The sequence below is a fragment of the Archangium lansingense genome, from assembly GCF_026626635.1.
In the GTDB taxonomy this organism is placed as follows: Bacteria; Myxococcota; Myxococcia; order Myxococcales; family Myxococcaceae; genus Archangium; species Archangium lansingense.
The window spans coordinates 11,314,961-11,372,631 of record NZ_JAPNKA010000001.1 but is presented as its reverse complement, the minus strand read 5'-3'; the positions used below and the strand labels follow the sequence as shown (position 1 = coordinate 11,372,631).

At 69.9% G+C, this 57,671-nt stretch carries 36 protein-coding genes (2 of these 36 running past the window's edge); 17 read left to right on the top strand and 19 right to left on the bottom strand.

Annotated elements, in window-relative coordinates; translation table 11 throughout:
* From OV287_RS45490 to ygfZ, 3 genes are all read right to left on the bottom strand, one after another.
* Nucleotides 1–10,263 carry the 5' portion of a non-ribosomal peptide synthase/polyketide synthase gene (locus OV287_RS45490; protein ID WP_267540317.1) on the bottom strand. Its footprint begins 6,759 nt before the window's first position, so 10,263 of the gene's 17,022 nt are visible here — the first part of the coding sequence; the start codon lies at nt 10,261–10,263; its stop codon lies off the left edge, out of view.
* A gap of 10 nt (nt 10,264–10,273) precedes the next feature.
* Nucleotides 10,274–15,406 carry a non-ribosomal peptide synthetase gene (locus OV287_RS45485; protein ID WP_267540316.1) on the bottom strand — a complete coding sequence of 1,711 codons (5,133 nt, stop codon included), beginning with the start codon at nt 15,404–15,406 and terminating at the stop codon, nt 10,274–10,276.
* 287 nt (nt 15,407–15,693) lie between these two features.
* Nucleotides 15,694–16,758 (bottom strand): CAF17-like 4Fe-4S cluster assembly/insertion protein YgfZ, encoded by a 1,065-nt coding sequence (gene ygfZ / locus OV287_RS45480; RefSeq protein WP_267540315.1) that lies wholly within the window; start codon nt 16,756–16,758, stop codon nt 15,694–15,696.
* Between the two features lie 38 nt (nt 16,759–16,796).
* On the opposite strand from ygfZ, the gene OV287_RS45475 reads away from it, so the two are divergent.
* The 4 genes from OV287_RS45475 (at nt 16,797) to OV287_RS45460 (ending at nt 21,340) form a co-directional block, all read left to right on the top strand.
* Nucleotides 16,797–17,123, top strand: a complete 327-nt coding sequence (locus tag OV287_RS45475) for a cupin domain-containing protein (protein WP_267540314.1) — start codon at nt 16,797–16,799, stop codon at nt 17,121–17,123.
* Nucleotides 17,120–18,463, top strand: a complete 1,344-nt coding sequence (locus tag OV287_RS45470; RefSeq protein ID WP_267540313.1) for a vitamin K epoxide reductase/DsbA family protein — start codon at nt 17,120–17,122, stop codon at nt 18,461–18,463. Before OV287_RS45475 ends, OV287_RS45470 begins: the two co-directional genes overlap by 4 nt.
* Nucleotides 18,464–18,476: 13 nt before the next feature.
* Entirely contained in the window at nt 18,477–18,854 is a 378-nt protein-coding gene (locus tag OV287_RS45465) for a translation initiation factor (protein ID WP_267540312.1), read from the top strand.
* Nucleotides 18,855–18,967: 113 nt separating this feature from the next.
* The gene (locus tag OV287_RS45460; protein ID WP_267540311.1) at nt 18,968–21,340 is read left to right on the top strand and encodes a Kelch repeat-containing protein; all 2,373 of its coding nucleotides are present in this window, start codon (nt 18,968–18,970) and stop codon (nt 21,338–21,340) included.
* Nucleotides 21,341–21,476: 136 nt separating this feature from the next.
* On the opposite strand, the gene OV287_RS45455 is transcribed toward OV287_RS45460, so the two are convergent.
* Nucleotides 21,477–22,481: an isocitrate dehydrogenase (NAD(+)) gene (locus OV287_RS45455; protein ID WP_267540310.1), complete on the bottom strand. Its 1,005-nt coding sequence runs from the start codon at nt 22,479–22,481 to the stop codon at nt 21,477–21,479.
* Nucleotides 22,482–22,546: 65 nt separating this feature from the next.
* Nucleotides 22,547–23,347: a DUF2270 domain-containing protein gene (locus OV287_RS45450; RefSeq protein WP_373371938.1), complete on the bottom strand. Its 801-nt coding sequence runs from the start codon at nt 23,345–23,347 to the stop codon at nt 22,547–22,549.
* 89 nt (nt 23,348–23,436) lie between these two features.
* Here OV287_RS45450 and OV287_RS45445 point away from each other — a divergent pair, with 89 nt between their 5' ends.
* Entirely contained in the window at nt 23,437–25,509 is a 2,073-nt protein-coding gene (locus OV287_RS45445; protein ID WP_267540308.1) for a hybrid sensor histidine kinase/response regulator, read from the top strand.
* Nucleotides 25,510–25,524: 15 nt separating this feature from the next.
* Here OV287_RS45445 and OV287_RS45440 read toward each other — a convergent pair whose 3' ends face one another.
* Entirely contained in the window at nt 25,525–26,466 is a 942-nt protein-coding gene (locus OV287_RS45440; protein ID WP_267540307.1) for a DUF5996 family protein, read from the bottom strand.
* A 249-nt stretch (nt 26,467–26,715) separates the two neighbouring features.
* On the opposite strand from OV287_RS45440, the gene OV287_RS45435 reads away from it, so the two are divergent.
* The 5 genes from OV287_RS45435 (at nt 26,716) to OV287_RS45415 (ending at nt 30,856) form a co-directional block, all read left to right on the top strand.
* Nucleotides 26,716–27,342, top strand: a complete 627-nt coding sequence (locus tag OV287_RS45435; RefSeq protein WP_267540306.1) for a TIGR02265 family protein — start codon at nt 26,716–26,718, stop codon at nt 27,340–27,342.
* 28 nt (nt 27,343–27,370) lie between these two features.
* On the top strand, nt 27,371–28,057 hold the full coding sequence (locus tag OV287_RS45430; RefSeq protein ID WP_267540305.1) for an HAD family hydrolase: 687 nt from the start codon (nt 27,371–27,373) through the stop codon (nt 28,055–28,057).
* Between the two features lie 241 nt (nt 28,058–28,298).
* On the top strand, nt 28,299–28,922 hold the full coding sequence (locus tag OV287_RS45425; protein ID WP_267540304.1) for a TIGR02265 family protein: 624 nt from the start codon (nt 28,299–28,301) through the stop codon (nt 28,920–28,922).
* Between the two features lie 28 nt (nt 28,923–28,950).
* The gene (locus OV287_RS45420) at nt 28,951–29,568 is read left to right on the top strand and encodes a TIGR02265 family protein (protein WP_267540303.1); all 618 of its coding nucleotides are present in this window, start codon (nt 28,951–28,953) and stop codon (nt 29,566–29,568) included.
* A 40-nt stretch (nt 29,569–29,608) separates the two neighbouring features.
* The gene (locus OV287_RS45415; RefSeq protein ID WP_267540302.1) at nt 29,609–30,856 is read left to right on the top strand and encodes a tetratricopeptide repeat protein; all 1,248 of its coding nucleotides are present in this window, start codon (nt 29,609–29,611) and stop codon (nt 30,854–30,856) included.
* Between the two features lie 59 nt (nt 30,857–30,915).
* Here OV287_RS45415 and OV287_RS45410 read toward each other — a convergent pair whose 3' ends face one another.
* Nucleotides 30,916–31,536 carry a DUF4230 domain-containing protein gene (locus OV287_RS45410; RefSeq protein ID WP_267540301.1) on the bottom strand — a complete coding sequence of 207 codons (621 nt, stop codon included), beginning with the start codon at nt 31,534–31,536 and terminating at the stop codon, nt 30,916–30,918.
* 41 nt (nt 31,537–31,577) lie between these two features.
* On the opposite strand from OV287_RS45410, the gene OV287_RS45405 reads away from it, so the two are divergent.
* Nucleotides 31,578–32,189: a 2OG-Fe(II) oxygenase gene (locus tag OV287_RS45405; RefSeq protein WP_267540300.1), complete on the top strand. Its 612-nt coding sequence runs from the start codon at nt 31,578–31,580 to the stop codon at nt 32,187–32,189.
* A gap of 11 nt (nt 32,190–32,200) precedes the next feature.
* On the opposite strand, the gene OV287_RS45400 is transcribed toward OV287_RS45405, so the two are convergent.
* The 7 genes from OV287_RS45400 to OV287_RS45370 form a co-directional block, all read right to left on the bottom strand.
* On the bottom strand, nt 32,201–32,911 hold the full coding sequence (locus OV287_RS45400; RefSeq protein ID WP_267540299.1) for a hypothetical protein: 711 nt from the start codon (nt 32,909–32,911) through the stop codon (nt 32,201–32,203).
* A complete protein-coding gene (locus OV287_RS45395) occupies nt 32,892–34,901 on the bottom strand; it encodes a SpoIID/LytB domain-containing protein (RefSeq protein ID WP_267540298.1) in 2,010 nt (669 codons plus the stop codon). Before OV287_RS45395 ends, OV287_RS45400 begins: the two co-directional genes overlap by 20 nt.
* A complete protein-coding gene (locus OV287_RS45390) occupies nt 34,898–35,605 on the bottom strand; it encodes a DUF2135 domain-containing protein (protein ID WP_267540297.1) in 708 nt (235 codons plus the stop codon). The genes OV287_RS45395 and OV287_RS45390 overlap by 4 nt, the downstream gene beginning before the upstream one ends.
* Entirely contained in the window at nt 35,602–40,308 is a 4,707-nt protein-coding gene (locus tag OV287_RS45385) for an alpha-2-macroglobulin family protein (protein ID WP_267540296.1), read from the bottom strand. The genes OV287_RS45390 and OV287_RS45385 overlap by 4 nt, the downstream gene beginning before the upstream one ends.
* Entirely contained in the window at nt 40,290–41,321 is a 1,032-nt protein-coding gene (locus OV287_RS45380) for a DUF1175 domain-containing protein (protein ID WP_267540295.1), read from the bottom strand. The genes OV287_RS45385 and OV287_RS45380 overlap by 19 nt, the downstream gene beginning before the upstream one ends.
* 11 nt (nt 41,322–41,332) lie before the next feature.
* Entirely contained in the window at nt 41,333–42,940 is a 1,608-nt protein-coding gene (locus OV287_RS45375) for a hypothetical protein (protein ID WP_267540294.1), read from the bottom strand.
* An 89-nt stretch (nt 42,941–43,029) separates the two neighbouring features.
* On the bottom strand, nt 43,030–43,590 hold the full coding sequence (locus tag OV287_RS45370; RefSeq protein ID WP_267540293.1) for a helix-turn-helix domain-containing protein: 561 nt from the start codon (nt 43,588–43,590) through the stop codon (nt 43,030–43,032).
* An 84-nt stretch (nt 43,591–43,674) separates the two neighbouring features.
* Here OV287_RS45370 and OV287_RS45365 point away from each other — a divergent pair, with 84 nt between their 5' ends.
* The 4 genes from OV287_RS45365 to OV287_RS45350 all read left to right on the top strand — a co-directional run bounded on the left by OV287_RS45365 (nt 43,675) and on the right by OV287_RS45350 (nt 49,396).
* Entirely contained in the window at nt 43,675–44,415 is a 741-nt protein-coding gene (locus OV287_RS45365) for an SDR family NAD(P)-dependent oxidoreductase (RefSeq protein WP_267540292.1), read from the top strand.
* Nucleotides 44,412–45,437 (top strand): S-adenosylmethionine:tRNA ribosyltransferase-isomerase, encoded by a 1,026-nt coding sequence (locus OV287_RS45360; protein ID WP_267540291.1) that lies wholly within the window; start codon nt 44,412–44,414, stop codon nt 45,435–45,437. Before OV287_RS45365 ends, OV287_RS45360 begins: the two co-directional genes overlap by 4 nt.
* Before the next feature lie 318 nt (nt 45,438–45,755).
* Nucleotides 45,756–48,059 carry a hypothetical protein gene (locus tag OV287_RS45355; protein ID WP_267540290.1) on the top strand — a complete coding sequence of 768 codons (2,304 nt, stop codon included), beginning with the start codon at nt 45,756–45,758 and terminating at the stop codon, nt 48,057–48,059.
* Nucleotides 48,056–49,396, top strand: coding sequence for a hypothetical protein (locus tag OV287_RS45350; RefSeq protein ID WP_267540289.1), 1,341 nt, complete (start codon nt 48,056–48,058; stop codon nt 49,394–49,396). The genes OV287_RS45355 and OV287_RS45350 overlap by 4 nt, the downstream gene beginning before the upstream one ends.
* A gap of 11 nt (nt 49,397–49,407) precedes the next feature.
* Here the strand turns inward: OV287_RS45350 and OV287_RS45345 are convergent, their stop codons facing one another.
* Nucleotides 49,408–50,628, bottom strand: coding sequence for a zinc-dependent alcohol dehydrogenase (locus OV287_RS45345; protein WP_267540288.1), 1,221 nt, complete (start codon nt 50,626–50,628; stop codon nt 49,408–49,410).
* A 108-nt stretch (nt 50,629–50,736) separates the two neighbouring features.
* Nucleotides 50,737–52,239: a Ppx/GppA phosphatase family protein gene (locus OV287_RS45340; RefSeq protein ID WP_267540287.1), complete on the bottom strand. Its 1,503-nt coding sequence runs from the start codon at nt 52,237–52,239 to the stop codon at nt 50,737–50,739.
* A gap of 129 nt (nt 52,240–52,368) precedes the next feature.
* Here OV287_RS45340 and ppk1 point away from each other — a divergent pair, with 129 nt between their 5' ends.
* Nucleotides 52,369–54,525, top strand: a complete 2,157-nt coding sequence (gene ppk1, locus OV287_RS45335; RefSeq protein WP_267540286.1) for a polyphosphate kinase 1 — start codon at nt 52,369–52,371, stop codon at nt 54,523–54,525.
* 67 nt (nt 54,526–54,592) lie between these two features.
* Nucleotides 54,593–55,321: an immunity 52 family protein gene (locus OV287_RS45330; protein WP_373371879.1), complete on the top strand. Its 729-nt coding sequence runs from the start codon at nt 54,593–54,595 to the stop codon at nt 55,319–55,321.
* Between the two features lie 20 nt (nt 55,322–55,341).
* Here OV287_RS45330 and OV287_RS45325 read toward each other — a convergent pair whose 3' ends face one another.
* The 3 genes in view from OV287_RS45325 to OV287_RS45320 are tightly spaced (at most 54 nt apart) and all read right to left on the bottom strand, a layout consistent with a single transcriptional unit that may run on beyond the window.
* Nucleotides 55,342–56,052, bottom strand: a complete 711-nt coding sequence (locus tag OV287_RS45325; protein ID WP_373371878.1) for a DUF2381 family protein — start codon at nt 56,050–56,052, stop codon at nt 55,342–55,344.
* Complete coding sequence (locus tag OV287_RS56620; protein WP_373371877.1) at nt 56,037–56,279, bottom strand: hypothetical protein; 243 nt, start codon at nt 56,277–56,279, stop codon at nt 56,037–56,039. The genes OV287_RS45325 and OV287_RS56620 overlap by 16 nt, the downstream gene beginning before the upstream one ends.
* Before the next feature lie 54 nt (nt 56,280–56,333).
* Nucleotides 56,334–57,671, bottom strand: the 3' portion of a protein-coding gene (locus tag OV287_RS45320; RefSeq protein WP_267540284.1) for a serine/threonine protein kinase. 840 nt of this gene lie beyond the right edge of the window; the window shows 1,338 of its 2,178 coding nt (coding positions 841–2,178); its start codon lies beyond the right edge, outside the window; its stop codon occupies nt 56,334–56,336.

The window sequence follows — 57,671 nt, the reverse complement described above, 5'->3', positions numbered from 1 at the left end:
GGAGAGGGAGTGGGAGTGGAGTTTGAGAGCCCAGGACTGGAAGGAGGTGGACTTGGGAGGAAGAGAGGGAGACTCACCGAGAGAGAGGGCGAGGCAGCAGGAGTGCAAGTCCTCCAGGAGGAAGCGCCAGGAGAAGGCGTCGACGACGAGGTGGTGGAGGGCAAGTAGGAGGCGAGGGGAGAGGCCCGGGCCGCGGTGGAAGAGGGCAGCGCGCAAGAGGCTGCCGTCCTCCAGGGACATGGAGGACTGGAGGCTGGCGCAGGCAGAGGAGATGGCCTGGGGTTGCTCGGAGAGGGGCAGGTGGGAGACGTCGACCTGGTGCAAGGTGAGGGGCGGCACTTCGGCGGGGTTGTGCTGGAGCCAGTGGCCGTCGGGGTGACGGGAGAAGCGCATGCGCAGGGCGTCGTGGTGCTCGCACAGCAGGCGCAGGGCGTGCTGCAGCACTTCGGGGGAGAGGGGCTGGCGGACCTCCAGGAGGAAGGCCTGGTTGAAGTGGTGCGGAGCGGGTAGCTCCCAGTCGAAGAACCAGCGCTGGATGGGCGTCAGCGGCACCTCTCCGGACACTCGCTGTTGCGATTGGCTCTCGCTCGACGCGAGGTGAACGACACGGGCCAACTCCTCTACCGTCTGGTGTTGGAAGAGCTGGCGGGGCGTGAGTGCGAGGCCGGACTGGTGGGCGCGCGCGATGATCTGCAAGCTGAGGATGGAGTCGCCACCCAGCGAGAAGAAGTTGTCGCGTATGCCTACACGTTTGCGTCTGAGGACGGAGGCCCAGATGGAGGCCAGCTTCTCTTCCACGGGTGTGCGGGGGGCTACGAAGCTGGCCGTGTCTCCTGTGCGCTTGTCTTCTGGAGCGGGCAGGGCTTTGCGGTCTACCTTACCGTTGGGAGAGAGGGGCAGGGACTGGAGTGCCACGAATGCGGAGGGCACCATGTGCTCGGGCAACGTGTGCTTGAGCCAGGTGCGCACAGCTTCGAGGTTCAACTCGGGGGGGGCTATACCCTCACCCCGTCCCTCTCCCAGAGGGAGAGGGGAAGTAGGCACCACGTAGGCGACGAGTTGCTTTCTTCCTGGCCCGTCCTCTCGCGCGATGACTACAGCTTCGCGGATCTCTGGGTGACGCAGCAGGGCGGCTTCTATCTCACCCGGCTCGATGCGGAAGCCACGCACCTTCACCTGCTCGTCGGTGCGGCCCAGGAACTCCAATTGGCCGTCGCCGCGCCAGCGCACCCTGTCACCAGTGCGATAGAGGCGCGCACCAAGTTGGGCACTGAAGGGGTGGGGGATGAATCGCTCGGCGGTGAGGGCAGGCCGGCCGAGGTAGCCGCGCGCCAGTCCTTCGCCACCTATGTACAACTCACCCGGTACGCCGGGAGGCACCGGCTGCATGCCCGCGTCCAGCACGTACACCTGGGTGTTGGCGATGGGGCGACCAATGGAGGGCAGTCCTGCTTCTGCTCCTTCCTCTGCGACGGGAGCGCAGGTGGCCACCACGGTGGACTCGGTGGGGCCGTAGTGGTTGACCAACTGGAAGCGAGTGCCGGGGCGTGGCCGCTGGCGCAGCCTGTCTCCTCCCGTCAGCAGCACCTGGAGCGGTAGGGCAGGGAGAGCTTCTTGCGTCAGCACGGCCTCGGCCAAGGGCGTAGGCAGGAAGCAGTGGGTGATGGACTCGGACGTCAGCCAATGCAACAGCAGCGGGGGACTGGCGCGCACCTCGTCGCTGGGAATGTGGAGGCTGGCACCACTGGCCAGGGTAGGCCACAGCTCCCATACGGAGGCGTCGAAGGCGGTGCCCGCCACCTGGGTGAGACGGTGTTGAGGAGTGAGGGCGTAGTGGCGCAGGTGCCAGGAAACGAGGTTGGCCAGGCTGGAGTGAGTCACCTGGACGCCCTTGGGCTGACCAGTGGAGCCCGAGGTGTAGACGACGTAGGCCAGGTGCTGAGGGGACACGCCTGGGTCAGGCGCGGTGGAGGGACGGGACTCCAGCAGGGCCGCATCCGTGTCCAGGCGCACCAGGAGGGCCTCCGCGGAGGGCAGGGAGTCAGCGACGGCGCGAGTGGTGACAATCACGGAGGCGCCGCTGTCGTGCAGCAGGAAGGAGAGGCGTTGGGAGGGGTAGGCCGGGTCGAGTGCCACGTAGGCACCCCCGGCCTTGAGGATGGCGAGCGCGCCCACCACCCAGCGGCACGAGCGCTCCACGCACAGGCCCACGCGCACCTCGGGCCCGACGCCCAGGGAGCGAAGATGGTGAGCGAGTTGGTTGGCGCGTGAGTCCAAATGGCGCCAGGAGAGCGATTCCTGAGCATCGGTCACGGCCAGTGCGTCCGGAGTGCGCCGTGCCCACTCCTCCACCTGCTGGTGCACGCACGAGTACGCTGAGAAGTCCGCTCTGGTGTCATTCCACTCCACCAGCAGTCGCCTCCGCTCCTCCTCTGTCATCAGTGGCAGCTCGGTGATGCGCTGGCCGGGGTCCGCGAGGGCCGTCTCCAGCAGCCGCTCGAAGCGCTCGGTGAGCCGCGTCACCGTGGCTGGTTCGAACAGGTCCAGGCTGTATTCCCACACGCCCACCCACCCGTCCTCCGTCTCGCGCATCGACAGCATCAGGTCGAGCTTCGTCGTCCCCGTCTCCACGTCCCGGAGGCTCGCCGTCACTCCCGGCAGCTCCAGCGCCGGGCGCGAGGCGTTCTGCAGTACGAACATCGTCTGCACCAGAGGCATACGCCCCAGGTCGCGCTCGGGCTGGAGCGCCTCGACGAGCTGCTCGAAGGGCAGCTCCTGATGGGCATACGCGCCCAGGCACATGTCTCGCACCCGGGCCAGCAACTCGCGGAAGGATGGCGCTCCGGACAGATCCGTGCGCAGCACCAGCGTGTTGATGAAGAAGCCGATAAGCCCCTCCACCTCCCGCTGCGAACGGCCCGCCACCGGCGTGCCCACGAGTACGTCCTCCTGCCCACTGTGCCGCATCAGCAGCACCTGGAAGGCCGCCAGCAGCGGCATGAAGGGCGTGACCCCCTCGCTTCGCACCAGAGCGTCGAGGCGCTCGGACAGCGTGCGCGGATACCGGACGCGGAGCCGCCCGCCGCGGTGGCTCCAGACCTCCGGGCGAGGATGGTCTACTGGCAGCTCCAGCACCGGCAGGGGTCCGGTCAGACGCTCCCGCCACCAGGTGAGCTGCTCCTCTCGCACCTCGTCTCGCAGCCACGCCCGCTGCCATACCGCGTAGTCCGCGTACTGCACGGGGAGCGGTGGCAGCACTGCTGGGGCCCCGGCCTGGAGCGCGGCGTAGTGCGCGGCCAGCTCACGCTGGAGCACGTCCTGGGACCACCCGTCGCACACGATGTGGTGCAGCGTCAGCAGCAGGGCGTGCACCTCGGGCTCGAGCTTCAGCAGGGTGGCCCGCACCAGTGGTCCACGGTGCAGGTCGAACGGGCGCACCGCTTCTTCCCGAGCGTGCCGCTCGGCTTCGGCCTCGCGCTCCTCGGGTGGCAGGTGGGCGAGGTCCTTCACCGGCAGAGGCAGTTCCAGCTCTGGTGCGATGACCTGGATGGGCTGCCCGTCCACCTGCGCGAAGGTTGTCCGCAGCGACTCGTGCCGGCGGACCACTTCCTGGAAGGCCGCGCGGAACAGCTCCACATCCAGTCGACCCCCCAGCCGCACCACCAGGGGCACGTGGTACGAGGCTCCTCCCGGTGCGAGCTGCTCCAGGAAGTAGAGCCGTTGCTGGGCGAAGGACAGGGGCAGCAGGCCCTCGCGAGGCACGGGCACCAGTGTGGGCCGTCGGGTTTCTGGCTCCGCTTCCCGGCGCGCGGACTCGATGCTCTGGGCCAGTGCGGCCACCGTTGGCTCCTCGAACAGGCGCTGGAGCGGCACCTCGACATCAAAGGCCTCGCGCAGTTGTGAGACGAGCCGCGTGGCCAGCAGCGAGTGTCCGCCCAGCTCGAAGAAGGAGGTCTCCACTCCCACCAACTCCACGCCGAGCAACTCGGACCAGATCGCCGCTACCTGGCGCTCTACCTCGGTGCGCGGGGCCGTGAAGTCGTCCGCTTCGCCGCTCGCTGTCAGGGGCGAGGGCAGGGCCTTGCGGTCCACCTTGCCGTTGGGCGTGAGCGGCAGGGACTCCAGTGTTACGAAGGCCGAGGGCACCATGTGCTCGGGCAGCGTCTGCTTGAGCCAGGTGCGCACGGCTTCGAGATTCAACCTGGGGGGCGAGATACCCTCACCCCGTCCCTCTCCCGGGGGGAGAGGGGAAGTAGTAGCGAGAGGGGAAGTGGGCACCACGTAGGCGACGAGCCGCTTTGTCCCTGGTCCGTCTTCTCGCGCGACGACGACGGCCTCGCGGACGTCCGGGTGGCGCAGCAGCGCTGCCGCTATCTCGCCCGGCTCGATGCGGAAGCCTCGGATCTTCACCTGCTCGTCGGCTCGGCCCAGGAACTCCAGCTGGCCGTCCCTCCGCCAGCGGACCAGGTCTCCCGTGCGGTAGAGCCGTGCCCCGGGATCGGTGCTGAAGGGGTGCGGAATGAAGCGCTCGGCGGTGAGCGCGGGCTGGCCGAGGTAGCCGCGCGCCAGTCCCTCCCCGCCTATGTAAAGCTCGCCCACCGCACCCGATGGCACCGGGTGAAGCTGCCCGTCCAGCACGTACACCCGTGTGTTGGCGATGGGTCGGCCGATGGCGGGCAACCCCGCTTCCGTGTCTTCGGGGGGCACCGTCGCGCACGTGGTCACCACGGTGGACTCGGTAGGCCCGTACTGGTTGAGCAGTCGGAATCCCGCCCCAGGTCGGGGCCGCTGGTGCAGCCGGTCTCCTCCCAACGCCAGGGCCCGCAGGGACAGCTCTCTCGGCCACGTCTCCGCCAGCACCGCTTCGGCCAGCGGGGTGGGCATGATGGTCAGCGTCACCCCTCGCGAGGCCATCCATTCCGTCAGGTTCGCGGGCCGGGTGCGCGTCTCCTCATCCGGAAGGTGGAGGCTCGCCCCCGCGGCGAGCGTGGGCCACAGTTCCAGCATCGACGCATCGAAGGATGTCCCCATGACGTGGGGGATCCGGTCTCCTGGCTCCATCGCGAGCTCTCGGACGAACCAGGTCACCAGGTTCATCAGGCTGCCGTGCGCCACCTCCACGCCCTTGGGCCGCCCCGTCGAGCCCGACGTGTAGATGACATAGGCCAGGTGCTCCGGCGACGGTCCGTGCTCCAGCGGTGTGGTGGGCAGGGACTCGAGATATGCGGCCTCCGCGTCCAGCAGCACGAGCTGCTCGGAGCCCGAGGGCAGGGTGTCCGCGACGGCTTCGGTGGTGACGGCCACCGGGACGCGGCTGTCGCGCAGCATGAACGCAAGCCGCTCCACTGGGTAGCTCGCATCCAGCGGCACATAGGCACCGCCGGCCTTGAGGATGCCGAGCGCTCCCACCAACCAGAGACACGAGCGCTCCATGCACAGGCCCACGCGCACCTCTGGCCCCACGCCCAGGGCCCTCAGGTGATGCGCGAGCTGGTTGGCTCGCTGTTCCAGCTCTCCGTACGTGAGGGCGCCGTGCACGTCGGCCACCGCCAGCGCGTCCGGAGCCCGCGCCGCCCGCGCCTCGAAGAGTGCTGGGAGGGTGGAGTCTCGGGGGAAGCTCGCCTGCGTGTCGTTCCACTCCACCAGCAGCCGGTGTCTCTCCTCGGGGGACAGCATTGGCAGGGTGGTGATGCGCTCGTCCGGAGCCGCGGCGATGGCCTCCAGCAGCCGCACGTAGTGCCCCGCGAGTTGCGCCACGGTCTCCCGGTCGAACACCTCGGTGCCATAGCCGAACGACGCCACCCAGCCCGTCCTGCCTTCGGCCACGGTGAGCCCCAGGTCGAACTTCGCCCGCCCCGGGTCTCCGTCCTCCACGCTCGCCGACAGGCCCGGCAGCTCCAGCACCGGCACCGGCACATCCTGGACGGAGAACATCACCTGGAACAGTGGCGAACGTCCTTGCTCACGCTCGGGCTGGAGCGCCTCGACGAGCTGCTCGAAGGGCAGCTCCTGGTGGGCATACGCGCCCAGGCAGACATCACGCACCCGGGCCAGGAGTGTGCGGAACGAGGGGTCTCCGGACAGGTCGGTGCGCAGCACCAGCGTGTTGACGAAGAAGCCGATGAGCCCTTCCACCTCCCGCCGCGAGCGTCCGGAGATGGGGGCTCCCACCGCTACGTCTGTCCTGCCCGTGTAGCGCGCGAGCAGCACCTGGAAGGCGGACAGCAGCAGCATGAAGCGCGTGACACCCTCGCGGCGGCAGAGCGTCGTGAGGCTCTCCATCAGAGGCGGTGGCAGGTGCACCTGGAACCTGGCGCCCTGGCGCGTGCGCACGGCCGGCGCAGGACGGTCCTGGGGGAAGTCCAGGTCCTCCAGTCCCGCGAGGCGGCGCCGCCACCAGGAGAGCTGGGGCTCCAGCGTCCCGGCCTCCGTCCACCGCTGGTGCCACGCGGCGAAGTCGGCGTACTGCACCGGGAGCGGCTCGAGCGCGGGTGGCTTCCCCGAGACCCCTGCTCCGTACAATGCGCCCAGCTCGCGTACCAGGACGCCGATGGACCAGCCGTCGAAAACGATGTGGTGCGCCGTCAGCAGCAGGGTGTGCGTGTCCGGCCCGAGCCGCAACAGCATGGCTCGCAGCAACGGCCCCCGGCCCAGGTCGAACGGGCGCGCCGCCTCCTGAGAGGCCTGTCTGGCGGCCTCGGCCTCCCGTTCTTCCAGCGGCAGCGCGGCGAGGTCCACCACGGGCATGGTGAGGGAGGGCTCGGGCGCGATGACTTGCACGGGCTGGCCCTGGAGCTCGGTGAAGGTTGTCCGCAGGGCTTCGTGCCGGGTGACGAGCGCCCTCAGGGCCTGTTTGAGCACGCCCGCGTCCAAGTGGCCCTTCCACCGCAGCACCAGCGGGACGTTGTAGTGCGCGCCCCCGGGCTCTAGCTGCTCCTGGAACCACACCCGCTGCTGGGCGGGGGAGAGCACCAGGGGGCCCTCTCGTGACACCCGCTCCAGAGGAAGGGCGGCGGGACCCTGTCCCTCTCGGTGCTGCGCCTCGAGGGTGGTGGAGAGCCGCGCCACCGTGGGAGATTCGAAGACGGCGCTCACGGGCAGCTCCACGCCGAAGGCCGCGCGAATCCACGAGACCAGCCGCGTGGCCACCAGCGAGTGCCCTCCAAGCGCGAAGAAGTCGTCCTCTACGCCCACGTGCTCCACGCCCAGCAGCGTGGCCCACATGTTGGCGAGCAACTCCTCGGTGGCGGTGCGGGGGGCGGTGCCCTTCGCGCCCTTCGGGTTGGCCGGTTCAGGGGCGGGTAGGGCCTTGCGGTCCACCTTGCCGTTGGCCGTGAGGGGCAGCGCCTCCAGGGCGACGAACGCGGAAGGCACCATGTACTCGGGTAGCTTCTGGTTCAGCCAGGTGCGTACGGCTTCGAGGTTCAACCCGAGGCGGTCGATACCCTCACCCCGTCCCTCTCCCGGGGGGAGAGGGGAAATATTGGTAGTGTTGGGCACGACATAGGCAACGAGCCTCTTTCCTCCTGGCCCGTCCTCTCGTGCCATCACCACGGCCTCGCGCACCGAGGGATGCTGGCGCAGCGTTGCTTCCACTTCGCCCGGCTCGATTCGGAAGCCTCGGAGCTTTACCTGCCCGTCCAGCCGGCCCAGGAACTCCAACACTCCGTCCGGGCGCCAGCGCACCCGGTCTCCCGTGCGGTACAGCCGCGCGCCGGGCTCGCCGCCGAATGGATCCGGCACGAAGCGCTCCGCCGTCAGCTCCGGCCTTCTCACGTACCCGAGCGCCAGTCCGTCTCCGCCTGTGTACAGCTCTCCTGGCACCCCGGCCGGGACGGGCCTCATCCTCGCGTCCAGCACGTACACCCTCGTGTTGGTGATTGGCCGGCCGATGGGTACCGCGCTGATTCCCGCGTCTCCAGGCGCCTTCATCACGTGGCAGCAAGTGAACGTCGTGTTCTCCGTGGGCCCGTATCCGTTCACGATTACGCCCCCGCGCTCCAGCCGCGCTCGCACCGCTCCCACGGGCAGCACGTCGCCACCCGCGAGGAGTTGGCGCACGCCATCCAGTGCTTCCGGATGGTGCGCCACCATCTGCTCGAAGAGGCCTGCCGTCAGCCAGAGCGTCGTCACGCCCTCGCGGCGCAGTACTTCGCCCAACTCCTCCAGCGACGGCGCATGCGGAGGGAACACCACCAGCCGGGCCCCGTGCAGCAGGCTGCCCCACAGTTCGAGCGTGGACGCGTCGAATGCGAGCGGCGCGAGCTGCAGGAAGATCTCATCCGGGCCGAAGCGTGCGTAGCCCGTCTCCATCACCAGCCGCACTACCGCACGGTGTGGCACGCACACGCCCTTGGGCCGGCCTGTCGAGCCCGAGGTGAACATGACATAGGCCGGCTCGCCCGCGGCCACGGTGCAGGGCGGCGCCTCTTCGTGCTCCGAGGCCGCGAGCGCCGCGTCGAGCCGCACCACCTTCACTCCGGGGACCTCTGGCATGCGCGGGAGCACGTCCGGTTGCGCCAGCAGCACTGGCACCGCCGTGTCTTTCAGTAGGAAGGCCAGCCGCTCGGGCGGGGACGCGGGCTCCAGCGGTACGTACGCGCCTCCGGCCTTGAGGATGCCCAGCACGCTCACCACCAGTTCCAGCGAGCGCTCCACGCACAGCCCCACGGGCGTCCCCGTGTTCACACCGAGTGCCCGCAGGTGGTGCGCGAGTGCATTCGCCCTCCGGTCAAGCTCCCGGTAGGTGAGTCGCGTGCCCTCGAAGCTCACTGCCACCGCGTCCGGCGTGCGCGCCGCCTGGGCGGCGAAGAGTGCGTGCACTGTGGCATTCCTGGGGAAATCGGTGCGCGTGGTGTTCCACTCCACCAGCAGCCGGTGCTGTTCCTCCTCGCGCATCAGTGGCAGTTCGGAGAGCCGTGTCTCCGGTGCCGAGGCGATGCCCCGCAGCAGTACCTCCAGGCGCCCGGCCATTCCGCCGGCCGTCTCCGGAGTGAAGAGGTCCGTGCTGTACTCCAGCTCGCCGAGCAGCCCCTCTGGGCCCGCGGTCAGGTGCAGGCCCAGGTCGAACTTCGACAGCCGCCGCTCCACCTCCTGCCGCGACGCCTTCAGGCCGGACAGGGCCAGTCCCGGTGCCGGAGTGGCCTGGAAGGTGAACATCGTTTGCAGCGTCTCCCCCAGCTTGTCGAAGGGCACCTCCTCGCGTGCGTATGCGTCCAGGCACGTCGAGCGCACCCTCGCCAGCAGCTCGCGGAAGGGCGGGTCCCCTGACAGGTCCGAGCGCAGCACCAGTGTATTGATGAAGGCGCCGATGAGCCCCTCCACCTCGGGTCGCGTTCGTCCCGCAGCGGGAGTACCCACCCGCACGTCTTCCTGCCCCGAGTGCCGCAGCAGCAACACCTGGAAGGCGGCCAGCAGCAGCATGAAGGAGGTGACGCCCTCGCGGCGGGCCAGCGACTCCAGCGCTCCGGCGACGTCCGCGGGCACTCGCACTGGCTGGTGGCCTCCCCGCATCGTCCGTACCGGCGGGCGCGGGTGGTCCGCGGGCAGCTCCAGCCCGTCCCAGGGCCCAGCCAGTTTCTGTTTCCAGGCGGCGAGCAGGGGCTCCAGGGCCTCGGCAGTCAGCCGTTGCCGCTGCCAGCGCGCGAAGTCCGCGTATTGGATTGGCAGGGGCGGGAGTGCCGGAGCGGCTCCAGAGACGAAGGCCCCGTACAGCGCGCCCAGCTCGCGCACCAGCACCCCCAGCGAGTGCTCGTCGCAGGCGATGTGGTGCAGCGACAGCAACAGGACGTGGGCCTCCGGCTCCAGTCGCAGCAGCGTGGCCCTCAGCGGCGGGCCGTGCTCCAGGTCGAAGGGCCCCTCCGCCTCCTCCAACGCCAGGTTCAGCACCCGCGCCTCGCGCTCCGGCTCGGAGAGGCCGCTCAGGTCCACCACGGGCCAGGTGCCCTCTCGCGCCGGGACGATGACCTGCACCGGTTGGCCGCCCACCTCCGCGAAGGAGGTCCTCAGTACCTCGTGGCGCTCCACCAGCGCATTCAGGCTCCGCTGCAGCGCAGTCACCTCTAGCGCGCCGTACAGGCGCCAGGCACGGAAGAGGTTGTAGGCGAAGCCGCCGGGCGCCAGCCGATCCACCAGCCAGAGCTGTTGCTGCGCGAAGGACACCGGGCCCAGCTTCGTGCCGGCTCCTCGCTCCTGCATCAGCCGCGCGAGGGCCTCGCGCCGATCGGTCTGGGAGAGCACCGCGGTCCTGGGAGTCTGGCTCATGTCGTGTTCCTCAGAGATCTTCGATGCCGAGCAGGACGTTCACTTCGTCGTCCGAGAGCTGCGCTGGATCCACGGGCAGCTCGGTGCGGCGGATGGACTCGGTGTCCGGGGGCCTCGCACGGGCGGCGGCGAGCGCCTCGGCCAGCTGCGCCACTGTCGGCTGGTCGAAGACGTGCCGGACGGACAGCGCTACCTGCTGCTCCGCACGCAGCCGTGAGACGAGCCGCGCCGCCAGCAGCGAGTGCCCGCCTAGGGAGAAAAAGTCGTCGTGCACGCCCACTCGCTCCAGGCCGAGCAGTTCGGCCCAGCGGTCCGCGAGCCATGTCTCGTCCGGGGTGCGCGGTGCCTCGTACGTCCGCGCGGAGCCGAGCGCTTCACGTCCAGGGGCGGGCAGGGCTCGCCGGTCTACTTTGCCGTTGGGCGTGAGGGGCAGGGCCTCCAGGGGGACGAAGGCGGAGGGCACCATGTACTCGGGCAGCGTCTGCTTGAGCCAGGTGCGCAGGGCCTCGGGGTTCAAGCCGAGCAGCTCTATACCCTCACCCCGTCCCTCTCCCAGAGGGAGAGGGGAATTAGGAGGAGTGGGGGGAGTGGGCACCACGTAGGCCACGAGGCGCCGGTCTCCTGGGGTGTCTTCGCGTACCACCGCCACCGTTTCGCGCACCGATGGGTGTCGGCGCAGTGCTTCCTCCACCTCTCCCAGCTCGATGCGGTGCCCGCGCAGCTTCACCTGCTGATCCGTGCGGCCCTCGTACGCGAGCGTCCCGTTCGAGTGCCAGCGCACCCGGTCTCCCGTGCGGTACAGCCGCGCGCCCGGATCTCCGCTGAAGGCATCCGGTACGAAGCGCTCCGCCGTCAGCTCCGGCCGGCCCAGGTAGCCCCGCGCCACGCCCTCTCCACCGATATAGAGCTCTCCGGGAACTCCGGTCGGCACCGGCTGCATCCGCGCGTCCAGCACGTACACCCGCGTGCCCCCGATGGGCCGACCGATGGACACGGGCCCGTCCTCCTTCGACGTCACCGCGTGCACGGTGGACCAGACGGTTGTCTCCGTGGGGCCGTATAGGTTCCACACCTCGCCACAGCGCTCCAGCAGCCTCGCTGCCAGCTCGCGGGGTAGTGCTTCACCACCGCTCAGCGCCTTCAGCCGCCGCCCCTTCCAGCCGGACTCCTCCAGCAGTCGCCACGTGGAAGGTGTCGCCTGGAGCACCGTGGCGCCGCTCGCTTCCAGCAGGGCCCCGAGCCGCGCCCCGTCCGTGGCCTCCTCGCGCCCGGCCACCACCACGCGCGCTCCCACTGAGAGTGGCAGCAGTAGTTCCAGCACGGCGATGTCGAAGGACAGCGTAGTGACGGCTACCAGCACGTCTTCCGACGACAGTCCCGGTTGCTCTTTCATCGCCGCGAGGAATCGGGCCCCGGTCCGGTGAGGCACCATCACGCCCTTGGGCCTTCCCGTGGAGCCGGAGGTATAGAGGATGTACGCCGCCGACTCCGGCTGCACCGCCTGGTGCAGGGGTGCTTCGTCCTCGAGGGCCAGCGCGGGGCCGTCCGAGTCCAGGCACACCGTGCACATTCCGTCCGAAGCAAGCCTCGGTAGCAGCGCCGCCTGCGTTACCAGCACCGGCATCCCAGTGTCGCGCCGCATGAACTCCAGCCGCTCCTCGGGGAAGCCAGGGTCCAGCGGTACGTAGGCGCCACCGGCTTCGAGGATGCCCAGCAGCCCCACCACCATCTCCACCGAGCGCTCCACGCACAGCCCCACCGCCACCTCGGGCCCCACCCCCAATCGCTTCAGGTGGCGCGCGAGCTGTCCGGCCCGCTGCTCCAACTCGCCGTACGTCAGCGTCCGGCCGCCACACTCCACCGCCACCGCGCGGGGCATGCGCCGGGCCTGGGCCTGAAAGGCCGAATGCAGGCCCATGTCGCTGGGTAGCGGCTCCGGCCGGGAGCCGTTCCAGGCGACCAGCACCCGGTGGCGTTCCTCTTCGGACAGCAGCGGCAGCTCGGACAGGCGTGTGAGCGGCGCGGCGGCCACCGCCTCCAGTAGCCGGTGGTAACACGCGGCCAACCTTGCCACCGTCTCATGGTCGAACAGGTCCGCGCTGTACTCCCAGCGGATGGAGACGGGGCCGTCTTCTGGTGCTCCCGTGCCCGCGCGTTGCTCGCCCTCGGGGATGACGATGATGTTCAGGTCGCACTTCGACGAGCCATTGCCGATGGGCACCGTCGAGCCCCGCAGGCCTCCGAAGTCCAGCTCCGGCACCGGCGAGTCATGGAAGCTGAACATCACTTGGAAGAGAGGGGAGGGGCCGCCGTCGCGCTCGGGCCGCAGCTCGCGTACCAGCGACATCAGCGGCACGTCCGCATGTGCGTGCGCCTCCAGGTCCACCGTCCGCACTCGCCGCAGCAGCTCCGTGAAGGTGGGGTCTCCCCCCGCGTCCGTGCGCAGCAGCACCGTGTTCACCATCATGCCGATCAGCGGCTCCACCTCCGGAGCGCGTCGGTTGGCTACCGTGGTGGCGATGCACACGTCCTCCAGCCCGGTGTAGCGGTGCAGCAGCGCGACGAATGCGGCCCGCAGGGCCATGAAGAAGGTGACGCCCTGCTCGCGGCCCAGCGTCTTGAGCGCTCGGCGCAGGGGCTCGGGCAGCTCCGTGCGCAGCTCTCCGCCCTGGTGGCTCGGAGTGCGCGGACGCGGCCGATCCGCAGGCAGCTCCACCGGCGGAGGCAGGGGCTCCAGCTTCTGCCGCCAGTACGCCAGTTGCTGCTCCAGCACTGGGCCTCGCAGCCAACTGCGCTGCCACGCCGCGAAGTCCGCGAACTGGAAGGCCAGCTCGGGCAGCGGTGAGGCGCGTCCCTCCAAGAACGCGGGGTAGAGGGCCTTCAGCTCGCGCAGGAAGACGGCGGCGGACCATCCGTCGTGGACGAAGTGGTGCTCCACATGCACCAGCACGTGCTCCTCTGTTCCCAGCCGGAGCAGCGTCCAGCGCACCAGGGGCAGCCGCGTGAAGTCGAACGGGCGTCGCACCTCTTCCGCGAGGCGACGCTTCGCTGCGCCTTCCACATCCGCCTCGCCACGCAGATCCATCACTGGCACGTGCACGTCCCAGGGCGGGTGTACCTCCTGCACCGGATGCCCATCCCGAGTGGGGAAGGTGGTGCGCAGGCTCTCATGTCGGCGGATGATCTCCGCCAGCGCTCGCTCCAGCGCCGGCACGTCCAGCGCGCCCCGGAGCCGCAGCACCATCTGCGCGTTGTAGGCCAGGTTGCCTGGGGACAGCTCGTGCACGAACCACACCTGCTCCTGCTGGAAGGACAGCGGCGCTGTGCCATCGCGTGGGACGCGGACCAGGGGCGGCAGCGCGGGAGCAGAGGGGGCCTGCCCCTCGCGTTCATCGATGAGGCTGGCCAGTCGCCCGACGGTGGGGTGTTCGAAGAGGGCGGCGAGGGGCAGCTCCACGCCCTCGGTCTCACGCAGCCGGGCGAGGAGTTGGCCCGCCAGCAGGGAGTGTCCTCCGAGCAGGAAGAAGTCCTCGTGAAGGCCTACACGCTCGCGGTGGAACAGCTCGGCCCACAGTTGTACGAGCCGGGCTTCCCGCGGGGTGCGAGGCGGTGTGGCGTCCTCGGGACCGGTAGAGGGCGTCAGCTCGGGCAGGGCCTGTGCATCCAGCTTGCCGTGCGGAGTGAGTGGCAGCGCGGCGAGCACCCCATAGGCCGAGGGCAGCATCGGCTCCGGCAGTTGCTCGCGCAGGAAGGTGCGCAACGTCTCGGGAGACGGGGCGATGTCACCCGCGGGGACCACGTACGCGACGAGCCGCGTGTCTCCGGAGGCCTCCGTTCGAAGAACCACCGCCGCCTGCCGGACGCTCGGATGGCGCGCCAGGGCGGCCTCCACCTCTCCCAACTCGATGCGCACGCCCCGCACCTTCACTTGCGAGTCGATGCGCCCCAGGAACTCCAGCCGTCCATCCGGCAGCGCCCGCACCTTGTCTCCGGTGCGGTACATCCGTGCGCCGAGCTCACCGATGAACGGGTCCGGCACGAAGCGCTCCGCCGTCAGCCCGGGCTGTCCCAGATAGCCACGCGCCACTCCGATGCCCCCCACATACAGCTCGCCCGGTGCTCCAGAGGGGACCCGCTCCAGCCGTTCGTCGAGCACGTGGACTCCGACTCCCGGCAGTGGCCGACCGATGGAGGGCCGCTCCACGTCCACGGCGTCTTCTACCGTCGCGCAGATGGTGGCCTCGGTAGGCCCATAGGCATTGAGCAACCGGCGGCCCGGCTTCCACCGCCGCGCCAGCTCCGGCGGGAGTGCCTCGCCAACGGAGATGAGCGTCTTCAGCGCGGGCAGCCCCTGGGGCTCCAGTTGTGCCAGCACCGAGGGCACCAGCGTCACGGTGGTGATGGCCTGCTCTCGCAGCAGGGCGTGCAGCCGAGGCCCGGGCAGCATTGCCTCCCGCGGTGCCAGGCACAGTCCTGCGCCCGCGGCCAGCGTGGACAGCACCTCGCACACGGAAGCGTCGAAGCCTGCCGAGGCGAACTGCAGCACGCGCTGGCCCGGTACCACTCCATGCGCCTCGATGACGCCGCGCAGCACGTGGACCAGCCCGCGGTGCGCGAGCTGCACGCCCTTGGGCCGGCCCGTCGAGCCCGAGGTGAAGATGACGTACGCCAGGTGCTCCGGGGTGACCTGCACCGCGGGGGCCTCGGAGGGCCTGCGCGCGAGCTCGCTTGCGGCGGCATCCAGGCACACCGTGGGGGCTTCTACCGCTGGCAGCCGCCCCCGATGTGCTGTGTGCGTGACCACCACGTGCGGTCTCGCATCCTCCAGCACCCGAGCCAGCCGCGCTCGAGGGTAGGCCAGCTCCAACGGCACGTAGGTGCCACCAGCCTTCAGGATGCCCAACAGCCCCACCACCCACTCCGGCGTCCGCTCCAGCGCGAGCGCCACCCGCGCCTCCGGCTCCACTCCCAGCGCCACCAGGTGGTGGGCCAGCCGGTTCGCCCGCTGGTCCAGTTCACGGTACGTCAGCGACTCGGCGTCGTACGTCACCGCTACGGCGTCGGGTGCACGCGCCATCTGGGTCTCGAACAGGGAGTGCGCGCACACCGCCTCCCCGGTACCTGTCTCTGCCCGGGCGCTCATGGAGACACCCGCGCGAGTGCGACGGGCTGGAGACAAGGCACACGAGTGCCGCGAGCGGGCGGTCGAGCGAGGGGGGATGGGCGCATGGGGGGAGCGCAGGATAGCAAGCTCCCTGACAGCGATGAGCAGCCGGCCAGGTCACTCCCGGATCAGGCTGCTCGACCGCTGGGGTCCAACCCAAGTGTTTCAGATACCCTCACCCCGTCCCTCTCCCGGAGGGCGAGGGGAAATGGGCGCGGAGGGGAAATGCGCTCGGTCGGGGAGATGGGCTCGGCGGAGAGGTTGGCTCAGGTGAAGGGTAGGGCCGCCACGGTGGCCTCGGCCGGGCCCTCACCCAATGCCAGCACCGTGCCCGGCTCCAGGTGGTCCCGGTGCACGTACCCCAGCGCCACCGTCTGCCCCTTGAGCGGCGAGCGCACCACGCTCGTCACCCAGCCCACCTTCTTGCCGTCTTTCTTCAGCTCGGTCCCCGGCGCTGCCTCGGTGGTCCCCAGCAGCAGGCCCGACAGCTTCCGGTTCATGTGCCCCCGGAAGGTCGCTCGCGCGATGACCTCCTGCCCGATGTAGCAGCCCTTGTTGTACGAGATGGCGTTCGTGAGGTTCGCCTCCAGGGGGATGGTGGTGTCCACCATGTCCTGGCCGTAGCGCGGCACCCCCGCCTCTACCCGCAGCGCCTCCTGCGCCCGCCAGCCCAGCGGCTTCAGCTCGAACGCCCCACCCGCTCCCACCAGTGCCTTCCACACCGCTTCCAGCCCGCCCCGCGGCACCAGCAGGTCCACCCCTGGCCCCTGTCCGGGACGTCCCACCGTCAGCACCTCCTGGCCCGCCAGCTGCACGGTCCGGGTGGTGTCCGGCGGCAGGGCGGCAAAGGGGCCACCTGTCACGGCGCCCAGCAGGTCGGCCGTCCGGGGTCCCATCAGCCGCAGTATCCCCAGCTCGCCCGTGGCCTCATGCAGCTCGGCGTCCTCGGAGATGAGGAACTTCCCCAGGAATTCCAGCACCTTGGCGCCCAGCCCGGGCTCCAGGTCCAGCAGCAGCTCGCTCTCGCGTCGAATGATGCGAGCGTCAGCCACCATGGAGCCCTTCACGGTGATCATCGCCGCGTAGGTGGCCGCCCCGGCCTCCAGCCCCTTCACTTCCTGGGTCACCATGCCGTGCAGGAAGCTGGCGCGGTCCTCGCCGGTTATCCGCAGCGCTTCCCGATAGGTGGCATCATGGAGGGCCACCGCTTGCCGGGCTGCCCGGTACTCCGCCTCCACATCCCCATAGTCGGCCACGACCTCCCGGCCGTTGACTCCTAGGAAGTGGGCTCCTGCCTGCTCGTGAAGAAAATGCAGAGACAGCGGTTCCATGACCGTCGCTATATAGAGGCGCGGGAGTGAATGCCACGATGGATGTGAAACACCTGTCGGACTTCCTGGGCTTCTCGGCCGAGAAGCTCCAGAAGCACAACCTCTTCAAATCCGAGCGCTTCTTCCTGGACGTGTACTGTCTGACGCCCGGCCAGAGCCAGAAGCCCCACCGGCACGCCACCTCGGACAAGGTGTACCTCGTCCTGGAAGGGCGGTGCCGTTTCCGTATCGGCGCGGACGAGGCCTCCCATGGCCCCGGTGCCGCCCTTTTCGCCCCTGCGGGTGTCGACCACGGCGTCACCAATGACGGCCCCGACAACGCCCGCCTCCTCGTCCTGATGACCCCCCCTCCGGAGCACGCATGAGCAAGAAGGCCAATCCGCCCCCTCCCGTCCCCGTCCGTGGTGCCACGGCGCTGCTCGGCCTGGGCCTCGCCGAGGCCGCGCTCTCCATCTACCAGTGGAAGGAGCTCCTCACCCTGCGCAGCGGTGGTACCACCAGCTGCGGCCTCTCTGAGAAGGTCAACTGCGAGACGGTGTGGAACTCCGCCTTCTCCAGCGGCGTGCATGAGCGGCTGGGCATGCCCGTGGCCGCGCTCGGCCTGGTGTGGGGCATCGTCGCCGTGGCGCTCTCGGCGCTCTACCTGGTGTGGCGCAAGAACGGGCACACCGTGCGTCCCGCCGCCAACGGCCTGCGTCTGACGGCCGCGGCCGGTGTGGCGGCCAGCCTCGTCTTCGGCCTCGCGAGCGCGAGCGCCGGGGCGCTGTGTCCCACGTGTCTGGCCACCTACGCCCTCACGCTCAGCTTCGCTGGCGTGGCCGTGTGGGGCCTGCCCGCTCCCGTGTTGCCGCAGACGGGCGAGTGGGGCCGCGCGCTCAAGTGGACGGGGGGTTTCGCCGTCGCCGCCTACGTCGCGCTGCTGATGCCCGGCTCGCAGACGCCCAAGGCCACCGCCGCCGTGGAGAAGGTCGCCACCATGCGCGCCACCGCCGCTCCCGGCTCGCTGGAGGAGTACCTCCTCGGCCTGCCCCAGCCGGAGCAGCAGGCCATCTCCAACGCGCTCGCCCGCTACCGCATGGACTCGCCGCTGCCGGCCCTGTCGGCCACGCGCCGCCGCTACGGCCCCGAGAACGCGCCGGTGAAGATGGTGGAGTGGACGGACAGCCGCTGCCCCCACTGCAAGGGCCTGGTGGAGGTGCTCGCCCTCATGAAGAAGCGCCTTCCCGAGGGCAAGCTGTCGCTGGAGGCCCGCCAGTTCCCGCTCGATGGCCAGTGCAACCGCACCATGCCCCCGCATGCCACCGATGGCACCGGCATCCGCTGCCTGGCCGCGAAGGGGCAGATCTGCATCGAGGACGCTCCCGACTACTGGGAGCTGCGCGAGAAGCTCTTCGCCGCTCAGGCCACGCTCAACTCGCAGAACGTGCTGAGCATCCTCTCCTCCGGCTCGGTCTCGCGCTCGCAGCTCGAGGCGTGCATCGCCAGAGCGGAGACGAACAGGAAGCTGGATGAGGACATCGCGTTCGCCAAGCAGCATGACCTGCACGGCACGCCGCTGGTGGTCATCAACGGCCGCGAGGCGCAGCCCATCCCGTCCTTCCTCTACGCCCTCATCATGTCGGACGGGAACCCCGACGCCCCTGCCTTCAAGGTGCTGCCCGCGCCGAAGCAGCAGGCGTTGCAGGCTCACGATCACCCGCACTGAACGGACGGACGCCATGGGCAAGCGCGACAAGAAGCCCGAGGCGTCCGCTCCGGCGGCGCCCTTCCACAACCCCTTCGCCGCGCTCAACCTCAAGCGTGAGGAACTGCCGTCGGGGCCTGCTCCCGCGCCCGTGAAGGCCGAGGCGCCCAAGGGCCCCGCGCGCGCCGTGGTGCGCATGGAGCGCAAGGGGCGCGGTGGCAAGGAGGTGACGGTGGTGGAGCAGCTTGGACTGCCCGCCGCCGAGCTGGAGAAGTGGCTCAAGGCCCTCAAGGGGGGCCTGGGCTGCGGCGGCACCGTGGAGGAGGACACCCTGGTGTTGCAGGGCGATCAGCGCGAGCGCCTCCCCACGCTGCTGGAAGCCCGCGGCGTGCGCCGCGTCACCGTGGGCTGAGCGCCTACATCCGGAATAATCCACCCCCGCTGGACTCAGAATGGGGGGGCCCCTGTAGTGTTCGCCCGCCGCCCGTTTGGAGCGGGCGCGACTCTTTGAGGGGGTTCTTCCACATGGTTCAGAGAATGAAGGCGGGCTGGCTATGGCTCGCCGCTGTCGTCCTGGTGGCGGCGGGGTGTACTCAGCCCACCGAGAGCACCACGGGCTCGGTGCAGCTCATGGCGGTCATCCAGTCGGCCACCGCCGATGAGGTGGCGAGTGTGCTGGTGACGGTGACGGCGCCAGACATGGACCCGGTCACTGGCTCGCTGGTGAAGGCGGGCGGGAACTGGAGCGGCACCCTGTCGAGCATTCCGGTGGGCTCGGACCGCACCTTCACCGCCGAGGCCTTCGACGCCGCGGGCGGCAAGCACTTCGCGGGCCAGGCCACGGGCGTCACCGTTTCCGGCGGGACGACGGCGGTGGTGAGCATCACGCTCCAGGAGACGAGCTCGGGGCCGGGCTTCGAGAACGACGTGCCGCGCATCACTTCGCTGGTGGCCTCGAGCAACCGCGTGGCGGTGGGCGGCTCCGTGTCGCTGCAGGTCACCGCGGTGGATTACAACGCGGGGGACACGCTCTCCTACGCGTGGACGTCCTCGGCGGGCAGCTTCGACAACACCACCAGCACCTCGACGACGTGGACGGCCCCCGCGCTCGCAGGCAGCGCGACGGTGACGGTGACGGTGACGGACTCGCGCGGGGCCTCGGCCGCCCTCAGCCTCACCCTCACGGTGGACGGCGGGCCCGGGCAGGATGGCGGCGTGGGCGGGAGCGCCTCCGTGGGTGCCATCCTCAACTCCTGGCCGCAGGTGACGCGCATCACCGCCTCGCCCTCCTTCATCGCCATGGGTGAGGCGACGACGGTGCAGGCCACCGCCTCCGACTTCGACGGGGACGCGCTCTCCTATCAGTGGTCCTCGCCCTGGTGCTCCGGCACCTGGACGGGTGAGACCACGCGCACGGCGACCTTCACGCCCTCGCCGCACGGCATTCCGCCGCCCTCGCAGGATGGTTGCTCCGTCTGCGCTCTGGAGGTCTCCGTCACCGACGGGCGTGGCGGCCAGACGACGGGCACCCTGCGCATGTGCGTGGGCCAGAAGCCCACGGCGAGCTTCCCGCCGCGCATCACGGGCTCCACCCAGTCCGCCACCACTGTGGCCGCGGGTAGCACCGTCACCTTTCGCGTGACGGCGAGTGACCCCGTGGGAAGCGCTCTCTCCTTCCAGTGGTCGTCCTTCCGGGGCACCCTGGGCTCGCCGCTGTCGGGCATCGCCTCGAGCGAGGTCGTCTGGACGGCGCCCTCCTGCGTGGTTCCGTCGCGGCCCACCACCACCGTTACGGCCTCGGTGAAGAACGCGGCGGGCCTGTCCGCCTCCACCACCTTCACGGTCTCCCTCACGGGTCCTGCCTGTCCGCCGTCCACCTGGGTGCGCTCGCCGCCGATGACCACGGAGCGAAGCGCCCATACGGCCACGCTGCTGCCGTCCGGCAAGGTGCTGGTGGCGGGAGGGTTCGGGCTGACGGGGGGCCTGGCGTCCTCGGAGCTGTACGATCCGGCCACGGACGTCTGGACGTCCACCGGAAGCCTGGGCACGGCACGCCAGAACCACACGGCCACGCTGCTGCCGTCCGGCAAGGTGCTGGTGGTGGGCGGCTACGCCACGATCGCCTCGAACTACGTGTCGACGGAGCGCGCGGAGCTGTACGACCCGGCCACCAGCACCTGGTCTCCGGTGGCGGGAATGAGTCGCGGCCGCGCCGACCACACGGCCACGCTGCTGCCGTCCGGCAAGGTGCTGGTGGTGGGCGGCTACGGCGGCATGAGCAGCCAGTACGATGCGGAGCTGTACGACCCGGCGGCGAACACCTGGACGTCTGCGGGGATCCTGAATCTGAGCCGGGCGGGGCATGAGGCGCTGGTCCTGTCGTCCGGCAGGGTGCTGGTGGTGGGGGGGACCTCCTACTCGACCAACAACGTCGAGTTCTACGCGCCGGACACGGGCCTCTGGAGCCTCACCAACGCGATGTTCTGGAGCCACTACCGGACCGTGGTGGTGCAGCTGTCCTCCGGCAAGGTGCTGGTGGCGGACACCGAGGGCCCGTCCCTCCCCGCCGAGGTGTATGACCCGACGGCGGATAGCTGGACGATGACCGGGAGCCTCAGCGCGCAGCGCGCGGGGACCGTGGGGGTGGCGCTGCAGTCGGGCAAGGCGCTCGTGATGGGCGGCTACGACTACACCATTTCCAACGGCTACGTCGCGAGCGCCGAGCTGTATGACCCGGCCGCGGGCACGTGGTCCTCCGCGGGAACGATGAGCACCGCACGGATCGACTTCACGGCCACGGTTCTGCCGTCTGGCCTCGTGCTCGTCGCCGGCGGTATCCGCCCGGCGCAGGGCGGCGGTGGCATCGCCAGCAGCGGCGTCGAGCTGTACCTGCCGTGACGTGGGGAGGGGCCCGCTCCGGCGGGTCCCTTCCTCGGGACACCGGGAGCCAGGTGACGCGGGGGCGAGGGTAGAACCTGGGGGCTCGATACCCTCACCCCGACCCTCTCCCGAGGGGAGAGGGAGGAGACTTCAACTACAGCGCCGCGATGACCGCGTCGGTGAACTCGCGCGTGGTGGCGCTGCCGCCCAGGTCGCCCGTGCGCGACTTGCCCTCGCCGTGCACCTTGGCCAGCGCGTTCTCGAACTTGCGCGCCTCGTCCCGCATGTCGAGCCAGTCCAGCATCATCACCGCCGACATCATCAGCGCGGTGGGGTTGGCCAGGCCCTTGCCCGCGATGTCCGGCGCCGTGCCGTGCACCGCCTCGAACATCGCCGTGCGCTCGCCGATGTTGGCGCCCGGCACCAGGCCCAGGCCGCCCACCAGGCCCGCGCACAGGTCGCTGAGGATGTCCCCGTACAGGTTCTCCATCACCAGCACGTCGTAGCGCGTCGGGTCCTTCACCAGCTGCATGCACATGTTGTCGACGATGACCTCCTCGTACTGAATCTCCGGGTACTCCCGGCCCACCTTGCGGGTGCAGTCGAGGAAGAGGCCATCCGACAGCTTCATGATGTTGGCCTTGTGGACGCTCGTCACCTTCTTGCGCCCGTGCTTTTTGGCGTACTCGAAGGCGAAGCGCGCAATGCGCGTGGAGGCCTTCTCGGTGATGATCTTCAGCGACTCCACCACGCCCGGGACGATGATGTGCTCCAGGCCGGCGTAGAGCGACTCGGTGTTCTCGCGCACCACCACCAGGTCCACGTTGTCGTAGCGCGTCTTCACGCCGGGCACGCTCTTCACCGGGCGCAGCGAGGAGTACAGGTCCAGGCGCTTGCGCAGGCCCACGTTGGCCGAGGCCATGCCGCCGCCCACCACCGTGCCCGTGGGGCCCTTGAGCGCCACGCCGCTGCGCAGCACCGCCTCCACCGTCTCGTGGGGGAGGTTGGTGCCGTACTTGGCGATGACCTCAGCACCCGCGTCCTTGAACTCGAACTCGAGCGGAGCCTTGAGCGCCTCGAGGACGCGGATGGTGGCCGCCATCACTTCGGGGCCAATGCCGTCGCCATTGATGACCGTAACCGTACGCGTATTCGCCATGTCTCGCGCTTCAAGCACAAAAGACAGGGCCCCGGAAGGAGGAAAAAGCTCTGCTCTCAGCCCGGCTAATGCGTCGGTGGAGTCTGGATGGGAGGAGGGGACGGAGGCCCCTGCGGCCGGGCCGGGGTCTTGCGGCTGCCCCGGCGGCGTGGGGACAGCGTGGCGTACGGCCGGTAGAAGGACTCCCACAACGCAGCGCGGCGTCCGCGCGGCCGGGTGCGCAGCTCTCCCAGCGGGGCCTTGGTGAAGAAGGAGGCCACGAAGAGGTAGGCGAAGACGAGCACCATCAGGAAGAAGAACGCCATCACGAAGCCGCCGTGGAGGGGCCCGATGCGCGCGCGCTCGATGAACTCGGCGGTGTTCCTCGCCGGCCACGGGTGGCTGTACACCTTGACGAACCAGGAGAGCGTCAGCACCAGCAGGATGGGCCCATACGCCCGGTTGAGGCGGGTGGAGATGGCGGAGAAGAGCGAGAGCTGGATCTGCGGCCGCTCCATGATGCCGGCCAGCTCGCGCAGGGCGTCCGGGTCCACCGGCTCGCGGCGCAGCATGGGCACCCAGTAGCCGTCCTCCAGCAGCCGGACCCGGCGAATCCACAGGTCGTAGTAGCGGTAGCGCCGTGCCTCGATGAAGAGGAAGGACAGCACCATGCCGATGCCCACCAGGAAGACGACGGGGGCGGCGTTGGCGGAGAAACCGAAGGAGACGACGGCGGCGGTGGTCGTCATGGACCAGTTGGTGGTGTTGTCCAGGCGTGACCGCCAGGTGTCCGAGCGACTGAGCTCACCCCGGAACAGCTGGGCCATGGATGCGTCCGAGAGCGGCAGGGCTTCGTATTCGTTCTTGTCGCGCTCGTTGCCCTCGATTGCCATCGTTCAGGTCTCCCCTGGGGAAGCGGCCCGGGCGCACGGGTGGCCGTGCCGGGTCGCCGTGCCCACTCTCTCCCGGAGGAACCATGGCCATCCCTTTCCTCCATGACACCCCGCCACCCGTGAATCCGGTGGCCGCCCTGCTTCAACTGCTGGAAGAGGAGTCGGAGCGCGTGGTGCGCCTGTGGTCCAAGCGCATCCGTGCCGAGACGTATGAACTGGACATCCCCGGGCGCAACCTGCGGGCGCCCCTGCGCCGGTTGATAGAAGAGCTCGTCCGCCTGCTCAGGGACCGTGGGACCGACACCCTGTCTCTCTGGCCGGAGGTGGTGCGCTCGCACGGGGCCCGCCGGTACAACCAGCGCTTCGACGCGGAGGACCTGGCGCGCGAGTTCAAGTCGCTGGAGGAGGTGCTCCTCACCGTCTACGCCCGGCGCAACGGGAGGCTGGAGCCGGAGGTGGCCACCTTCATGGTGGAGCTGGTGGGCGAGGCGCACGCCTCGGCGCAGGCCTCGTTCGCGCGGGTGCTGAGGACGGAGGAGGTGCGCTTCCGCGAGGCGGCGGTGATGGAGTCCGTGCTGCACCACGTGGAGGTGGGCATCCTGCTGGCCGAGGTGGACGGCACGGTGTCCTTCGCCACGCCACCGGTGAGCCGGCTCATCGGCATGCCCATGCGGGCGGTGGTGGGCTCGCGCTCGCAGTCGCCGCTGGCGGCGGTGCTCACCCAGGTGAATGCGCGCCAGCCCAATGGCGAGTCCTTCAAGGTGGCGGACATGCCCTTCATGCGGGCGCTGAAGGAGCGCGGGCCGGTGCGCGGGGTGATGATGGTGGTGGAGCGGCCCGGTGGGGGCGAGGCCACCCTGGAGATGAGCGCCACGCCCGTCTGGGAGGAGGAGGGCGAGCTGGCCGGCGTCATCCAGACCTTCACCGACCGCACAGAGGCGGCCAACAAGACGAAGGCGCTGATGAGCGCCAACGACGCGGTGCGGCGGCTGCAGGGCCGGCTGCTGCAGCGCACGCGCACCCAGGCGTTGGGGCAGCTGGCCAGTGGCGCGGCGCACGCGCTCAACAACTTCCTCAACGTGCTGCGCCTGCGGATTACGTTGCTGCGGCGCGAGTTCAAGCCCGAGCACCTGGACGCGCTCGACAAGACGGTGGGACAGGTGGGCGAGCTGGTGGCGCGGCTGCAGGAGTTCAACGTCCAGCGCACCGAGGAGCAGCTGTCGGACGTGCAGGTGGACGCGACGGTGCGCGAGGCGCTGGAGATGGCGCGGGCGGAGCTGGAGGGGCGCGAGCACCCGGTGACGGTGGAGCAGCGGCTGGGCGAGCCGGGGGCGGTGCGGGCCGACCCGGGCTTCTTCCGCGAGCTGGTGGTGAACCTGCTGCTGGCCGAGCGCGAGCGCCTGAGCGACGAGGGTGGGCGGGTGCTGGTGGAGACGCGCCGGGAGGCGGACGGGTGGGTGACGCTGCGGGTAGCGGACTCCAGCACGCCGTACGAGGCGGAGGACATGACGCGCATGTTCGACCCGCTCAACCGCGAGTCGGTAGCGCCTCAGCTCTCACTGCTGTTGGCGGTGGCGCGCAACCAGGTGCAGCGCTGGGGCGGCGAGCTGACGGTGGAGAACCTGCCGGAGGGAGGGGCGGCCTTCGTGGTGCGGCTGCCCCTGGTGCGGTCCGCGGACGAAGCGGCGGCGGTGGTGGCGGCGCGGCCGACGGAGGGCCCGGAGCCGGCGGGCCCGCGGCGCTTCCAGCAGACGCGCCGGGTGCTGGTGGTGGACGACGACCTGGACAACGCGCGGATGATGGCGGAGGTGCTCGGCGAGGAGGGCTACGACGTGAAGGTGGCCAACAGCGGGGACGTGGCGCTGAAGATGTGGGACGAGCGCCGCTATGACGCTGCCCTCCTGGACGCGGTGATGCCGGACATGTCGGGGTGGGAGGTGGCGCGCGAGCTGCGCAAGCGCTCGCCCCAGGCGCTGCTGGCCATTGTGACAGGCATGGACGTGCGCGGGCAGAACCGCGCCAACCTCGCGTTGGTGGATGCCGTGTTCCGCAAGCCCATCGACGTGGGCGCGCTGGATGATTTCCTCGGCCAGGCGGAGGCGCACCCGGGAGGTGGTGGCGGTGGTGGGGCCGGGGCGCCCCCACCTTCCGCGTGAGTCACCCCGTGTGAGTCACGGCGCCGGGACGGGTTGCTCGGGTGCGGTGGCGGCGTGAGCGCGGATGAGTGGCCGCTCCAGCCGCTCCCGGTTCCAGCCGCCGAGGTTCGCGCCTGCCTCGTAGGTGCTCTGGAAGAAGTCGAGCAGCAGCTGTCTGGGGTTGGAGGCCGCGCGCACGTCGTCGTACTTCAAGAGGAACTCCTTGAAGGTCGGGTCGTACCAGGCGGCGCGCGGGTGAATGGCTGCCTTGGCGAAGCCTGGGGGCTCCGGGGTCGCGTAGCAGTAGAAGGCCGGTCCTCCGAGCTGGTCGGTGCCAGGCCAGAAGCCGGCGCTGATGACCTCCTCGCAGTAGGCCTCGCGGGTGACGGGGTCCGCGCCGGGCCGCTCTGGCGCGGGCCGGCCCGAGAAGCGCGTCACCGCCATATCGAAGCTGCCCCAGAAGAAGTGCACCGGGCTGCACTTGCCGGTGAAGCGCCCCCGGAACTCCTTGAGCACGGTGTCCGCCTGCACCAGCGCGAGCCACCAGCGGTGCGCGTACTCCGGGTCATACGAGGCGTGGTGCCGGTCCTCGCTGAAGGGGGTGAGGTCGTCCGGAATCTCCTGGGGCGTGTCGTTGATGGCTACGTCGATGCCCATGGAGCGCAGCGTGGCCATGACGTCCCTGTAGAACTCGGCCACCGGGCGCGGCTCCAGCGCGAGCACCCGCTGCTCGCCGTCGCTGGTGCTCAGCAGGAGCTCATGGTTGATGAAGTCGAAGTCGGCCTCGAAGCTGCCTTGCCCGGAGGGGATGGGCGAGGTGGTGAGCCCGCGCGCCGTCACGTACAGCGCCACCTGCCACCAGTGGTTCATCATCGGCGCCAGCTCCAGCCGCACCTTCCCGATGACCTGCGTGTAGCGGTGGAGCGTGGCGAGCGTGTCCTTCCACTCTTCCAGCGGTAGTTCCGGCCAGGCGTCCATGGTTTGCCTCCACTCGACGAGCAGTGTCCGCCCGACAATGTTGGGACCGGCCTCGGGGGCAGCCATGACCCAGGTCTGAGCAGGGACGCCGGAGAGCCAAGGGAAGAGGGGCCCGAGCCTGGGCAGGGTGGACACACCGGGAATGTATTTCTTCAAGCCCAATGACAGACAAGGCATAGACCTGACGAAGAGAGGCGGAGGGATTACAGTGGCGCCATGCTCGATGCCTCGACACGGCTGGGGGGATGCATGCGCATGGTCGATGAGCAGGGCTGGTGGGTGACAGCCCCTCCGGGCTCTGACGAAGACCTGGAGCTGCGGCTGGCGATGGCCTCACCTTCGGACACGGCGCGAGGCATGTTCCTCCGGGCCACGTTGGACGCGGTCAGCATCCTGGGGGACGAGGAGGCGGTGCGCAGGTGCCAGCAGGCGAGCGGGGAGGAGAAGCTGGTGGACTTCTTCGCCTACCCCGTCAGCGCGAACCTGCGGATGGTGTTTGCCGCGGCGCGGCTGTTGGAGGCCCGGTACGGCGGCATTGACGAGGCGCTCCGGCAGCTTGGCTATGTGGCCGCGGAGAGCTTCCTGGCCTCTACCGCGGGCCTGGCGCTCCAGTTGCTGGCCGGGGGAGACACCAAGCGGTTGGTCGGCAACATGCCCTCGGTGTACCGAGCCTCGGTGAGCTTCGGGGTGCGCTCGGTGGTGTGGACGGGGCCCACGAGTGGCCGGCTCACCATGCGGCGCGAGTTCATGCCCTACCCCTTTCAGGAGGGGATGTTGCTGGGCGTGCTGAAGAAGGCCCAAGCGAAGGGCGCGCGAGTGCTCGGCCATCAGCTCTCCACGTTGGAAAGCGACTACGACATCTCCTGGCAGGCGTGAGCGCTCCAGAGTTGATAGGGGGAAGGCCATGAGCCTCTCCTCCCGTCCTCTCGCCGCCATCTTCGACTTGGATGGCACCCTGGTCGACAACATGCGCTTCCACGTCCAGGCGTGGGTGGCCCTGTCTCACTCCCTCGGTCTCGAGGCGCCCGCGGAGCGCTTCGAGCGGGAGTTCAACGGCAGGCGCAACGAGGAGATCCTCCCCGCGCTGCTCGGCAGGCCCGTGCCGCCCGAGGAGCTGGCGCGGCTGGCGGAGCAGAAGGAGTCCCACTACCGCGCGCTCTTCGCACCGCACCTGGCGCCCCTGCGCGGTACCCGGGAGCTGCTCGTGCGGCTGCGGGACGCCGGCCTCCAGCTCGCGGTGGCCTCGGCGGGGCCGCGCGCCAACCGGGCCTTCGTGCTCGATGGGCTGGAGCTGCGCTCCTTCTTCTCCCACGTGGCTGGCGCGGAGGACGTGACGCGGGGCAAGCCGGCTCCGGACCTCTTCCTCGCTGCCGCGCGGGCGCTCGGAGTGGAGCCCGCGGCGTGTGTCGTCTTCGAGGACGCGGTGCACGGCATTCACGCAGCGCGTGCGGCGGGGATGCTCGCCGTGGGTGTCACCACCCTGACACCCGCGGAGGTGCTGCTCGAGGCCGGGGCTCACTGGGTCACCTCCGACTTCGCCTCCCTCCCCGCGGACTTCGACGCACTGCTCTTCGGGTACCAAATCCGGTGAGGCTGTTTTAATCGCATAGAGCTGTAATCGAGGAAAGCCATGCAGCATTGAAAGCTTTCACAGACATGAGTTGAGGGTTCGCTGAGAACGCAATCCCACAACACAGATGGACAGGGGAGGAGCGCAGGCCGTTTCGACTCGGACAAAGCGCACGCGAGTGGCTCGGGCTACTGACAGCCAGTCCTGAAACAATTAGGATAGACATTCCTCAGCTGGGCTGATTGCTGCCAAGGGGGAACACATGGCCGTGACCAGCAGTGCTCGTACCAGGTGGGAAAAGGCAGACATCTGGGAGCAGGAATTGGAGCGGCGGAGGTGTCTGGCGACGTCGGAGGACACCATTCGCGGCATGCTCTTCAACGGGACGTTGGAGGTGCTGAGCACGGTGGGCGACGGCTCGCTGGCGAAGCGCTGCGTGGAGGAGTGCGGGGAGTCGCGGTTCCTGGACTTCTTCAGCTACCCCGTGCGGATGCATTGCCAGATGGTGAGCACGGCGCTACCGGTGTTGGCGGAGGAGTACGGAGATGCGGAGGAGGCGTTGCGTCAGTTGGGGCGGTTGGTGGCCCACCGCTTCATGCGGGTGGGGGCGGGCAAGGTGATGCTGTCGCTGGCGCCGCAGAGTCCGCGGCAGCTGGGGTACTCGCTGCCGGTGGCCTACCGCATGGCGGTGAGCTTTGGGCAGTATGAGGTTCGGTGGACGGGTCCCCGGAGTGGCCGGTTCATCCTCAAGCGTGACTTCATGCCGCACCCCTTTCACGAGGGGGTGATGGAGATGTCGCTGGGCCTTTTTGGCGGGCGGGATGTGAAGGTGAGTGGCCGGCCGACGGGGGGGCTCGACAGTGAGTGTGATTTCTGCTGGCAGTAGTGATGAGAAGACCAGGGGGGTCAGGGGAATGAGCGGCAGCGCGGCGATTGCGTGGAGTGTGTCGCCCCGGGACGGTGGGCAGTTCTGGGGCCAGCGGATGGCGCTTGCGGGCTCGGAGGACATCGCGCGCGGGTTGTTCCTCCAGAGTGTGCTGAAGTCCATCCGGGCGTTGGGAGACGAGTCGTTGGAGAAGCGCAGCGCCGCCGCGTGCGGGCAGTCGCGCTTCTTCGACTTCTTCAACTACCCCATCCGGCAGCACCTCCAGATGCTGTCGGCGGCGATGCCGGAGCTGGGCGCGCGCCATACGGATGTGGAGCAGGCCTTGTGGTTGATGGGGCACTGCGTGGCCATGGACTTCCTGGAGTCCGAGGCGGGCAGGACGGTGCAGGTGCTGGTGCGTGGCGAGCCGAAGCGGCTGGTGAACAACCTGCCGTTGACCTACCGGATGTCGATGACGGGCGAGCGCTCGGTACGGTGGACGGGGCCCCAGTGCTGCCGCTTCACCATGAATCGCGACTTCATGCCGCCCTCGTTCCACGAGGGCATGCTGGTGGCGATGCTCGAGCGGTTGAACGCCAGCAAGGTGAAGGTGGTTGGCCGGCAGACGGATGTGCTCGAGAGCGAGTACGACATCTCCTGGCAGTGAAGGGGAGTGCGCGGGGACGCCGGATGGCTAGACTCCCCCCGTGGACCCGACTTCCCTGGAGCGCCTCCGCCGGAGGGTGGAGGCAGGCGAGCCCCTGAGTGACGCGGAGCTGGAAGCGCTGCGCGGTGCGGCTCACAACACGCCGGGACCTACGCTGCGTCTGGCCGTGGCGCACGCGTTGGTGAACGCGGGTGCGGAGCGCGAAGCCTTGCGTCTGCTGGAGACCCTACGGCGCGACTTCCCCCAGGATGTGCAGGTGCGGTTGGGGCTGGCGCGGGCGCTGCTCGGGCTGGAGCGGCCGGGCGACGCGGAGGCGGTGCTGCGCGAGGCGCTGATCCTCAACCCGGGAGACCCCGAGGCGCAGAAGGTGCTCGCGATGCTAGCGCTGCGGCGGGGCGAGCACGGGCGGGCGCGGGCGTATGTGGCGGACGTCCTGGAGAGAGACCCCTTCGACGAGGAGGCGCGGCTGCTCCAGGCGGAGCTGGAGGCCGCGGACGTGCCACCTCCGCCAGCACTTCGGGTGCAGGCGCTGCGTCCGGAGTTCACCGCCGCGCTGCTGGCGGCGCTGCACCGGGCCGGAGTGGCGTGCCGGCGGCAGGGGAAGGATTTGTTGGTGAAGCTCGCCTCGGGCGAGGTGGGGCGGGTGGATGTGGCCTCGCTCTACGCTGCCTACCGCGACGGTACGCAGGACCTGGACACCTACGTCCAGGGCATGGTGGTGCGGCTGGGAGGCCTGTCGGGGCCCGCCGTGGATGCTGGCTCGCTGGAGGCTCGGCTGCGTCCGGTGCTGCGACCCGGGGGCTTCGAGGCGCAGGCGACGGGGGCGCTCCACCGGCCAGGCCCCGCGGGGCTCGCGGTCTTCTACGTACTGGAGGACGCGGAGTTCGTGCACTACCTGCCCGGAGACGCGCTCGGGCCGGCGGGGCTCTCCGCGGAGGCGGTGGACGCACTGGCCTGGCGCAACCTCGAGGCCCACCCCGCGCCGGTGAGGCCGGTGGTGCTGGACGAGGGGCAAGTGGTGCTCGCGGAGAGCTTCAGTGGCCTATGGGCGGTGGCCGGGGGTGATGGGTACGACGCGGCGAGGCTTCTCACGGGGGAGCAGGGCAGGCGGCTCGTGCTGCACGCGGGAGAGGTACCGCTGCGAGTCCACCTGGGCAGGCGCGAGTTCGCGTTGGTGTGCCGCGAGTCGGACGGGCCCGCGTGCGAGTCACTGAACCGGTTGGGCAGTGCGCCGGACGGGATCCCCGGTCTCTTCCAGCTCGCCGGAGGAACTCTCACCGCACTCTGATGTGCCCCCTCTCCCTCTGGGAGAGGGCTGGGGTGAGGGTCTGCCCCGCCGCGACCGTGTTACCCCGCAGTCGCCGGAGGAGGCAGCACATCCACCACGTTCACCTCGCGGAAGCCCGCCGAGAGGAACAGCACGCGCAGCGTGTTCTCCGCCGAGCGCCGGGCGCGCTCCTTCAATCGGACATCGCCCTTCACCTCGCGCTCGAAGGCCTCGCGGGCCTTCTCCAGCAAGAGGGTCGTCTGGGCGCTGTCCAGATTGGAGCCGATGATCTCCGTCTCACCGGGCTTGAGCTCCACCTTCACCTCGAGGGAGGGGAGGGCCACATCCACGCGCGTGCCCTGGATGCGCAGCGAGGAGCCATCGAGCTGGCCGAAGTCATAGCCGAGGTGCACGTCGGCGAAGACGATGGCCCGGCCGCGCGGCGTGTTGATGGAGTAGCGAGCCCAGTTGATGACGTCCTTCCAGAGGGCGTCAGTGGCTTGGGGCTCGGGAGAGAACTCCACCTTCTTGTAGAGGGACACCTGGAGCGTCTCGAGCCGGGCGACCTCGCGGACGCGGGTGACGAGCGCTGGCGTGTCTGGCAGGGCAGGGGGCTTGGGGCGGAGCAGCAGGAAGGACCCCACGGCTCCGGCGATCAGGGCGACGAGGACGAGCAACACCCGCGAGAGGAGACGCACCATGCGCCCCATTCTAGTCAGGGTGGGGTAGGGTTCGCCGAGCCATGAGCCCGCTGTCCCTTCGGGATGAAGAAATCCAGTCACTCGGTGAGCGGGGCTGGTTTACCCGCGCGTCCTTCCTCGGTGAGGCGGAGGCTCGGGCTGTCCATGCCGAGGCGAAGGCGCGCGTCGAGGAGGGCCTGCTGCGTCCCGCGGGCATCCGCCGGGGCGCGGACCACACGCTGGACCGGGACACGCGCGGCGACTTCATCACTTGGGTGAAGGAGGAGGAGCAGGGCTCGGCGATCAGCCGGCTGCGGGATGCCTACGCCGCGCTCGGCGAGGTGCTATCGGCCGAGGCGTACCTGGGGCTCGGGCGGTTTGATCTCCAGCTCGCCTGGTACCCAGGGAACGGAGCGCGATACGCGCGCCACTTCGACGCCTTCCCCGGCCAATCCAACCGGCGCGTCACGGCCCTCTACTACCTCAATCCCGACTGGGTACCGGCCCATGGGGGACTGCTGCGCATCTATCCGGAGGGCGGACCGGTGGAGGTGGAGCCCACGCTCGATCGGCTCGTGGTGTTCCTCAGCGAGCGCCTCGAGCACGAGGTGCTGCCCGCTCACGGTCCCCGGCTCGCGCTGACTGCGTGGTTCTACGGGCGGAACTCGGGGTGAGGCGTAGACCCTCACCCTGACCCTCTCCCAGAGGGAGAGGGGATGGCCTGGCGTTTCGGGGGAGAGGGCTCACAGGCGTGCTCCCGGATCGTTTTTTCCCCCAGCCGCAGCTGCCAGAACGTGCGGGTATCGGGCTTCGCGCTGAGCTGCTTCCACAGCGCCTCCATCCCACCGGCTTCGCGGGCCAGCCGCCGGGCGAGTGCCGCCGCCCGCGCATAGGCTCGCTCCCGCACCTCCGGGCGCACCTCCAGCAACTCCGTCGTCAGTGCCCGGCAGTTCTCCGGCCCACTCGCGGTGGGCCCCGCCTCCACCAGTGCCGAGGCGAATCCCTCGGCGAACCAGCGAGGTAGCGCTGGCCCCGCATGGGAGAGCAGCGCCAGGTGCGCCACCTCGTGCCTCGCGAGCGCACTCAGGTCCTCCATCCGGTCCACCACTCGCGCCGGCGGAAGCACCACTTCTCCCTCCACCACTCCGGCCGCGGCGGTGCGGGGCAGGCCAGTGCGCGCGCTGAACGCCTCCACCGATTCGGAGAGTACGGCCCGCACCTCCGATACCTCCGACCCCACGAAGGGCGGCAGGGATTGGCGTGCCCGCTCTAGCGTCCGCGCTACTCGCGTCGCCACGGTCTCCGCGCCCTCCTCGTGCCGCACCACGGTGGCGCCCACTTGCACCTCGGCCGCCAGCACCGCGCACAGCACCACGCTAAGGAGGGGACTGGCCAATCGTGCGCTCCGGGAAGTAGTGCCGCAGGATCTTCTCGTACTTGTACCCGCGCCGCTCCAGCTCCGTGGCGCCGTACTGGCACATCCCCACGCCATGGCCGAGCCCCCGTCCCTCGAAGCGCACCTTCCCGCCCACCTCGCGCCCACTCAACGCCAGGCTCTTCAACGTCTGGTAGCCGAGCGCACGGCCCACGCGTGCATGAAAGGCCTCGCCCGTCAGGGGCACGCCGAACGCGCGCACCTCCAGTGCTCGGCCTCCGCTGTCGCTGCGCAGCACCTCGAAGGCTGGGCCCTCGGCGGCAATCCCCAAGGCCTGGGCCAACTTTTCCCGAGACACCTCGAAGTGCCAGCGGTGGTGCGGTGATGCGGAGCACAGGGGCCCGGACGTGCCCACCCGGTCCGCGACCGCGCTGGATGGCTCAGACGAGCCGAAGACACTCGCGGCGGTGCTGGTGGAGCCACCGCAGCTCGAATGAAAGTAGGTCGGCGCGAGCGGCTCACTGACCCCGCGTCCCCAGAGCACCTTCCCCCGAGTGGCTGCCACCGCTGCGTCCACCTCGGAGCGCTCGTCCTGCCTGCCCCGGTAGAGCTGACAGTGGGTGAGATCACACACGTCGTAGCCCGCTCGACCATGTCGGTTACGCTCGGCGAGGGCATAGGTGCGCGAGACGATGGCCTGCGCCTTGAGCGCCTCCGGCTTTCCGGCCAGCTCGCTGCCCACCACGCCCCGGAGGTAGTCCTCCACGGAGAGCTCGTTGAACAGGGCAATCTGACCATCCATCACCGTGGCCCTCAGCGCTCCCCGGTATCGCCGCGTGGTGGCACCGAGCCGCACCACCACTCCCTCGCCCGGAGCGTAGAGCTCACGGCAGCGCCGGTCTGGCCGGCCCAGGTCCAACAGCCCCTGGTCAATCTCCGCCGTGGCACCCGTCAGATCCAACGTCACCCCGTCACAGCTCAGCCGTCCTCCATCGGTCATCACCGTGGCGCGCATGGGGCGCAGCTTCTCCAGGACGCGGACGCGCAGGTGGCCTGGGGGCCGCTCCCAGGGAATGTTCTTGGGCTCCTCGCCTCCGAGCGCGAGGCTCAACAACTCCGTCCCCGGCTGCGCGGCCTGGTGGGCCCCTCGTCCTTCTCGGGCGAAGGCCACCACCGCGAAGCGCGGCGCGCGGAAGGGCGCGAACCCGATGAACCAGCCGTGCGTGTGCCAGCCTTTCTCCCAGCGTGCGGTGCCTGTCTTCCCCGCGCCTTCCAGCGTCCCCAGCCGCGTGGCCTCCAGCGTTCCGCTCTCGGCCGCTTGCCGCATCGCCTCGCGCAGCACTTCCACCGCTGCCACGTTCTCGAGGCGCGGCCTCTGTCGGCCTCCCACCTCACCCAGGCTCCGCGCCTGCCCCCGGCCCGCGATCACCGCCGCCATCTGGAGGAGCTGGAGGGGCGTTGTCTGCACCCGCTCGCTGTCCCCGGCCGCCACGCGAATCCGGTCTTCGCGCGAGAGCGCCTGGGGCAGCACTCCGCCCTCCTCACCCGGCAGTGCGCCCGTGGGCTTCCCGAGACCGAAGGCACGCAGGGCGCGCAGCAACGCCTCGCCCTCGAGGATGTCCCCCAGCGCATAGAAGTAGATGTTGCAGGAGAGTGCCAGCGCACGCGTCAGCTCGAGGCGGCCATGTCCAGGGCGGATCCAGCACATCCGCTCCCGGCCTCCAATCTCGGCGCGGCCACTACAGCGCGGCGGCTCCTCCGGCAGCCGGTGGGTGTCGAGCGCCGCGTAGGCACTGGCCAGCTTGAGCACGCTGCCGGCCGGAAACGCACGCGCGAGGACGGCCGGGTGATGCGCCAGCACCAGCTCGCCCGTGGCCAGGTCCATTACCGCCGCCGCGTCATCCTCGTCCGGCAGCAGGGCCTCGGCGCGCTCGGCGAGCCGGGTGCGCAGCTCGGGCGTGCTCCCGGCCACGGAGAGCACCAGCAGCAGCCCGAGCGGCGCGAGTGTCACTGGACGACTCGGGCGGCCTTCACTTCGAAGGTTCCGACTTCGAACTTGCCACCCGTGCGGGTGAGCATGTGACGGAAGGTGTGCCGCTCCTCGCGGTCAGTGCCCTCGTGGAGCAGCACGTCCACCTTCACCTCGGTCTGGGCATTGCCATTGTCGGAGAAGTAGTCCACCAGGACCTGGTAGGTGCCCGCCTGGGAGTTGGCCTGGGTGTAGATCTCCGGCCCGTAGCCCGTGGTCACGTCCACGTCGAGGGAGCCGCCGCTCGCGGTCTCCTTGTGCTGGTACCAGGCTTCCTCGCCCGAGGGCTCCACCACGTGGAGGTCGAGGTCCGTGCCGTCCGTGTCCCAGGAGAGCACCACGCGCAGGTCGATCTTCGGCACCTTGGCGAACACGGACACCTTGGCGCGGCCGACGCCCGCCTCGTTGGTCGCCGCCACCTCAATCACGTTGATCCCGGGCGAGAGGACCAGGGAGAGGTCGAAGTTGCCGCCGCGCAGGGGCAGCGGCCGCTCGGTGCCGTTGATGGAGAGGGTGCCGACGCGCAGCGACGCATCGGAGATGGAGCCGGTGATGCGCGCCACCCGGTTCGAGGTCCATCCCCCAGCGGGCGTGTTGATCGTCACCTTGGGTGCGTCCCTGCCCCAAGCGGTGGTGGCCCCACAGAGCAGCAGCGTCAGCAGCGACAGCAAGGTCCGGATGTTCACGGCTCACCTCCCACCTGGAGCGTCTGCTCGTTCGAGGTTCCCCGCACCTGGGGGTGGTACATGAGCGAGGCGCTGGCGGGCATCACGTGCAGGTTGCCGGCGAGGCCCGGCGCCATCATGTAGCCGAAGACGTTCTTGCCTGCCTTCAGGTCGCTCGCGAAGAAGACCACCTTCTCGTCACGCACCTCGCGGTGCAGGCCCTTGGGGTGGAGATCCCTCCCTCCCGGCTTGCGGCCCACATCGGCCTCTTCCACCTCGCAGCCGGAGCACAGCGGATCCTCCAGCATCACGTACTCCACGGCGTTCGGAGCGGTGACCTCCAGCTCGACGAAGAGCAGCCCATCCTGTTCCGCGCTCTTGCCGAGCAGCGGCTGGAGCGTCTCCTCGAGGCCTCCTCCGCCCTGCTGCCGCACCACGCGGTGGTAGCGGCGGGTAATCGTCAGACCACTGCTGCTCGCCTTCAGGCCCTCGCCGGCATCCACGTACGACAGCCGCGCCTCGAGCATCAGCCCGGCACCATCGCCGCGGCGCGAGACCTGGATGGAATGCGCGCCCGGCTTCACCGTCAGCGACTCACCCACCATCACCTCGGGGCCATAGAGATCCTCGCCCGTATAGGTGCGCTCGCCGAGCGGCTGGCCATCCAACAGCGCGGCCACGGTGGCCCCCTGAGTCTGGCTGGCGAAGCGCGGGAGCACGTCGGCGAGGGCGGAGACCACCACCGCGGTGTCACGGGTGCTCTGCCAGTGGCCGTCGCGCCGCTGCTGCAGGAGGAACTTCACCGCGCCGTCGATGAACGGGCTGGAGGGACGCGTGCGGGCGAGCGCCCGGAGCGCCGAGGCCGTGGACTCGATGGGGTCTCCATCCCACGTGGCCATGGCGGGCTGGATGCGGCCCTGCCACCAGGGATCCGCGCTGGAGCCACCGAACACCACCAGCTCACCGACGCGGTTGGCCGAGCGCTCGAGCTCCTCCGCCAGCGCGGCGGCATCCTCCTTCTTGCCCGACTCGGCCAGCGCCAGCACCACCAGCGACTTGGTGTAGGCGGAGAGCTCGGACTGCTCGCGCACCTTCTGCGAGAGCGCGGTGAGCATCGAGTCCGACGACTTGCCCGCCACCGCCAGGTTGTAGAGCAGGCGCGCCCGGAGCCCGTCATCCATCTGCCCCGTGCTGAGCGAGGACAGCCTGGCGAGGCCGCGGGTGAGCATCTGATCCACCTCCTCGTTGCCGTAGCCGAGCGAGCGCGCCATGGCCAGGCCCTGCACCACGTAGCCCGTCATGGCCGCGTCGGTCTCATCCTCCTCCCACCAGCCCCAGCCACCATCGCCATGCTGGAGCTGGCGCAGCCGGGCCACGCCGGCCATCACCATCTTGGGCAGCTCGCCGTGGCGCTCCTTGCGCGGCAGCTTGAGCTGCTCATACGCCTTGACCGCCACCAGGTTGGGCACGAACCGGCTCATCGTCTGCTCGGTGCAGCCGTACGGGTAGCCGACGAGATAGTCGAGCGCGCTCTCGATGGCCGGAGCGATGCCGGTGCTGGCATAGAGCGCCAGCCGCGAGGCCTCGGGGTGGGCGGAGGCCGGAATCTCCAGGGCCAGGTCCACCGGCGCGGTGGAGTCGGCGGCCAGTGAGGCGACGAAGGCCTCGCTGAGCACCGCACCGTGGGCCAGCCGGGGCACCTCCAGCTCCATCGAATCGGAGTGGGTGCCAAACTTGCCGCTGGCGCGCAGCTTCACCTTGCCGTCACCGCCCGTCACCCGGACGGGGAACACCGCCACCGCCTGGTCATTGCCGTCGACCGTGACGGTCTTCTGCTTCTCGGTCAGCTCGACGCCGGTGGCCTCCAGCGTCACCGTGGCCGTGCCCTTCTGGCTGGTGGAGTTCTCCAGCAGCACGCCGAGCTTCAGGGTGTCGCGCTCGCGGAAGAAGCGCGGGGTGGCGAGGCGCACCTGGAAGTCCTGGTGCACCCGGGCCTTGCCCACGCCGAAGCCCACCGAGGTGTCGGCGGTGATGACGCGGGCGGTGGCGCGCCAGGTGGTGAGGTTGTCCGGGAAGGTCACCTTCATGCTCGCCTTGCCATCCGGGCCGGTGGCCAGGTTGGGCGAGAAGAGCAGCGTGTCCTTGAACTCCTTGCGCACCTTGCGCGAGAGCGTCTTCAGGTCACCGTAGCCCGCGCGGCTCCGCGGCAGCGCGCTCATCTGCTCGAGCACGTTGCGGCCGTAGCCGTAGAAGCGGAAGGTGGTGGAGCTGGTGCCGCGCACGTTGTCGCGCACCGGGTGGAAGAAGAACTCCGGCAGCGAGGGCGCAATCTCCGGGGAGACGGCGTAGATGGCCTCGTCCACGACGGAGAGGGCGATGTCGGCGTTGGCCACCGGCTTGCCGTCCGGCGAGGTCACCGACACCGTGAAGGTGCCCGTGTCACCCGGCGCGTACTTCTCCTTGTCCGCGGCCACCTCGACCTTGAGCACCCGCTCCGTGGGAGGCACGCGCAGGAGCAGCTCCTGGCGGAAGGTGCGCCCCGCGGAGATGGCCATGGCGCCCACGTACATGTTGGGCGACATCTCCTTCGTCACCTTGAAGCGCAGCACCGCCGAGTAGCCCTTGAGCTCGAGCGCCTCGCTGGAGAGCACCTCTATCCCCTCATGGGTGAGCAGCACGGAGGCCGAGTCGAAGGGGGCGCGCACCAGCACCACCGCTTCGTCGCCCACCTTGTAGCTGGGCTTGTCCGAGTACAGCTCGAGCCCACCCTTGGCCATGGGGATGTCCCCACCCTTCTCGGTGACGAAGAAGGGCACGGTGGTGGTGATGACCGAGCCGGCATCATCCGTCGCGGTGAGCTCGGCCAGGTAGGCACCGGGCTCGGTGGGCTTCAGCTTGTGCGTCCCTCCCGTGGCGGACGCGGCCACCTGGAGCTTCTGCTCGGGAATCGACGCCTCCGACACCGAGGTGCCCGTGCGCGTCTGGTACGTGATGGCCACGTCCACGGGGACGGCCACCGGCTTCTCGCCGTAGTCGCGGGCCACCACCTGGAGCGACACCTCGTCGCCCGGCTCGTAGACGAGCTTGTTCGTTCGGGCCGACAGGAAGAAGCGGCCCACCGTGACGTCCACCGCCTTCTGGCCCCGGGCCGTCTTGCCCGAGCCGTCCACCACCTTGGCCTCGATGGAGTAGGTGTAGTCCTGGCCGTCCTTCGCGGTGGCGAACTTGAAGGGGAACGAGCCATTGGCGTCGAGCGTGCCGGACAGCTCCTGGACGATCTCCCGCCCGGCCGAGGCCCGCTCGCCCTCGGAGACGAAGAAGTCCGCCTCCGCGTCCACGAAGTCCGGGATGAAGAAGCGGCTGCGGTAGACGGTGAGCTGCACATCCGCGTTCTTGAGCACGCCACCGTGGAAGAAGCGGGCCAGCACCCGGCCCGACACCTCGTCCCCCTCCACGTACGACGGACGCTCCAGCTGCACGTTCACCTGGTACTCCGGCTTGGTGAACTCCTTGAGCTTGAACTCGCCCTCGAAGGACTCACCCTCCACCTCGGCGCGGATCCTCCAGACGCCCGCCGCTGGCTGGAGCGCCTTGTCCGGCAGCTCGAAGCGCCCGGTAAAGGAGCCATTCGCGGAGACCTCCGCGTCCAGCGTGTCGACGGCCGTGCCGCTTGGATCCACCAGGGACACGGAGGCTTCACCCCCCTTGGGCGGCGCATAGGCCGTGCCCGAGCGCGAGCGGATGATGCCCTTGAAGTGCACCTCGTGCCCGGGGCGGTACACCGGCCTGTCGGTGAAGAGGTACACCACCCGGTCATTCGCCCCCGCCGAGTAGAAGGAGGCATCCGCCAGCGCCACGTCCTCGCCCTGGCGCGCGAGCGCCAGCGTCTGCGTGGCGGCCTTCACCTTGGCCACGAACAGGCCGTCGCTGCCCGTCGTGCCCTCGGCGTACGGCTTGCCCTGGTCAAACAGCGTCACCTTCACGCCCGAGAGCGCCGCTCCCGTCGTCTGGTCCACCGCCAGCGCCACCGTCTGCTCCGGGCCCTGCTTCACCATCAGCCCGATGCGCGAGACGACCGCCAGCGTGTAGCCCACGTCCTCGCCCGTCACGCCCTCCACCAGGTAGACGCCGCTCTCCTTCACGCCCAGATCGAGCGAGCGCAGCATCCAGCTCCCACTGTTGCCCGAGTACTCCTCGCCGTCCTCCCCGCTGCTCTCCGCCTCCTGCGCATTCGACGCCGAAGCATCCAGGTCCTGCTGCCAGTAGCTGACGAGCGGGTAGTCCTTGAGCAGCGGGATGCGCACCTGCTCGCGGGCCGGGGCCGTCTGCGCCTTGGTCAGGCCGGTATTGGCCTTCTCGAGCACTTCCAGCGCCGAGGCACGCGCCCGCGGGGACACGGCGTCGCGCACCTGCTCGCGCAGGGAGGTGGCCGCCGCGCGGTAGCCGCCGGTGAGCACGGTGAAGAGGTGCTTGTCGCGCAGGGTGTTCTGCGTCACCGGACGGTGCAGGTCCGTCTGCCCGAGCATGAACGCTTCCGGATCGGGGATGCGGTAGACGCGCATGGAGAGCGCGCGCACGCCACTCGCCTCGATGTTCACCTCGGGCTGCTGGCCCGGAGCGGTCACCGTCTGCGTGGACAAGTAGAAGCGCCCGCGAGCGGATGCGTCCGGCGCGGCGAGCAGCAACAGCACGGCGAACAGCAGTCTCAGTCGAGAATCTTCCATCGGTAGAACCCCACGAAATGCGGGTTGTCGTCGCGCGGGCGCCACTTCTCGTCCGGATGCGACAGAAGGTCTTCGAGCCGGACCCGTTTGACGATTCCCTTGGAACCGCCGGGCCGGCTGTCGGGGCCGGTATGGTAGACGACCTCGGGCCCTAGCCCGCCGAGGTCACCCAGGTACACCATCGAGTGGTAGGACATCCCGCGGGCCTCGGGGTCCTCGAAGAAGAGCAGGTCGCCCGGCTGGGCGCGCTCGGAAGGAACGCGGACAGCGTTGGCGGACAGGAGCCAGCGTGCGCTGGCCGAGGCACTGAAGGCCGACTCCAGCGAGCCCTGAGCGTCATAGGCGCCGGGAGCCACCCGGAACAGCTTGTCGCCGAGCACGGGCACCGCGGGGTAGTGGTACTTGCGCACGTCCGGTGCCGAGGCCGTGCCGAGCTCTCGTCCCTTGCGCCAGCCCGCCCCATGGGCCTTGAGGGCCTCCTTGTAGGCGAAGCGCAGCAGCCCGGCGCAGTCGCGGTGCACCTCGGGCCAGCGCGGGTCGGGCGTGGGGTACTGCGCGGCGGCCATCGTCACGAACCAGCGGCGGAACGCCTGGCGGTCGTCCTCCGAGTCGAGCTCGACGGCGTCCGGGAAGCCATCCCTGTCCGTATCGGACGCATCGGCCACCAGGCGCAGCTCCACCGGTGTTTCCGTCACCAGCCCGAGTGCATCCTCCACCCGCAGGGTGCCGCGCACCTCTCCTGGAGTGGTGCCGGCGACGACGGTGCACACCGGGCCACTGGTGCCCGCCCCGCAGGAGGCGCGCGCAATCTCAGGAGTGAGCGAGAGCGTCGCCCGGGTGGAAGGAAGCAGCGGCGCGGAGAGCCCCAGCACCGAGCGGGGCCGCGCGTGGAAGCTCATGGAAGCGCTCCCATCGGCGGGCAGCTCGGACGCGGAGCGCTCCACCTGCGCGGTGGTGCGCAGGCCCAGCGCTGGCGCGGCCAGCACGGCGGCGATGGCGACGGCCCACTTCACGCGGTGGCCTCCTACTGCTGCACCGGCAGCGGCTGGAACTGGCCGGCCACGGCGGTGCCATCGGCCGTGAGCCCACCCCCATAGGGAGGCAGCTTCTTCATCGCCTCGCAGAGCGGCGCCACGCTGGCATCCACGTCGCCGGTGTCGAAGCTCTGGCTCTGGGTCCTGCCCACGGCGCGGAAGAAGGTGAGCATGGCATCGGCCGCCCCGGCGGTGTCCACGTAGGCGGTGAGGAAGCGGGCGTCACCGCTCTTGCCCACCTGCTGGAAGCCCTTCACGTCGGAGAGGGCGGGGCGCTTGCCGAGCCCGGTCTCCACCGCGGCCGTCAGCGACTCCAGGTCGGTGGCCGCGAGCAGGTAGTCCTTCGCCAGCGCGAGGCACAGCCCCTCGGTCGAGTTGCAGAAGGCGGAGACTCCGGGGGCGATGTCCTGCTTCTCGGGCGTGTCCAGCCAGTTCTTCGCCAGCGCGGAGAAGGCCTTGTTCGCGGCGGCGGCATCCTTCACGCCCAGGCCGAGCAGGTGGTTGAAGCGGGTGTCCTCCACGCTGAGCAGTCCGTAGAAGGCCTCGTCGGTGAGGGAGTCCTCCAGCTCGGACGGGAGCACGAGCCCCTTGCGCATCTCCTTGGCGTTCTTGCCTTCCGGGCTCCCGAGCCGCTCGAGGAAGGCGGAGGCATTGGCCGCGCCGAGGCTCGAGAAGAACACCGCGTCCTTGGGCACGTAGGCCAGCGCGCGGAAGGCCGCCACCGTGTCGGGAGAGTCGGAGAGCTCGCCGCCGAGCTGCAGCTGCCCCGAGTCGAGGTCCAGCCCGAGCGTCAGCTGGGAGAGGCCCAACAGCAGCGCCGCCGGGCCATCCTCCTCGAGCGATACCAGCGCGGCGAGGCGGTGACCCTGGAGCTTGTCCACCTCCTTCTTGTAGCCCTCGATGGACTCGACGGACTCGCCGCCCTTGCCGAGCGCGAGCGACACGGCGGCCTTGGCCAGCTGCTCGTTGGTGGAGGCGATGAGGACGTTCTGGAAGGCGGCCACCCAAAGGGTGCGCTTGCCGCGGACCATCTTCTTTACGGGGTGGCCCTCGTACTGCTCGTTGCTCACGCCGTAACCCTGCTTCAGGGTGGAGGCCATCAGCGCGAGGCGGACCACGAACTCCTGGGAGCCATCCACCTCCTTCACCACCACGAAGTCGGCGTCGTCGCCCTCGTCGTCCATCACGCCCACGGCGGCCGGGCCGGAGAAGGCCTCGGCGAGGCGATCCGCGGCGAGCGGGTGCTCCGAGGCGGTGGCCAGGTCATGGCTGAGCGAGAGCGCCCGCTCCATCTGCGCGGAGAGGCCCACATGCTCGATGGCGCCGCCCTCCACCAGCGCCTTGCCGGGCGCCGTCTTCAGGAAGGCATCCCAAGCGCCCCGGGCGTCAGCGGCGGCCACCACCATGGCGCGGGGCGAGCCCTCCAGCACGGCCTTGGGCACCAGCGCCGACGGCCGGGAGACGGCGGCCTTGGGTAGGGCCTTCAACAGCTCGGAGGGCTGGGGACCCTTCTTCGCTTCCTTGTCTCCGCCACCACAGGTGCAGCCAGAGAGCACGGCGAAGATGAGCGCAACTGCCGCGAGTGATCGGCTCCGCATGTCCGTCAGTCCCCCCGTCGAGTGTGGGCTCGGGAATGCGGTGTTTCGTAGCACACAGCCGCCCCGGAAACCTAGGGCCCGGGGCTCCGTCAGCGCAGCGGGGGGGCCAGCAGCACCACCGAATAGCCCACCGCGACCTTCGGCCCTACGTTCTCATACGAGTGCTTCTGGTCCCCGCGGAAAACCACGACGTCTCCTACCTCCAGGAGGAAGCGCTCGCCGCTGGCTACCAGCGCCAGGCTCCCCGATTCGCAGACGAGGTACTCGCGCGTGCCCGGCGTGTGCGGCACACCCGTCAGCCGGGCCCCTGGCGGCAGCTCCATCCGGTCGAACTCCATGCCCGGCAGCGGGTCCGGCAGCAGCTTGCGTACGAAGCCTGGCCCTCGCTGCCGCACGGTCAGACTCTCCCGGGGGTAGTGCCGGGCACTGGCCCGGGGCCTGGCCACCAGCTCCTCGAGGGACACCTGTAGCGCGGACGCCACCCGGTGCAGCACGGCCAGCGTCGGGTTGCTCGTCCCCGACTCCAGGTTCGCCCACGTCGCCCGGGGCACTCCCGCCAGCTTGGAGAGCTGCGCCTGCGTCGCCCCTCGTGCTTCCCGCAGTGCCTTGATGTTGCGCGCCAGCCAGCCCGCCAGCTCCTCGTCGCTCATGCGCTGGCATTCTGCCAATGCGTTGGCACGACCACCAACTCACGGGCGCCTCGGGCGTACTCCATTGTGCAAGGAGAAGACACGATGAAGCTCGAAGGAAAGGCTGTGCTGGTGACGGGAGCGAGCCGAGGGCTCGGCGAGTCGTTGATGGAGACCTTCGCCCGCAAGGGAGCGCGGGTGGTGGGCATCTCGCGCAACGCGAGCGAGGTGGAGGCGGTGGCTTCCCGGTTGCGCGCTCAGGGGTACGAGGCCCATGCGCTCGCCGCCGACGTGGGGGACAAGGAGGCCATCCATCCGCTGGTGGGCGCCGCCGCCGCCCTGGTGGGTCCCATCGACGTGCTCGTCCACAACGCGAGCACGCTCGGGCCTACCCCGCTGCCGCTGTTGTTGGACACCGCTTGTGAGGACCTGGGGCGCGTGTTGGAGGTGAACCTCGTGGGGCCCTTCCGCCTCACCAAGGTCATCGCAGGGTCCATGGTGCTGCGGGGTGAGGGCGTGGTGGTGCACATCACCTCGGATGCCGCTGTCTCTGCCTACCCACGTTGGGGCTCCTACAGCGTGTCCAAGGTGGCTCTGGAGCACTTGGGGCGCATCTGGGCCGCCGAGCTGGAGGGCACGGGCGTGCGCTTCCTCAACGTCGACCCCGGGGAGATGGACACCGTCATGCACCGCGACGCCATTCCCGAGGCGGACCCCTCCACGCTCGCGCGTCCTCGGGACGTAGCCGCGCGCCTCGTGGCACTCGTGGAGGCCGCTCACGCCTACCCGTCTGGCACCCGCGTGGAGGCCGCGCACGTCGAGGTGGGACGCCCGGAGGCCGCATGAACGCCGCCCGTTGGCCTCGAGAGCACCCGGACTCCGGACGCCTGCTCCACATCGCGCCTCGTGCCGGGCGTCTCGACGATGTCCTCATGGCCGAGCTTCCTCGGATGCTTCGTCCGGGCGACCTGCTCGTGCTCAATGACGCCGCGACACTCCCCGCGGCGCTGCATGGCCGCACGGAGGCGGGCGCCGCCATCGAGCTGCGGCTCGTGTCCCGCGAGGAGGAGGGCACCTGGACCGCCGTCCTCTTTGGCGCGGGGGACTGGCGCACCCGCACGGAGGACCGGCCTCTTCCTCCGCACGTCTCTCCGGGCGATCGGCTCGTGCTCGGTGGACTGGGTGCACGTGTGGTGGCCGTGCTCCCTCCGTCCCCGCGTCTTCTGCGCGTGACGTTCGAGGCGCAGGGTGCCGCGCTCTGGGCCGCGCTCTACCGTGCCGGGAGGCCCGTGCAGTACGCGCATCTGGAACGTCCGCTCGCGCTCTGGCACATCCAGACAGCCTATGCCGCGCGTCCTTGGGCCGTGGAGACACCCTCGGCAGGATTGCCCCTCACCTGGGCGCTGCTGCTGGACCTGAAGCGCCGGGGCGTGCGGCTGGCCTCGCTCACACATGCCGCGGGGCTGTCCTCCACGGGGGATGCCGTGCTGGATGCCGCGCTCCCTCGCCCCGAGCGCTTCGACGTGCCCTCCGCCACCGTAGAGGCCATTCACGACACCCGCGCCGCGGGAGGCCGGGTCGTCGCGGTGGGCACCACGGTGGTGCGAGCGCTGGAGGGACGTGCGGCGCAGGCGGGAGGCCGGCTGGAGCCGGGGGAGGGCGTGACGGACTTGCTGCTCGGCCCGGGCTTCGTCCCGCGCGTGGTGGACGGGCTGCTCTCCGGGATGCACGAGCCCGGCACCAGCCACTTCACCTTGCTCCAGGCGTTTGCCCCGGTGGAGCTGTTGCGCGCCGCCACGGTGCTCGCGGAGGCGCGCGGTTACCTGGGGCACGAGTTCGGCGACTCGTGCCTCCTCCTGGACCCGTGAGCCGGGGCGGGGATGCACCCTGGCTCGCGGTTCTCCAGGACGGGCAGCCCTTTCGAAGGGCCGCCGCGTCTCGGGGGGCCGCGCACCCGGTGCGAGCCTCGTACCAGCCCGCCCACCCGTCTCCCGCGAGGGGGCGTACTGGCGGAAGGGGCATGGTAGGGACGGGAACTGGCCGTTTCTGCTGGTGCCCGGTCAGCCCAGGTGCTCGTGGGCAACTGCTGGCGGCACGTGGGCGGCTCAGTCGCACCGGTAGACTGCTCCCTCTGTGCCAGCCGCGCTCCCCACCCATGTGCGCATGGCTGGCTACGGAGGTGCTACGTGTCCAAGCGTCGTGAAACTCCGCGTCCAGCGGCAGGCGTGCTCCGGTGGGGTGTGCTGCTGCTGGCGGCCGTCCTGCTCACCCCCGGCTGCATCACGCCGGGCCCGCGTACCCTGTCCAAGCGGCAGGAGACGGCGCTCGAGACGTCCCCCTTCCGGGCACCGTTCTCCACTTCCTCCCTGGAGGACGAGGCGCCGCAGCGGTTGCACCGGCGCCGCAGCGCCCGGGGGCTGGGCTCGGACGCCACTCTGTTGGGCGCGGGCGAGACGGTCGTGCACGCGGTGGCCAGCGGGGGCCCCCTCCCCCAGGGCCCCGCCACCTGTGGCGGCCAGGCCGTGCCCCAGGGCTGGCCCGACTTCTCCTCCGGCGGCGAGGAGTTGTTGGCGCCCTTCCTCACCTGCACCTCGCCCGCCGAGTACGTCGCCCTGCAGCAGCGCGTGGACATGCCCCGGCTGCTGGAGGCACTGGACGACTGGGACGCGGTGCGGCTGGGCGCCCTGGGGCCGGTGCGCGAGGACGCCGCCCACCTCTTGCAGAAGAAGCGCGCCGGCTTCCTGGTGGGCGCCACCGAGCGCTACGGCCCCTACCACGCCGAGGTGTTCGCCCTCTTCCTCTTGCACTCGGCCCACGACGACGAGGTGGACGCGGTGCTGCGGCTGCTGGCCGGGGACAAACTGCTGGGACAGACATTGGCCCTCATGCCAGCGGTGCGCGAGGAGTTGGAGGCACGGGGCCTGCCCCTCTCGCGCTACCCGGAGCGGGCCGAGCGGGGCGGGGACGTGCTGCGGGGCCTGGGCCGTGCCGCCCGGGACGCGCTCGCCACCAGCCAGCTGGTGGACGGAGCACGCTACATGGAGATGACGGGACGGTGGGCGCACCTGCCCCCGCCCTACCGGCACGCCGCCCACCAGGTGGACATGGCCCTGGCGCTGCGCCACCTCTCCGCGGGCAACGTGGCGCTGGGCACCTTCGACTCCATGACGTTTGGGGTGCCGCTGGGCTTCTACTACCTGCTGGCGGGCACGGGGCAGGGCATGTACTCGCTCAGCCAGGACGAGTACGAGCAGGCCACGCGCGAGCTGGCACCGGCCCTGTTGCTGGGGACGCTCTACGCGGGAGGCAAGGGCGTGCGCGCCCTGTCCCAGGCCCGGGGGGCCGGAGCGCCCGCGCTCGGCGGGCTCCAGGCCGTGCAGCAGCACCTGCGGGGCCTGCGGGAGCTGGGGCGGCAGGTGCGGACGACGCTGGGCGTGGAGGGAATGCGGGAACTGGCCCGGTGGATACGAGAGCGCCGGGAGGTGGGCCACTTCGTGGCCGTGGGAGGAGTGGACGCGGCGCTGGCGCTGCATGAGGCACGGGGCAACGTGGCCCAGGCCCAGGCGATGATGTCCAGGGCCCGGCCCGGAGCCACGGGCGCCCCGGTGGAGGGGGGCACAGCGCACAAGGGCTCCGGGAAGGTGGCCCCCGTGGCGGACGACGCCGCACGCGCCCGCCTCGAGGCCGCTGCGGCGGAGCACGCCGGGAGCCTGGCCTCGCTGGTGGACAAGGGGGCGGGCCTCACGCTGGAGGTGGTGGAGGCGCGGCTGGCGCTGGTGGAACTGGAGGCCACGGGCCCGCGGCTACCCCGGGACGTGGCGGTGCTGGAGAAGCACCGTCCCTCCCCGGACGCGCCGCTTCCCGGAGCCGAGGGCAACCCGAGATGGGGGGAGTACGTCACCTACTACGAGGGGCGCCTGCGGGAAATCAAGCAAGGCAAGGCCGCCGAGGCGCCGTTGCACTGGGCGCCCTACGAGCGGATGCGGGGGTGGTTCGCCCGGGGGCTGGCCTTCGAGCGCCTCATGGTCGAGTTGCTGGAGGCTGACGCGAAACTGCCCCGGGCTCAGCGCCGTTTCCTCGGAGCCTTCATCCAGCCTCAAGTCTTGAGGTGCGTGGGCGTCATGAAGCCAGAGAGCGGCCTGCGCTATGCGGATGTGCTCGTCATTGAAGAGGGTGGATTCTCCAGGGAGCCTCCTCGCGTCGAGACGTTCAGCTTCAAGAGCCGCGACCTCTCGGGGTTGAAGTACGACGCCTTGAAGGCGCAGATGGTCGAGGACGCGAGCGAAGCGCTACAGAAGTATGGCGGGACGCTGGACATCCGCCGGGACTCCCTCCAATCCTTGCTCCCCAGGGGCAGCGAGGTGCCCGTCCAGCGGGTCCGCCTCGTCTATGAGGGGGGCGACCTCTTGCCCAGGAAGGCAGCCGACTTGCAGAAAGCCGTGAGCGAAACCAAGAGCACGCTTCCGGGAGTGGAGGTGCTGTCCCAATGAAGGTGCTGGAATTTCACGATGGGAAGGATGAGGACTGCCTCCGGCTTTCTTTTGAAGGCGTCTTTGACCCACGGGCGGCACGGGAAACCGAGTTGGAGCCCTTCTTTCAAGCGCTTGAGGAACACGCCGACGGGTGGATGCCAGATGTCGCTGAAGGCAAGCGGCGACGCAAATACGCCCGCGCCGCCATCTGGAAGGCATTGGAGGAGAAGCACAATAGGGACAGCACGAGCTTCGGTCTCTACCGGACCAGGTGGCCCGCGCTGGACATGTCACTCGGACTCTGGCTGCCCCCCCGGCTTCCCAAGTTGGATGTCTGGCTCAAGTTGAACCCGCTCTCCTTCTTCGCGGAGGCGGAGCGCTGCCGCCATCTCGTGGAGATGGTGCGCGCCTGGGCGTCCCGCTACCCGGTCTCCCATGCCGTGGCTCACAGCAGTGATGACCTCATGCTGGCGGGCTCTCCTGATTTCGGCCGTGACAAGGAGACCGCATTCAGGGACGGTTTCGACAAGATCTACGAGGTGTGCTGGCTCAACGTTTTCGGCCCCAAGCTAGTGGACACCGTGGGACGCGAGCGCATGCTGTCCACGCCGGCACACCGGGTGGAGGAGTTGCCCAACGGCTGCGTCCTGCTGGTGACGCGGCCCACGCTCGCGGACTTCGCCAGCGACGAGGCGCGTCTCGCCCAGGCCCGCGCCCACGCCCACCTCTGGTCGGACCTGGACTTCGACACCCTCCTGCGCTCCCTGCGCGAGCGCAGCGCCACGCTCGCCCCCGTGGAGCCCCGCTTCCACCCGGACGTGGCGCCGCTCCTCTCGCGCGTGGTGGACCGCACCGCCAGCCACGAGCGCCAGCGGAGAATCGCCGAGCTCAACGCCTGGCAGCCACCCGAGCCCGAGGAGTGGCGCCCCGCCTCCTCCTCCCTGCCTCCGGACGTGGACAACCCCGGGCGCGCCCTGGAAATCTACAGTACCCTCGCCGAGCACCTCGTGGCCCTGCTGCACACGCAGGTGCCCTCCGTCTTCGAGCAGACGCCCGAGTCTCTCACGGACGTGGACTTCTACTTCTGGCGCGAGGACTTCCCGAAGAGCCGCCTGCGGGAGAACATCGACGCGCACGCGGTGCCCGCCATTGGCGCCTACCTGGGTGAGGTGCTGGTACGCAACCTCGGCGGCCGGTGGATACCGCGCCAGAAGCTCGACGAGACCCAGGTGCTCGTGGGCAACCGGGTCTGGTTTCCCTTCATCCGGGCCCACCGCTACATGCGCTCGTGCCAGGCACTGCTGGACTTCTCGTTGACGCGGCTGTACCGCGTCGCCGAGCGCCATCGCTCTTGAAGCGGGGAGGCTCACGTCAGCAGGGCTGGCTCGAGCTCCACCTTCATCCAGCCCGGCTTGCGTGCGTCGAAGGAGCGGTAGGCCTCGATGGCGCTCGTCAGCGGCTGGACGTGGGTGAGCAGCTCCGTCGGCTCCACCGCGCCCGTGCGCACCAGCTCCAGCAAGTGGGGGATGTACTTGCGGTGATTGCAGTTGCCCATGTTCAGCGTCAGGTTCTTGTTCATCGCCTGGCCGAGCGGGAACGTGCGCATCTGCTGCGGGTACACGCCGATGATGGACAGCGTGCCAGCCTTCGCCAGCGCCTCCACCGCCCACATCAAGGCCTGGGCCGGCGCATCACCCGGCACCCAGTTCTCCCCCTCCGGCTTCGTGTGCGGCGCCACTTCCTTCAGCTCACGCTTGAACTCGGCCTTCTCCTTGTGCGCCGTCTTCGCCGCTGGCCCGTGGTGCGCGTGCATCGAGTCCACGCCCACCGCGTCGATGGCCCGGTCCACGCCGATGCCCCCCGTCAGCCGGAGGATGGCCTCCACCGGGTCCTCCTCCTCGAAGTTGATGACCTCGGCGCCCTGGGCCCTCGCCGCCTCCAGCCGGTCCAGGTGGCAGTCGATGGCGAAGATGCGCCCTGCGTCCATCAGCTTCGCGCTCAGGATGGCGAACTGGCCCACCGGCCCGCAGCCGAACACGGCCACCGTGTCACCCGGGCTGATCTCCGCGATGTCCGCTCCGTAGTAGCCCGTGGGGAAGATGTCCGAAAGCAGGATGGCCTGCTCGTCCGTCACCTCGTCCGGAATCTTCACCAGCCCCACGTTGGCGAAGGGAATCCGCGCCTTCTCCGCCTGCATCCCGTGGAAGGGCCCGCTCATCTCCGGCCCGCCGAAGAACGCCGTGCCCGCACGCTTGCCATTGGGGTTGGACACGTCGCACTGCGCGTAATAGCCGGCCCGGCAGTACGAGCACGTGCCGCAAGCGATGGTGGATGGAACCACCACCCGGTCTCCCACGCGCAGGTTGCGCACGTCCTTGCCCAGCGCCTCCACGATGCCTACGCCCTCGTGCCCGAGGATGGTGCCCGGCTTCATCCCTGGCACGGTGCCGCGCACGAAGTGCAGATCCGTCCCGCAGATGGCGCTCGCCGTCAGCTTGATGATGGCGTCCGTATCCTGCTGGAGGACGGGCTCCGCGACGTCCTCCAGCCGGATGTCCCCAATCCCATGAAAGACGACTGCCTTCATTGCCGCTCCTTCCCCCGCGGGGCTCGAAATCTCCCCGCTAGGGGTGGGCACGCGTTCCGTCCGGTGCCAGACGAAGGCGTTCCCTCTCCTGGAGGGCGGGCGGCGGAGCTAGCGGCCGACGTGCAGGGCGAGCCGCTTGCCGAAGACCCGGCGGAAGAGCGCCGTCTCGCGCTCCACCGTCCACAGTTCCAGGTCCACTGGCTGGCGCGACTTGAAGTGCAGGGACACGACGTCGCGGCCGTTGACGGCGCGCAGCTCCTTCACCGGTTGGTGGTGGCTGCTGTCCAGCGCGTTGGCCACCCGCAGCAGCGTGGCCAGCTTGCGCACCAGCCGGGCCTCCGTGGTGCTCAGCCCCTCCATCCCTGAGTGGTTGAGCTCCGGCGGGCTGCGCTGGTGGTAGCGCGCCACCCGGGCCACCAGCTCTCGCTCCTGGTCCGCCAGGCCGGGGATGTCACTGTTGTGAATGAGGTAATAGGTGTGCTTGTGGTGGCGCTCGTAGCTGACGGCGTTGCCCACGTCGTGCAGCAGCGCGGCGGCCTCCAGGTACGGCCGGCACGAGAGCGGCAACTGGTGCAGCGAGGCCAGCTCGTCGAAGAGGGTGAGGGACAGCGAGGCCACCTGGCGCGCGTGCTTCTCGTCGAAGAAGAGGCGCCGCCCCATGGCCACCGCCGCGTCCGCCAGCGAGTGGTCCTCGCGTGTCTCGTCCTGGCGGTACATCAGGTCCACCAGCAGCCCGTCGCGCAGGCCCCGGTTGACGCCGGTGACAGTCTCCACGCCCAGGTGCCGGGCCACTCGCTCCAGGATGGTGGCGCCCGCAACGATGATGTCCGCGCGCCGCGGGTCGAAGCGCTTGCGCCGCCGCTCGGGTGTCATCTCCGCCAGCATCTCCACCGCGCTCGTGAGCTGGCGCACGGACACGTGCCCGGTGCCCTCGCTGGCCGCGAAGCCCACCACCGCGTTGATGGTGCCGGAGGAGCCCAGGGCCACCCGGGGCAGGTTGGGGAGGCGCTCGGGGATGCTCTTGCGCATCTGCTCCTCCACGTAGCTGCGCATCAGCCGCAGCTGCTTGGGCGTCACCTTCCCAGCAGCATCGAACATCTCCGTGAGCCGCACCGAGCCCAGTGCCAGGCTCCACAGGTCATCTGGCCGCTCCCCCGTGGCGATGGCGACCTCGGTGGACCCTCCGCCGATGTCCACCAGCAGCGAGCGCACGTGCGGCGGCTTGCGGTGCAGCACCCCCAGGCAGATGAGGCGCGCCTCCTCCTTGCCGCTCACCACCTCCAGGTTCAGCCCTGCCTCGTCGCGCACCCGCCGGACAATCTCCTCGCGGTTCTTCGCGTCGCGCATGGCGCTGGTGGCCACCGCGCGCACCCGGGCCTTGTGTCGCCGGCACAGCGCCGCGTAGCGCCGCAGCGTGGACAGGAGCCGGTCCGCCGTCTCCTTGGGCATCTCCCCGCTGGCGAAGACGCCCTCTCCCGGGCGGATGGGATCTCTCTCCTGATGGAGCGTCTCCAGCGAGCCTTCCGCGTCTGGCCGGGCCAGCTCCAGGCGGACGGCATTGGTGCCCACGTCGATGGCGGCGAGTACGGGCTGTAGGGTGGAAGTGGGCATGGGTTCAGGCACTCGAGGTGGTTGCGGCTCGAAGGATAGGGCCTCCACTGTCGGGCGTCCCACCTTTACCAGCGCTTCTTGACAGCTCCGTGACGTGACGTCTTCCGCCACCTGCCAGACTCTGTGCGCGTGGAATTCAACGAACCCCAGCTCTTCATCAATCGCGAGCTGTCTTGGCTCGCCTTCAACGAGCGTGTCCTGGATGACGCGCGCTCCCGGGAGCTGCCGCTCTACGAGCGTTTGAAGTTCTTCGCCATCGCCTCCTCCAACCTGGATGAGTTCTTCATGGTCCGCGTGGCGGGCCTGAAGCAGCAGCAGGCCAGTGGCGTTGCCGAGACGGCGGCCGATGGTCTGCTGCCCGCGGAGCAGCTGAGCGCCATCAGCGAGCGTGTCCATGCGTTGGTGGAGGCCGCCTCCCGCCTCTGGGTCGAGGAGCTCCACCCGGGGCTGCTGGCCGCGGGCGTCTCCCTCCTCACCCGGGACAAGCTGACGGCCGAGCAGAAGGCGGCCGCGCGCACCCACTTCACCACCTCCGTCTTCCCGGCCCTCACCCCGCTCGCGGTGGACCCGGGACACCCCTTCCCCCACCTGCGCAACAAGTCCCTCAACGTGGCGGTGCTGCTGCGGCGCGAGGGCCCCAAGCGACGGCGCAATGTGCATGGCACCTCGCTGGCCGTGGTGCAGGTGCCCAGCGTGCTTCGCCGGCTCGTGCCCGTGCCCGCCGAGAAGGGGACGGCCTTCCTGCTGCTGGGCGAGCTGATCGCCCTCTGCGCGGCGGACCTCTTCCCCGGCTACGTCGTCGAGCACGCCGCTGCCTTCCGGGTGACGCGCAACTGGGACCTCAACGTGGACGACGAGGAGAGTGAAGATCTGCTCTCCACCATTCAGGAGGAACTGCGCCGGCGGGACCGTGGCGCCGCGGTGCGCCTGGAGCTGGATGCCTCGGCCCGCCCGCAGATGGAGTCCCTGCTCACCGCGGCCCTGAAGCTGGGGCCCATGGACGTGTACCGGCAGCAGTCGCCGTTGCAGCCCTCGGACCTGATGGCGCTCACGGAGCTGGATGCGCGGCCGGAGCTGCGCGTGGAGCCCTTCACGCCCACGGTGCCCCCGGTGCTGCGTGACGTGGAGTCCATCCTGCACGTCGTCGCCGAGCGCGACCTCCTCCTGCACCACCCCTACGAGTCCTTTGATCCAGTGGTGCGCTTCCTGGAGGAGGCGGCCGAGGACCCGGACGTGCTGGCCATCAAGCAGACGCTGTACCGCACCAGCGGAGACAGCCCCATCGCCCGAGCGCTGTCTCGCGCGGTGGAGAATGGCAAGCAGGTGGCGGTGCTGGTGGAGATCAAGGCCCGCCTGGACGAGGCCAACAACATCGCCTGGGCGCGGAAGATGGAGGAGAGCGGGGTGCACGTCGTCTACGGCCTCATTGGCCTGAAGACGCACGCCAAGGTGGCGCTGGTGGTGCGCCGCGAGGGACAGGGCATCCGCCGCTACGTGCACCTGGGCACGGGCAACTACAACCCCCATACCGCGCGCCTGTATACGGACCTCTCCCTCTTCACCTCGCGCGCGGAGATGGCGGACGACGTGAGCGCGCTCTTCAACATGCTCACCGGCTACGCGGTGGCCCCGCAGTGGAAGCGGCTGGCCGTGGCGCCCATGGGCCTGCAGGAGAAGGTGCTCGCGCTCATCCAGCGCGAGGCGGACAAGGCCCGGCGCGGCGAGCCCGCGCGCATCGTGGCGAAGATGAACTCGCTGGTGGATGCCACCGTCATCCGTGCGCTCTACGCGGCGAGCCAGGCAGGGGTGGAGATTGAGTTGCTGGTGCGCGGCATCTGCTGCCTGCGGCCGGGCGTGCCAGGGGTGAGCGAGCGCATCCGCGTGACGAGCGTGGTGGACCGCTTCCTGGAGCACAGCCGGGTGTTTGCCTTTGGGGCGGGCAGTCAGCCGGAGGTGTGGATGAGCAGCGCGGACTGGATGCCGCGCAACTTCCTGCGCCGCATCGAGACGATGTTCCCGGTGGAGGATCCGGCCATCCGTCAGCGGCTGCTGGACGAGGTGCTGGGGGTGTCGCTCAAGGACAACGTGAAGGCGCGGAGGCTGCAGGTGGATGGCACCTACCTCCCGGTGGGCAGGGATGGAACGGTGGTGCGCAGCCAGGGGGTGCTGATGGAGCTGGCCCGGCGCAACAACCAGCCAGACCCCAAACCCCTCCAGGCGCTGCGCCACGCGACGGCTCCGGACGCGCCCATTCCCCCTCGCCAGGTGCCCCAGACGGGGAGCTGAGCCGAGCCCCCCGGCAAAGCGTGCCCGGCCTCTCATTCTGGGATGGTGACTTTGTTACCCATGGCGTATGTCATGCCCAATGGAACTTTTCCAGGCGGGGGCACATTGGGCAGGCCGGAGAGAGACCGCCGAGGAGTGCGCCCGGCGTGTGGAGGTGCTCTTCCAGCAGCTGGGCCTGTGTGATCCGGCCTACGCCCGCTGGTTCGAGTATTCGTACTCGCGCAAGCACTCGCTCCAGCAGCCGTTCGAGCCCACCTACGAGACGTTCCTCCGTTTCTTCGAGCGGAGGAAGTACCGGCTGGCGAGGGAGGTGTTCACCTTCGATGCCTGGACGGGGCAGGAGGAGCGGGGACGTGGAGGCATGATGAGCTTCACCTGCGGCTCCAACGAGCCCTTCTACTCCAACCTGTGCGTGCTCCATCTGCCTCGGGAGGAGCCGGCGGCCAGCCGGGTGCTCACCGTCGCCGGGCTGACGGCGGTGGTGCGCGCCATGGTGCGGGCGTGGGAGCCGGACGGGTGCGCGGTCATCGCCGAGGGTGACCGGGACGCGAAGAAGGTGCTGGAGGACGGAGGCCCGTGCCTCGGGTGGCTGATGTACGTCTCGGCCGAGCGGGGCAATGTGCCGACCCTGCCGAAGCCCGTGCGCGTCGAGCCGATGGAGGGCAAGGGCTCGCTCATCATCCTCACACCGGAGCGCTTCTCCCTGAGGAACCCGGCTCATGTCGCCCTGGCCGGGCGCGTTCGCGAGCGGTTGCAGGACGCGGGCCTGCTGCCGGCGCCCAAGAAGGAGGAGTGAGACGGGCCGGGGAGAGCCGCTCATGGGAAGGTCACGCCGCTCAAGGTGAGGGGGCGAGCTCCATCCGCACCTTGCAGCTTCAGGCGGAAGTTGCCCTGAGCCTGCTCCACGGTGGCCTCCGCCTCCACCACGAGCTTCCCCCGCTCTCCCGGAGCGATGGGGTTGGGCTGCCACATCCGTACCACCCGCAGCCGTACGCCCTCCTCGCTGACGAGCTCCGCCCCCTCCACGCCCTCCATTGTCCAGGGGAGGGGGCTCGTGTTCTCCACCTGTAGCTCCATCGCCACATGGTTCTGCTGCTGGGCGCGGTAGCTCCAGGCTTCCCTCACCTTGAGCGTCTCGCCGGGGCTCTGGGTGATGGACTTGATGATTTCCTGCCCCACGATGCCATTGCCCTGGCCCACCAGCCCGGAGTCGAACAGGTTCGTGAGTCCTCCGGGCCTCGTTCCCTCCGGGCGGGTGCACTCCTGTTCTCGTGCGGCCTCGCACCGCTCAGCCCGCTCGCGCTGTTGCCGGGCCTCCAGCCAGTGGGACGCGCAAGAGCGGGTTTCGCGGTACACCCGCACGTGGTGCTCGGCCCGGGTGGAGTGCACCACCAGCCGGAAGGTGACGCTCCCGGGGACCTGTGCATCCGCGAAGTGCACGGTCACCGTCAGCGGCGTGTCTTCCGGCAGCGCGCCCGAGGGCAGCAGTGTCACCATGCCCAGCTCCCCGTTCACCGCCACGGCCACTGCGCGCCCTCTACCGTCACTCCGCCGGGTTGCAGCGGCGCGTTGAACACCAGATTGGTGGGGTGGCCAGGGCTGATGCGCACCGGGTGTTGCTCCCGCGAGTTCTCCGCAGTCAGCTCCAGGTGGCGCGCGCCCGACGTGTCCCACTCCTTGGAGAGGGGCTGGGCAGGGGCGGACCTGGTCGTGAGGAGCGCGAGCAGCAGGGGCGCGGCGAGCAGGGCGGACATGGGTGGGATGACCTCCGGAGTGACCAGCGTAGCAGGGACTTCCGGCGTTGGCCCCTACCTCCTTTTCCGCTCCTCGTACCGCCACGGCTCCCCGAAGCGCTCCACGGGCTCGAGGCCTCCTGCGGTCTGGATCCTGGCGGTGTCCTGACCGCTGCCCTCGAGTTTCTCCCAGCCCCACTCCGGCGAGGTCCGCATCTCCAGACAGACGACATACGTGTGTCCCTCGGGCGTGTGCGCCTGGGTGAAGCGGCCGTGCACAACGCGCTCGCCGAAGAGCCGCTCGCCGGTGAACAGGGTTCCTCGTGGCAACTTGCCCCAGTAGTCGTCGCGGTAGTTGCCCGACAGACGCATGGTCACCGGGCCCGGACGCACGGTGATCAACGACTCGGTGCCACGAATGTCCACCGCCCCGCGGGAGCCAGGGTAGATGAGGCCCAGTTCCTCCATGGTCTTCTGGGCGCCTTCCGGGCACTCGGCGGGAGGTGGGTGCGGAGGCGTGGGTTGCGCCGGGGGAGTGGCGGTGGCACAGCCGCTGCCCAGGGTGCAGGTGAGCACGGCCGCGCCCACCTTCGCGGCCAGGGAGTCCGCCTCCTTCGGCGGCTGAGGGGGAGCGGGAGCCTTCGCTGGAGTCTTCTTCTTCACGCGCGTCTCCTGGGAGCGCGTCGCACGGGCGACGGGCGCGGGAGTTGCCGCCGCTGCGGGCGCCGCGCCGCCGACACCTTCTGGCCGCTTCCACAGGGGCGCCACTTCCTGGTGCTCCGGCTCCAGGGTGATAGGAAAGAACTCCGGAGGTAGGCTGGCGCGCGGTGTCCCCAGCGGTGGCGTGGAAACGGAGGCACGCGGCGGCAGGTACACGGCGAGCCATGCGCCGAGGCCCAGCATCAGCACCAGCCCAGCGGCTTGGCGCACCTGCTGCGAGCGTGCGGCGGGCAGGGCCGTTTCGCGGGAATCAGGTGGCGGTGGTGCCTCTGCTTGCGGCGCGTCCGCCTCGCTCGCCACCTGTGGCCCTGCGAGCGGCACGGATTCCACCGGGGCTGCCTGGGGCCTGTCCGCGGCGTCTGGTTCCACGGCCTGCCCTGAGGTTTCCTCACGCACGGGCGAAGCGTCGGGGGACCCAGGAACTGGCGGTGCCTCGCTCGCGGCGAGGGTGGACACCTCGTCCAGAGGCTGCGGCTTGCCGCGCACGAGCAGGTGCCCGTAGGAGGCCAGCCGCGCGTGGAGTGCCAGCACGTCCCCTCCTGCCCACATGTCGCGCTCGCGCACGGTGGTGGCGGTGTGTGGCCCCCAGGCCTCGCACAGCGGTGTGCGCCACGCCCCGTCCGCTTGCTTCAACGCCTCGCCCAGCGCCGCGTCCACCGCGAGCGCGTCCGCGTACCGCTCCTCGGGCCGCTT

Coding starts and splice junctions, on each gene's coding strand:
- OV287_RS45485 (WP_267540316.1), bottom strand. CDS start 15,406: ATGAGCGCCCGGGCAGAGACAGGTACCGGGGAGGCGGTGTGCGCGCAC.
- ygfZ (WP_267540315.1), bottom strand. CDS start 16,758: ATGGAACCGCTGTCTCTGCATTTTCTTCACGAGCAGGCAGGAGCCCAC.
- OV287_RS45475 (WP_267540314.1), top strand. CDS start 16,797: ATGGATGTGAAACACCTGTCGGACTTCCTGGGCTTCTCGGCCGAGAAG.
- OV287_RS45470 (WP_267540313.1), top strand. CDS start 17,120: ATGAGCAAGAAGGCCAATCCGCCCCCTCCCGTCCCCGTCCGTGGTGCC.
- OV287_RS45465 (WP_267540312.1), top strand. CDS start 18,477: ATGGGCAAGCGCGACAAGAAGCCCGAGGCGTCCGCTCCGGCGGCGCCC.
- OV287_RS45460 (WP_267540311.1), top strand. CDS start 18,968: ATGGTTCAGAGAATGAAGGCGGGCTGGCTATGGCTCGCCGCTGTCGTC.
- OV287_RS45455 (WP_267540310.1), bottom strand. CDS start 22,481: ATGGCGAATACGCGTACGGTTACGGTCATCAATGGCGACGGCATTGGC.
- OV287_RS45445 (WP_267540308.1), top strand. CDS start 23,437: ATGGCCATCCCTTTCCTCCATGACACCCCGCCACCCGTGAATCCGGTG.
- OV287_RS45440 (WP_267540307.1), bottom strand. CDS start 26,466: ATGGACGCCTGGCCGGAACTACCGCTGGAAGAGTGGAAGGACACGCTC.
- OV287_RS45435 (WP_267540306.1), top strand. CDS start 26,716: ATGCGCATGGTCGATGAGCAGGGCTGGTGGGTGACAGCCCCTCCGGGC.
- OV287_RS45430 (WP_267540305.1), top strand. CDS start 27,371: ATGAGCCTCTCCTCCCGTCCTCTCGCCGCCATCTTCGACTTGGATGGC.
- OV287_RS45425 (WP_267540304.1), top strand. CDS start 28,299: ATGGCCGTGACCAGCAGTGCTCGTACCAGGTGGGAAAAGGCAGACATC.
- OV287_RS45420 (WP_267540303.1), top strand. CDS start 28,951: ATGAGCGGCAGCGCGGCGATTGCGTGGAGTGTGTCGCCCCGGGACGGT.
- OV287_RS45410 (WP_267540301.1), bottom strand. CDS start 31,536: ATGGTGCGTCTCCTCTCGCGGGTGTTGCTCGTCCTCGTCGCCCTGATC.
- OV287_RS45405 (WP_267540300.1), top strand. CDS start 31,578: ATGAGCCCGCTGTCCCTTCGGGATGAAGAAATCCAGTCACTCGGTGAG.
- OV287_RS45385 (WP_267540296.1), bottom strand. CDS start 40,308: ATGGAAGATTCTCGACTGAGACTGCTGTTCGCCGTGCTGTTGCTGCTC.
- OV287_RS45375 (WP_267540294.1), bottom strand. CDS start 42,940: ATGCGGAGCCGATCACTCGCGGCAGTTGCGCTCATCTTCGCCGTGCTC.
- OV287_RS45370 (WP_267540293.1), bottom strand. CDS start 43,590: ATGAGCGACGAGGAGCTGGCGGGCTGGCTGGCGCGCAACATCAAGGCA.
- OV287_RS45365 (WP_267540292.1), top strand. CDS start 43,675: ATGAAGCTCGAAGGAAAGGCTGTGCTGGTGACGGGAGCGAGCCGAGGG.
- OV287_RS45360 (WP_267540291.1), top strand. CDS start 44,412: ATGAACGCCGCCCGTTGGCCTCGAGAGCACCCGGACTCCGGACGCCTG.
- OV287_RS45350 (WP_267540289.1), top strand. CDS start 48,056: ATGAAGGTGCTGGAATTTCACGATGGGAAGGATGAGGACTGCCTCCGG.
- OV287_RS45345 (WP_267540288.1), bottom strand. CDS start 50,628: ATGAAGGCAGTCGTCTTTCATGGGATTGGGGACATCCGGCTGGAGGAC.
- OV287_RS45340 (WP_267540287.1), bottom strand. CDS start 52,239: ATGCCCACTTCCACCCTACAGCCCGTACTCGCCGCCATCGACGTGGGC.
- OV287_RS45330 (WP_373371879.1), top strand. CDS start 54,593: ATGTCATGCCCAATGGAACTTTTCCAGGCGGGGGCACATTGGGCAGGC.
- OV287_RS56620 (WP_373371877.1), bottom strand. CDS start 56,279: ATGTCCGCCCTGCTCGCCGCGCCCCTGCTGCTCGCGCTCCTCACGACC.